The 44,580-nt window shown below is 41.4% G+C and carries 36 protein-coding genes; 11 read left to right on the top strand and 25 right to left on the bottom strand.

From position 1 onward, the window contains the following. Positions 1-221: 221 nt before the first annotated feature. On the bottom strand, positions 222-4,154 hold the full coding sequence (locus RMZ95_RS11395; protein WP_322684478.1) for a calcium-binding protein: 3,933 nt from the start codon (positions 4,152-4,154) through the stop codon (positions 222-224). Between the two features lie 287 nt (positions 4,155-4,441). On the opposite strand from RMZ95_RS11395, the gene RMZ95_RS11390 reads away from it, so the two are divergent. The 3 genes from RMZ95_RS11390 (at position 4,442) to RMZ95_RS11380 (ending at position 7,924) form a co-directional block, all read left to right on the top strand. Next, entirely contained in the window at positions 4,442-4,900 is a 459-nt protein-coding gene (locus RMZ95_RS11390) for a M67 family metallopeptidase (RefSeq protein ID WP_322684479.1), read from the top strand. A gap of 279 nt (positions 4,901-5,179) precedes the next feature. Beyond that, positions 5,180-6,352 (top strand): molybdopterin-synthase adenylyltransferase MoeB, encoded by a 1,173-nt coding sequence (gene moeB, locus RMZ95_RS11385; protein ID WP_322684480.1) that lies wholly within the window; start codon positions 5,180-5,182, stop codon positions 6,350-6,352. Positions 6,353-6,724: 372 nt separating this feature from the next. Beyond that, entirely contained in the window at positions 6,725-7,924 is a 1,200-nt protein-coding gene (locus tag RMZ95_RS11380) for an MFS transporter (RefSeq protein ID WP_322684481.1), read from the top strand. Positions 7,925-7,983: 59 nt separating this feature from the next. Here the strand turns inward: RMZ95_RS11380 and ftsH4 are convergent, their stop codons facing one another. Together ftsH4 and RMZ95_RS11370 are read right to left on the bottom strand one after the other, a co-directional pair. Further along, positions 7,984-9,852 (bottom strand): ATP-dependent zinc metalloprotease FtsH4, encoded by a 1,869-nt coding sequence (gene ftsH4, locus RMZ95_RS11375; RefSeq protein ID WP_322670532.1) that lies wholly within the window; start codon positions 9,850-9,852, stop codon positions 7,984-7,986. Between the two features lie 561 nt (positions 9,853-10,413). Beyond that, a complete protein-coding gene (locus RMZ95_RS11370; protein WP_322684482.1) occupies positions 10,414-11,496 on the bottom strand; it encodes a peptidoglycan-binding protein in 1,083 nt (360 codons plus the stop codon). 402 nt (positions 11,497-11,898) lie between these two features. On the opposite strand from RMZ95_RS11370, the gene RMZ95_RS11365 reads away from it, so the two are divergent. Beyond that, positions 11,899-12,555, top strand: coding sequence for a class I SAM-dependent methyltransferase (locus RMZ95_RS11365; RefSeq protein ID WP_322684483.1), 657 nt, complete (start codon positions 11,899-11,901; stop codon positions 12,553-12,555). Between the two features lie 59 nt (positions 12,556-12,614). Here RMZ95_RS11365 and RMZ95_RS11360 read toward each other — a convergent pair whose 3' ends face one another. Next, positions 12,615-13,571 carry an aldo/keto reductase gene (locus tag RMZ95_RS11360; protein ID WP_322684484.1) on the bottom strand — a complete coding sequence of 319 codons (957 nt, stop codon included), beginning with the start codon at positions 13,569-13,571 and terminating at the stop codon, positions 12,615-12,617. A 225-nt stretch (positions 13,572-13,796) separates the two neighbouring features. Between RMZ95_RS11360 and RMZ95_RS11355 the strand changes: the two genes are divergently transcribed. After that, positions 13,797-14,555, top strand: a complete 759-nt coding sequence (locus RMZ95_RS11355) for an SDR family oxidoreductase (RefSeq protein ID WP_322684485.1) — start codon at positions 13,797-13,799, stop codon at positions 14,553-14,555. Positions 14,556-14,704: 149 nt separating this feature from the next. Here RMZ95_RS11355 and RMZ95_RS11350 read toward each other — a convergent pair whose 3' ends face one another. From RMZ95_RS11350 to RMZ95_RS11340, 3 genes are all read right to left on the bottom strand, one after another. Further along, positions 14,705-16,456, bottom strand: a complete 1,752-nt coding sequence (locus RMZ95_RS11350; RefSeq protein ID WP_322684486.1) for a serine/threonine-protein kinase — start codon at positions 16,454-16,456, stop codon at positions 14,705-14,707. Positions 16,457-16,829: 373 nt separating this feature from the next. Then, positions 16,830-18,506 carry an alpha/beta hydrolase gene (locus tag RMZ95_RS11345; protein ID WP_322684487.1) on the bottom strand — a complete coding sequence of 559 codons (1,677 nt, stop codon included), beginning with the start codon at positions 18,504-18,506 and terminating at the stop codon, positions 16,830-16,832. 357 nt (positions 18,507-18,863) lie between these two features. Then, the gene (locus tag RMZ95_RS11340) at positions 18,864-19,358 is read right to left on the bottom strand and encodes a quercetin 2,3-dioxygenase (RefSeq protein ID WP_322684488.1); all 495 of its coding nucleotides are present in this window, start codon (positions 19,356-19,358) and stop codon (positions 18,864-18,866) included. A 378-nt stretch (positions 19,359-19,736) separates the two neighbouring features. Here RMZ95_RS11340 and RMZ95_RS11335 point away from each other — a divergent pair, with 378 nt between their 5' ends. Then, positions 19,737-20,231, top strand: coding sequence for a GFA family protein (locus RMZ95_RS11335; RefSeq protein ID WP_409882433.1), 495 nt, complete (start codon positions 19,737-19,739; stop codon positions 20,229-20,231). Between the two features lie 183 nt (positions 20,232-20,414). Here RMZ95_RS11335 and RMZ95_RS11330 read toward each other — a convergent pair whose 3' ends face one another. From RMZ95_RS11330 to RMZ95_RS11285, 10 genes are all read right to left on the bottom strand, one after another. Then, positions 20,415-20,834, bottom strand: coding sequence for a hypothetical protein (locus tag RMZ95_RS11330; protein ID WP_322684489.1), 420 nt, complete (start codon positions 20,832-20,834; stop codon positions 20,415-20,417). Positions 20,835-20,909: 75 nt separating this feature from the next. After that, positions 20,910-22,463, bottom strand: a complete 1,554-nt coding sequence (locus RMZ95_RS11325) for a GTP-binding protein (protein WP_322670488.1) — start codon at positions 22,461-22,463, stop codon at positions 20,910-20,912. Positions 22,464-22,776: 313 nt separating this feature from the next. Continuing rightward, entirely contained in the window at positions 22,777-28,086 is a 5,310-nt protein-coding gene (locus RMZ95_RS11320; protein ID WP_409882430.1) for an NHLP family bacteriocin export ABC transporter peptidase/permease/ATPase subunit, read from the bottom strand. 263 nt (positions 28,087-28,349) lie between these two features. After that, the gene (locus RMZ95_RS11315; protein WP_322684490.1) at positions 28,350-28,604 is read right to left on the bottom strand and encodes a hypothetical protein; all 255 of its coding nucleotides are present in this window, start codon (positions 28,602-28,604) and stop codon (positions 28,350-28,352) included. Between the two features lie 155 nt (positions 28,605-28,759). Continuing rightward, positions 28,760-30,199, bottom strand: coding sequence for an NHLP bacteriocin system secretion protein (locus RMZ95_RS11310; protein ID WP_322684491.1), 1,440 nt, complete (start codon positions 30,197-30,199; stop codon positions 28,760-28,762). Positions 30,200-30,879: 680 nt separating this feature from the next. Then, a complete protein-coding gene (locus tag RMZ95_RS11305; RefSeq protein WP_322684492.1) occupies positions 30,880-31,134 on the bottom strand; it encodes a hypothetical protein in 255 nt (84 codons plus the stop codon). A gap of 92 nt (positions 31,135-31,226) precedes the next feature. Further along, positions 31,227-31,484 carry a hypothetical protein gene (locus tag RMZ95_RS11300; protein ID WP_409882427.1) on the bottom strand — a complete coding sequence of 86 codons (258 nt, stop codon included), beginning with the start codon at positions 31,482-31,484 and terminating at the stop codon, positions 31,227-31,229. Between the two features lie 97 nt (positions 31,485-31,581). Further along, the gene (locus RMZ95_RS11295) at positions 31,582-31,839 is read right to left on the bottom strand and encodes a hypothetical protein (RefSeq protein WP_409882425.1); all 258 of its coding nucleotides are present in this window, start codon (positions 31,837-31,839) and stop codon (positions 31,582-31,584) included. Positions 31,840-32,351: 512 nt separating this feature from the next. Continuing rightward, on the bottom strand, positions 32,352-32,642 hold the full coding sequence (locus tag RMZ95_RS11290) for a hypothetical protein (RefSeq protein ID WP_322684527.1): 291 nt from the start codon (positions 32,640-32,642) through the stop codon (positions 32,352-32,354). A 487-nt stretch (positions 32,643-33,129) separates the two neighbouring features. After that, a complete protein-coding gene (locus RMZ95_RS11285; RefSeq protein WP_322684528.1) occupies positions 33,130-33,321 on the bottom strand; it encodes a hypothetical protein in 192 nt (63 codons plus the stop codon). Between the two features lie 517 nt (positions 33,322-33,838). Here RMZ95_RS11285 and RMZ95_RS11280 point away from each other — a divergent pair. From RMZ95_RS11280 to RMZ95_RS11270, 3 genes are all read left to right on the top strand, one after another. Further along, positions 33,839-35,275: a carotenoid oxygenase family protein gene (locus tag RMZ95_RS11280; RefSeq protein ID WP_322684529.1), complete on the top strand. Its 1,437-nt coding sequence runs from the start codon at positions 33,839-33,841 to the stop codon at positions 35,273-35,275. 302 nt (positions 35,276-35,577) lie between these two features. Then, positions 35,578-36,060 carry a hypothetical protein gene (locus RMZ95_RS11275; protein WP_322684530.1) on the top strand — a complete coding sequence of 161 codons (483 nt, stop codon included), beginning with the start codon at positions 35,578-35,580 and terminating at the stop codon, positions 36,058-36,060. Positions 36,061-36,451: 391 nt separating this feature from the next. After that, positions 36,452-37,309, top strand: a complete 858-nt coding sequence (locus RMZ95_RS11270; RefSeq protein WP_322684531.1) for a lysophospholipid acyltransferase family protein — start codon at positions 36,452-36,454, stop codon at positions 37,307-37,309. Between the two features lie 82 nt (positions 37,310-37,391). On the opposite strand, the gene RMZ95_RS11265 is transcribed toward RMZ95_RS11270, so the two are convergent. The 4 genes from RMZ95_RS11265 to RMZ95_RS11250 all read right to left on the bottom strand — a co-directional run bounded on the left by RMZ95_RS11265 (position 37,392) and on the right by RMZ95_RS11250 (position 39,428). After that, positions 37,392-37,652, bottom strand: coding sequence for a MoaD/ThiS family protein (locus RMZ95_RS11265; RefSeq protein ID WP_322684532.1), 261 nt, complete (start codon positions 37,650-37,652; stop codon positions 37,392-37,394). A gap of 71 nt (positions 37,653-37,723) precedes the next feature. Beyond that, positions 37,724-38,014, bottom strand: coding sequence for an Asp-tRNA(Asn)/Glu-tRNA(Gln) amidotransferase subunit GatC (gene gatC, locus RMZ95_RS11260; RefSeq protein ID WP_292856937.1), 291 nt, complete (start codon positions 38,012-38,014; stop codon positions 37,724-37,726). Between the two features lie 83 nt (positions 38,015-38,097). After that, on the bottom strand, positions 38,098-38,619 hold the full coding sequence (locus tag RMZ95_RS11255) for a photosystem I assembly protein Ycf3 (RefSeq protein ID WP_322670476.1): 522 nt from the start codon (positions 38,617-38,619) through the stop codon (positions 38,098-38,100). Positions 38,620-38,726: 107 nt separating this feature from the next. Then, positions 38,727-39,428: an SOS response-associated peptidase gene (locus tag RMZ95_RS11250; protein WP_322684624.1), complete on the bottom strand. Its 702-nt coding sequence runs from the start codon at positions 39,426-39,428 to the stop codon at positions 38,727-38,729. 197 nt (positions 39,429-39,625) lie between these two features. Between RMZ95_RS11250 and RMZ95_RS11245 the strand changes: the two genes are divergently transcribed. Beyond that, positions 39,626-40,237: a glutathione S-transferase family protein gene (locus tag RMZ95_RS11245; protein WP_322684533.1), complete on the top strand. Its 612-nt coding sequence runs from the start codon at positions 39,626-39,628 to the stop codon at positions 40,235-40,237. Positions 40,238-40,360: 123 nt separating this feature from the next. On the opposite strand, the gene RMZ95_RS11240 is transcribed toward RMZ95_RS11245, so the two are convergent. Further along, positions 40,361-40,588, bottom strand: a complete 228-nt coding sequence (locus RMZ95_RS11240; protein WP_322684534.1) for a DUF167 domain-containing protein — start codon at positions 40,586-40,588, stop codon at positions 40,361-40,363. Further along, entirely contained in the window at positions 40,566-40,982 is a 417-nt protein-coding gene (locus RMZ95_RS11235) for a DUF2809 domain-containing protein (RefSeq protein WP_322670472.1), read from the bottom strand. Before RMZ95_RS11235 ends, RMZ95_RS11240 begins: the two co-directional genes overlap by 23 nt. 838 nt (positions 40,983-41,820) lie before the next feature. On the opposite strand from RMZ95_RS11235, the gene RMZ95_RS11230 reads away from it, so the two are divergent. Further along, positions 41,821-43,638, top strand: coding sequence for a calcium-binding protein (locus RMZ95_RS11230; RefSeq protein WP_322684535.1), 1,818 nt, complete (start codon positions 41,821-41,823; stop codon positions 43,636-43,638). A gap of 366 nt (positions 43,639-44,004) precedes the next feature. On the opposite strand, the gene RMZ95_RS11225 is transcribed toward RMZ95_RS11230, so the two are convergent. Together RMZ95_RS11225 and RMZ95_RS11220 are read right to left on the bottom strand one after the other, a co-directional pair. Beyond that, positions 44,005-44,205, bottom strand: coding sequence for a hypothetical protein (locus tag RMZ95_RS11225; protein ID WP_322684536.1), 201 nt, complete (start codon positions 44,203-44,205; stop codon positions 44,005-44,007). A 133-nt stretch (positions 44,206-44,338) separates the two neighbouring features. Then, a partial coding sequence (locus tag RMZ95_RS11220; RefSeq protein WP_409882419.1) for a hypothetical protein occupies positions 44,339-44,580 on the bottom strand: 242 nt, incomplete at its 5' end.

Below are 44,580 nucleotides of genomic sequence, written 5' to 3'. Positions count from 1 at the left end.
TTGGTGGATTAACATCGGAGCTTAATCGTAAGTGATTTACCGGACATGATATAACTTAACCAAGAATAGTGCAAACCATCCGCACCCATGCCGAAAGTTAAGGAACCAAACCCAACATTTACTCTCTGTTAGCACTAATTGCATTGAACAATCGAATGGGAGGTGCTGTTTTAAGTACCTCCCATTCCATGCTAGAGCGATCAAAGAGCGCTAGCTTAAGATTAAACAACCACAAAGTTGTTTTCAGTTAGTGTCACACTACCCAAAAGTTGTGCAAACTTTACCTGAGTAAATTCACCTGCACTGCCATCGGCGTCAAAATATAGTGCACCCGTAATATTGTCATAGATAAATCGTTGATCGCTTGTGGTTGCAGATATTCCAATTGTAAACTGATTAGGGAAAAGTGAACCTATTGAGAACCTTGGAGATGTTTCGATTATAAACGGACTACCGTATGATAATGATAACGATGACTGCGATAACTCGTTCTCAAAACCAGCAGCCGATACCTGAATTATTTCATTGGTGGCGTTGAAGTCATAAATAGTATCAACACTTCCATAATAACTATTGAAAACAAACGTATCAGTACTAGCTCCTCCATAAAGGCTATCACTACCCTCGCCACCTGTGAGGATATCATTACCATCATCCCCAGAGAGTAGGTTATTGCCTGAATAGACACCAGCACTCAAGCTATCATTACCTGCACCGCCAATAATCGTATCATTGTCACCATTGCCACGATTGCCATAGAGCGTATCGTTGCCATTGCTCCCCACAATGTTGTCATCGTACTCTGTACCTGAGATATTTAATCGCTCGATATTCTTGTAGCTAACCCCATCCGTGCCTGCCGTAATTGAGCCAATGTTAGTACTGGCATTGTATGTCGTTGTGATTCCTCCGGTAGAAAAGTTAAGATTAACGGAGTACAAATCGTCACCCTTACCCCCATCTATCGTATCATTGCCACTGTTACCACCATTGTAATCATCATTGCTCCCGGAGAGCGTATCGTTGCCATCGTTCCCCACAATGTTGTCATCGTACTCTGTACCTGAGATATTTAATCGTTCGATATTCTTGTAACTAACGGTATTCGTGCCGGCTGTAATTAGGCCAATGTTAGTACTGGCATTGAATGTGGTTGTGATTCCTTTGCTAGCAAACCTGTAATTGCCGGACAACACATCGTCACCCTTACCCCCATCTATCGTATCATTGCCACTACCATTTGTGGAGAGCGTATCGTCGCCATCGTTCCCCACAATGTTATCATCGTACTGTGAACCTGAGATATTTAATTGTTCGATATTCTTGTAGCTAACGCTATTCGTGCCCGCCGTAATTAAGCCAACCTTAGTACTGGCATTAAATGTCGTTGTGATCCCCCCTGTAGCATAATAGCTGTAATCGATGGACAACAAATCGTCACCCTTACCCCCATCTATCGTATCTTTGCCACCATTGCTCCCAGAGAGTGTATCGTTGCCATTGCTTCCCACAATGTTGTCATCGGACTGTGAACCTGAAAAATTGTACTCTGAACCTGAAATATTTAATCGTTCTATATTCTTGTAGCTAACGCTATATGTGCCCATCGTAATTGAGCCAATGTTAGTAGTGGCATTGAATGTTGTCGTGATTCCTGCGGTAGGATTGCCAAAATTGACGGACAACACATCGTTACCCTTACCTCCATCTACCGTTTGTGTCACCAAATCAGAATCAGAGGGGTCATTATATTCGGATAAGAAGCTTAGATAGAAGGCATCATTACCATCGCCGCCAGAGAGCAGATTATCGCCTGTCGAACCGCTAGCATCTAAGGTATCATCACCAGCGCCACCGTTAAGGGTGTTATTGCCAGACGCGACAGAGTTGTTGTAGAAGTCGCCACCTCGAGTCTCATAGCCAGAGATGTTAAGAAAATCATTGCCATCGCCCCCAAAAAGCAGGTTATCGCCTCTTGAACCGCTAGCACCCAAGGTATCATCACCAGCACCACCATTGAGGGTGTTATTACCAGACGCGACAGAGTTAGTGGAGGTGTAGTAGTACTGACTGGAACTTCCAGACTCATAGCCAGAGATGTCAAGAGAATCATTACCATCGCCCCCAGAAAGCAGGTTATCGCCCTTTGAACCCCTAGCACTCAAGGTATCGTTACCAGCACCACCGTTGAGGGTATTATTTCCTAACCAGAGAAGATCGTATGCGTACAAGGGGCCGGAGTCGTACTGGTAGCCAGAGGCAAAGAGAAAATCATTGCCATCGCCCCCAAAGAGCAAATTATCGCCTAGTGAATAGTCAACATTCAAGGTATCATTACCAGCACCACCGTTGAGAGTATTATTGCCCGCACCACCCCTCAAAAGATCGTTGCCACTTTTGCCATCAATGATGTCATCACCCCCTTGACCATTAATCACATCATCTGAGTTGTCAAAGCCGTTAACATTATTGTCGAGGTCATTAAGAAAGGTGACAGTGTTCTTTTTGAAGATAGTGCTTTGGGTAGAGTTGGCATTGAAGACATCAAAGCTATCTGTGATGGTAGTTTGCCCATAAAAAAGAATATTGCCCACGTCTACAGTGGCTCCTGTAGATAAGCTTAGGTTATCCAGGTTTTCCAGAGCGAAGTTTTCCAGGATGAGTTTGCGACTACCAAACACCCCAGAAAAGGTGATTTCCAGATTGTTGCCATTCTGAGTCAACAGCAGATTTTTGGCAGTCAAGCCTACACCTTGAAATGTTAGGGTGTCTACTTCCCCAATGACTGCTGCTGTCGGGTTTGTCCCTTTACCTACGGCACCGAAATCAGCAATCTTACTATTGTTGTAAAGGAAAGAGTTGTAAACAAATTTATCTTTACCACCGCCACCTGTGAAGATATTTTTGCCATTGCCATCTATGAGGATATCATCGCCATTACCACCGTTGAGAGTATTATTACCAAAAGCGCCAGAAACGGAAAGAGAATCATTGCCATCGCCCCCAAAGAGCAGGTTATCGGCTGGTGAATTGCTGGCATCCAAGGTATCTTCACCAGTACCACCGTTAAGGGTGTTTTTGTCAGCCGAGTCTTGTTGCGGGAAGGAGTATTGCTGATCGGGAGAGGAGCTAGAGACGGAGAGAAAATCATTGCCATCACCCCCATTCAGTAGCTTATCGCCTGATGAATCGCTACCACTCAAGGTATCGTCACCAGCACTACCAATGAGAGTATCATTTCCTGTTACACCACCCCTCAAAACGTCATTGCCACCTTTACCGTCAATGATGTCATCACCTCCTTGACCATTAATCACATCATCTGAGTTGTCAAAGCCATTGACATTGTTGTCGAGGTCGTTAAGGAAGGTGACTGTGTTCTTGTTAAAGATAGTGCTTTGGGTAGAGTCGGCATTGAAGACATCAAAGCTGTCTGTGATACTAGTTTGCCCATCAAACACGATATTGCCAACCTGGGCTAAATTGTCTAGGTTTTCCAGGGCAAAGTTTTGCAAGACTACTTTGACACCACCTTTGCCTTCAAAGGTGATTTCTAAATTTTTACCATTTTGAGTTAATTGCAAATTTCTGGCAGTGAATTGTTCATCTCCTGTAAATTGCAAGGTATCTGCTTCAGCAATTACCGATGCTAATGGGTTTGAGTTTTTACCAATGCCACCGAAATCAGTGATGGTAATGATACCAGAAGCGCCCTTGCCGCCAGCGTAAACAAATTTATCCTTGCCGCCGCCACCAGTTGTCAAGTCATTAACATAACTAATTACCTTATCGTAATAAAAGGTGTCATTCCCATTGCCACCGTTAAGGGTGTTATTACCATAGAAGATATAGGAGTTAGAGGTTGAGACAATATCGTTAGAGGTCAAAAAAGTATCATTACCATCGCCTCCAAAGAGCAAGTTATTGCCTGATGAATGTTCAGCATTCAATGTATCATCACCAGTGCCACCGTTGAGGGTAGTATTGCCTGATGAATAGTCAACATTCAAGTAATCGTTACCAGCATCGCCGTTGAGGATGTCGTAGCTTCTCTTACCATATAGTTTATCGTCACCTGCTAAACCATTAATCAGGTCATCACTCGTTGTCCCATAGAGAGTATCATTACCGTTAGTGCCATTGATATTTGCCATAACTTTCTACCTATCTAAATCGATTTTTTCAGTAACTTTCAGTTCTAAACCTACGGTTTGTACATTTTTAGGGTACAAAGAATTTAGCGAAATTTGACATTTTTGGCATACTTTCATTTCTTCCCTCTTGAAGGAAAGTAATATTTCTCTACGATTCACCTTATTTCAAGGCTTTTACGTAGTAATTATCCAACTATTCTCTTAACTATCTAAGATCGCCTGCGGTTTTTGCTAGCATACGCATTAAGCAAAAATTGTTAGAAGTTGCTAGAATTACAAACGCAGACATGATCCAACTTAGCCAAGAACACTTGCAAATCATCCGCACCCATGCCGAAAGCACCTACCCAGATGAGTGCTGTGGTATAATTTTGGGCTATCTGGCTAGTGAGGGCAAAACTGTGGTAGAAGTCATGCCAACAGAAAATGCTTGGAATACAAAAGCGGCTGCTGAATTTCCAGGGGAAGGCACAACAGAAAGTAAAAGACGGCAATATACGATCGCACCCGAAGTTATGTTAAAAACACAAAGGGAAGCACGCGATCGCTCATTGAACATTATCGGGATTTTTCATTCTCATCCAGATCATCCTGCTATACCCTCAGAATGCGATCGCCTATACGCTTGGCAGGGATACTCGTATATAATAGTTTCCGTCCAAAACGGCAAAGCTGGAGAACTACAAAGCTGGAGCCTTGATGATACTCATCAGTTTCAAATAGAGGCAATTGAAAATATAAAATAACTGGCTTAGTTTAAAGACAGTCACTCATCGCGGTTTTCGCCGCTATCACAGATGAAAATTCGTCTTTCCCACTCGTATCTCCATATAATATCATGTCCGCCAAATTACCCATAATAAAAGAACCCCACCCCCAACCCCTCCCGAAAAGCGGGGAGGGGAGACAAAGCACAGCTTTGGCGGGGTGGGGTTCTTCGGGTTTAATAAGCAATCAAGCGGACATGATATAAGATCCAGTTTTTCGATAGGATTAATATTCCGCTTTCCCACATCATAACTGCTATGCTCAATCCCAATCTGGACGAAATCCAGTTAAGCAAAGACGATTACGAACGCTACTCCCGACACCTGATTTTACCGGAAGTAGGACTAGAGGGACAGAAGCGCCTGAAAGCCGCTAGTGTAATGTGTATCGGTACAGGCGGACTCGGTTCACCACTACTTTTATATTTGGCGGCGGCGGGTATTGGACGCATCGGAATTGTCGATTTTGATATTGTCGATACTTCTAATCTGCAACGCCAAGTAATTCACGGGACATCCTGGGTGGGTAAACCTAAGATTGAATCGGCAAAAAACCGGATTCACGAGATTAACCCCTATTGTCAGGTTGATTTATACGAAACTCGTCTGACTTCCGAAAACGCCTTGGAACTGATTCAACCTTACGATATCGTCGTGGATGGTACTGATAACTTCCCCACCAGATATCTAGTTAACGACGCCTGCGTATTGCTGAATAAGCCCAACGTCTACGGTTCAATTTTACGCTTTGAAGGGCAAGCTACTGTATTTAATTACGAAGGTGGCCCGAATTATCGTGACCTTTTCCCAGAACCACCACCACCAGGAATGGTTCCTTCTTGTGCAGAAGGTGGCGTTTTGGGAATTTTGCCAGGAATTATTGGTTTAATCCAGGCAACCGAAGCTGTTAAAATCATTCTGGGACAAGGCAACACTCTTAGCGGACGATTGCTGCTATACAACGCCTTGGATATGAAATTTCGGGAGTTAAAGCTGCGTCCGAACCCGATTCGCCCAGTGATTGAAAAGCTGATAGACTACGAAGAATTCTGCGGGATTCCACAAGCTAAGGCAGAGGAGGCAAAACAGCAGATGGAAAGTCAAGAAATGACCGTCAAGGATTTGAAAGAGTTGCTGGATAGCGGTGCAAAGGATTTTGTACTGCTGGATGTCCGCAACCCCCATGAGTACGACATTGCCAAGATTCCGGGTTCAGTGTTGGTGCCCTTACCAGACATTGAAAATGGGAATGGCGTTGCTAAGGTGAAGGAAATATTGAACGGCCACCGCCTAATTGCTCATTGTAAGATGGGCGGGCGATCGGCAAAAGCTCTCGCCATTCTCAAGGAATCCGGGATTGTCGGGACAAATGTTAAAGGCGGAATTACCGCTTGGAGTCGAGAAATCGATCCTTCAGTTCCAGAGTATTAACAAAGAGAGGCAGGAGGCACAAGGAAGGGTTAAAGGGGAAGGGTGAAAGGGGAAAGGAGAATATCTGTCCTTTTCCCTTTAACCTTTTCCCTTTCCCCCTCTTCTTCTGCCGTGAGCAGAGCGAGTTTGCAGTTTAAATCCCCACTTCCCATCTCCTGATGACCTTTTTGGAATTAAAAATTAAAAGTTAAAAATTAAAAATTTTTCTATTTTTAATTAATTAATTTTGGTACAGAGCTAACAATGATAGATAGCGTAGTGTTAGCGAGTCCACGTACTCCTGCAAAGAAGCAAGCTAGGCGCAGCGTCTCGTAGAGAGCGTCTTGAAATTTTTAATTAATAATTTTTAATTTTTAATTGGAGCGAAGCGACTTGACTACCTCGAAATCTCATCTGAATATTTTATGGGTGCAAGTTTGGGTGTTGGCAGCTGTGCAGGGAGCAATTACCCTCTCGTGGTTAATTTATAATATCTATTTACCGCAACTTTTGACTCAGTTTAGTTTTCCTGCTTCACTGGCAGTTGGTTTGGTGCTAGTCGAAAATGCTTTGGGTGCGGTGCTGGAACCAGTGATGGGTGGACTTTCAGACCAAGCTAGACGCTGGGTAGGAACTCGGTTTCCTTTTATCTCAGTAGGTATGATTCTGGCATCGGCTTTGTTTATTGCTATACCATGCGTTGTAAGTTTGATCCCGCCTACTACCGTGATGCGATCGCTCTTACCTATAGTATTGGTAGCTTGGGCATTGGCAATGACAATATTTCGTTCTCCAGTTATGTGCCTATTGGGGATGTATTCAAAACCAGCCCAGTTACCTTTAACAGCAAGTTTTGTCACTTTAACAGGCGGTGTGATTGGAGCTTTTAAACCAATAAGCTACAAGTTTATTCTGAGTTTAGGCCCAGTTTATACTTTTGCGATCAGTTCTTTTGTGATGCTGGGGGCGGCAGCCGTGTTTCGCTTAGTCAATCCCCCAGAAGTACCAGTAGATAGACACCAAGCAGAAACAGTAAAGTTGCCCTTAGAGAAATTGGCGTTGATTTTAGGAACTGGTTTTGGTGTCGCCTGGGGTATCCGATTTCTCATGGATGTCTTGGGTAAAGTACTCAAGACCCAACTGAATACTGATAATATTGATATGCAAATGGTTTGGATTGGAATAGCGATCGCAATTGCCAGCATACCAGCAGGAATTTTTGCCGTTAAAATTGGTAATAGTCAAGCAATGCTTTGTGGGATCTGTGCAATCATCCCTTCGTTATTGATAATGATATCTCTGGGCGCACAAATTCCACTAATTGTGTTGATCGTTGCGAGCTTTAGTTTAATTGTCAACGGGGCAATTCCTTTTGCTTTAGGGCAAGTACCCCAGCGATGGGCGGGATTAGGAATTGGGATGTATTTTGGTGGGTTTGCTTTAGCAATGAGTTTGTTTGGCGTTATATTTCCCCAACTGCAAGTAATAACACCTTTTTTTGGTGCTGTTGGGGGTGGATTAGCATTTTTGCTAGCTGGTATTTGTATTGCGATAAGTGGCATTTCTGAAACGCAAAGGAACGCAGAGGTTTAACGCAGAGGGACGCAAAGTTATCTTCTGCGTCCCTCTATGTATGAATTACGAATTACGAATTACGAATTAGCTACGGGTTTAACTTGACTCAATAAATCGTGCAGTTTTTCGCCTTCAATGACCTCTGTTTCTAAGAGCTGAGTAGCGATCGCTTCTAGCAAGTCTCGATTCTGTCTGAGAATCTCTAGGGCTTGTTCGTGGGCTGTTTCCACGATTTCCTTGACTTCGATATCAATCGCTTTCGCTGTATCTTCACTTACCAATCTCCGAGGATTCGGCGCACCATTACCCAAAAATGCTGCTTGTTGTCCTTGTTGATAAGCTAATGGCCCTAAGACTTTGCTCATACCATAAGCTGTTACCATCCGTTCTGCCAAGTCAGTTGCTCGTTGCAAATCGTTGGAAGCACCTGTGGTAATACTGTTAAACACAACCTCTTCGGCGGAACGTCCACCCAACAAAGTTGCAATCTGACCCCGCAGTTCATCTTCATTCATCAAAAAGCGGTCTTCAGTTGGTAATTGCAGAGTGTAGCCCAAAGCTGCCATCCCACGAGGAATAATCGAAATCTTTTCTACACGACCGTTTCCGGTTGTGAGCGCCCCAACCATTGCGTGACCAACTTCATGGTATGCAACAATCTTTTTCTCAGTCTCGTTCATCACGCGACTCTTCTTCTCTAAACCGGCAACTACCCGCTCAATTGCTTCGGCAAAGTCTTCTTGAGCAACCTTTTCACGCAGATTGCGCGCTGCCAATAATGCGGCTTCGTTTACCAAGTTTGCCAAATCTGCGCCAGCAAAACCAGGGGTACGAGTAGCGATCGCTTTTAAATCTACATCATCTCCTAATTTGACCTTTTGAGCGTGAATCTTGAGAATTGCTTCACGGCCAGATAAATCGGGACGGTCTACCAACACTTGGCGGTCAAAGCGACCTGGACGCAGCAATGCCGGGTCTAGAGTTTCCGGGCGATTGGTCGCTGCTAGTACAATTACTGTTGCATCCCCAGCTGCAAACCCATCCATCTCAGTTAGTAATTGGTTGAGGGTTTGTTCGCGCTCGTCGTTACCACCGTAGAAGCCGTTACTGCTACGAGACTTACCGATCGCATCCAATTCATCAATGAATACAATACAGGGAGCTTGTTTTTTAGCCTGTTCAAACAAATCCCGCACTCTGGAAGAACCGACACCGACAAACAATTCGACAAACTCGGAACCAGAGATGCTGAAAAATGGAACTCCTGCTTCTCCTGCTACGGCTTTCGCTAAAAGTGTTTTACCAGTACCTGGAGGGCCAACTAACAACACACCTTTGGGAATCCTAGCGCCAATTTGCGTAAACCGTGCCGGAGTCTTGAGGAAATCTACAATTTCTACTAACTCAGTTTTCGCTTCTTCTACCCCAGCCACATCTGCAAAGGTGATTTTAGCGGATTCGCCTTCAACGTAAACCTTAGCTTTGCTCTTACCAATCGAAAGGGCACCTTGAGGGCCACCGCCACCAGCACCACGTGCAAGAAAGAACTGCCAAATCCCAATAAAAATCAGTGGTGGAATCACCCAACTTAACAGGGTTGTAAACCAAGTATTCTTAGGTGGCGGTGTAGCAGCAAACTCAACTCCCTTTTCTTCTAAGAGTTTGGGTAACTCCAAATCAAAGATGGGTGTAGTTGCAAACACCTGACCCGGCTCGGCATTTTCTGTTTTTATTTGGTAGAGGATCTGGTTTTGACCAACGGAAACGCGGTTGACTTCCCCTTCCTGTACTTGATGAATAAACAAGCTGTAAGGAACACCAGTCGGGCCAGAAGCAAATAAATTAGGCAAAAATAAATTTAAGAGCAAGAATAGCCCTGATACTGCCAGTAATATATTAGCGACGATCCGAAACCGAGGTGACTTAGGCTGTTCTTTAATTCCCATAAATGTTACCAATCCTGAAATAATGAAACTAACTTGAAAATTGTGTATGGGGCATAGGGCATTGGTTTTACCCATTCTCCTCTGTTTCTCATTTTCCTTAACGCTTTGAGAAACTTGATTAAAGACTGGTCAAAAATGCTGGTATATTCGCATCTGAGCAATGTCTACGATGGGCTGTAAGGCTCATGATGCTCGTTAGCCCTTACATCTCTTTGGGAGAAGACTCGCTAACGATAAGGCAAAGTTATTCGGCTTGTCTGGGTCTTCAAGTATACTATTGTTTCTCATAATTTCTCCCATTTAGCAATGTTTGCAGTATTTTTTTACTTATTTATGTAACTAAACTTAACAATTTAATTAATCTTTGTGAACTAATGAGCAAATACGGTTTACCGTACTCAAAAAATATGCAGAGATTGGGAGACGCAAATAGAAATCCCCCACAAAGAGTTATTTTGAAGCCTTTGTGGAGTTTTCCTTGTTCCAATCTGGAATTTTTATCAAGTCATTCTACTCTGAACTTTGGAACTGCGTTCTCCATATATGCGGTTCCTCTAGCCATTAATGTCCATCATGTGACCAGTGGGGGCGATCGCTAGATAATTTAATCACACCGTAAGAACGCCCAACTTGCCATAAAGTAGAATTTTCATAACTCGTTCGTGGCTGATTGATGCTGACTGTCGTTCCGTTAGCGTTTTTGATATTTAAGGTTCCTGACCAAGTAATTTCCCAATCAATTGCTAATCTTTGGGTATGACGAGAGGTAAGAACAGGTCGAAAAGCAATATTATAAGCAGACACCATTTCTTTAGCAGCTTGGACAGAACCAGCATTGGTGTAATGTAGCCAATTAATATCTACATTAGGCATCGGTGGAACATCTTTGGCAGCAATTTCATTATTGCTAATACGAAAAGCATAGTGCATTAAATAAGCTCGTTCTGAAGGGCGAAATACTGAAGATATATCGATATTAGCTCCGGCATTTTTTAAGGCTTGCTCAAAAGCTTGTACTTTTTGACGAAAGGGAGAAGCTAAATCATCAATTGAGTCGCTGTCTGGGAAAAAATTAACCCAGGCTTTTCCACTCAGTCGTTGTCTTAATCTTTTGGCATATTCAGTTATGTTGTCTAAAGCCAACTCCAAATCAATGCCAAGCTTGGTTTTTGTTGTATTAGAAAGCTGTTGAGCTAACTCGGCTCGAAAATTGACGTCTCTGATTTTATAAGTTTCGGCTAGTCCTTTTGTACTGTTGGGGCCAAAGTCTCCATCAGCTACTAACGGCGGATTCAAACGACCGATCGCTGTTAAACTTTTTTGTAAATCTTTGACCTCATTTACTCCAAAGTTAAGATAGGTTAAGAATTTATTCCCGGCATCGGTGTAGATAGCAAAATAAATTGCAAAACCTTGCTCTAGCGCTTTTTTATAAGTAGCTGTATCGACAATTCCCGTTACTGTTAAAGCATTACTAGTCTGATAATCACGCGTTGCTTGAGTTGTAATATTCCCAAAATCCCCATCAACGGCAGCAATCGGGAAGTCATAATCTAAAAGAAATTTCTGCCAAGCAGTTACAATTGGCCCTTCGGATTTTTTCTGGAGAGTCGGAAGTTGCAAAGCTTGAAGTTTAAAGCTCATAGTTTTTCTTGGATGAAACAATTGTTTTGAGTTAATTTCTCTGTCACTATTCGTCGTATAATTTAAGTTACTACCGCTGCCAATTTGGTATCTCGTACTTCATGAGAGCGATTGGAGTTCAATAAACGCTGTTTTGCAAAACCCACTTTGGATTATAACATCCGCAGTTATATTAGATTTTCTCAGGCGATCGCCGATCATCGTATATATAAACGCCTCTATCCTTTTGTTCTTTCTGTGATATCTTACGGTTCCTGTGCTACGCGTAATACGTTAATTAAATTCATCCTATCAGGTGAGTCTAATGGGTGAGGTACAACAAACACGAAGTATTGTACCTTGAGGCTATCAAATGGTTATTTAGCACCCCAATTTCTCGGCTCAAAAATTAGGAAGTAGATAATGACTGTAAACCAAATTATTGGAGATTCAAAAAATAATATTTTTGCAAACCTTGGTAAACATTTTTTTGCCTGGATGATGGCTTCAAATAGTAGTAAATATGATAAAATAGTCAGCGATCGCCAACGTTCTCTTTTTGCTAATCTCCAAGGTAAAGTTTTAGAAATTGGCCCCAGAATAGGCGCTAACTTACCCTACTATCCTAAAGATATCCATTGGATAGGAATCGAGCCAAATTCACATAGGCATTCTTCTCTTCAAAAACAAGCAGAAAAACTGGGTTTAAATATCGACCTCCGCATTGGTAATGCCGAATGGTTAGATGCCGAAGATAACAGCATCGATACTGTTGTTAGTACATTATTTTTATGCTCTGTGCCGAATATAGATTATACATTGCAGGCAATTTTAAGAGTACTTAAACCAGGCGGACGCTTCTTATTTATTGAACGTGTCGCCGCACCTCAAGGAAGTTTATTGCGACAAGTACAAAACACAATTAGTCCAATTGGGAAAGCAATAGGTGATGGTTGTCATCCAGATAAAGAAATTTGGATAGCATTAGGAAAGGCTGGTTTTAGTAGCATCAATTATGAGCGATTTGATGCGCAATTGCCAATTGTTAGTCCTCATATTATCGGCGTAGCAACAAAATAAAAGTATGAATAAACCCCCGGCTTAAGTCGTGGGGTTTATCAGGTTTTCCAGCAGAGATTTTATGGATTCTCGCGCAGGAAAGTATCAATATCATTTAGTTCCTGCTGATTGAGGCGAAATTCTCCAGCACCAATGATTCCTTCTACCTGCTTGGGATTGCGTCCGCCAACGATCGCCGCAGTCACCGCCGGATTATTTAAAGTCCAAGCGATCGCTACTTCACCTGGCGAGCGATCGTGTTGTTGACCAATGTGTTGCAACACTTCGACTAACTTCAGGTTACGAGATAGACGTGGCTCCTGAAATTCACTATTGTTTTTGCGCCAATCATTATCTGGGAAATTAGCAACTCGCTCAGGTGTCATCTTTCCTGTAAGCAAACCAGATTGCATAGGTGAATAAACAATCACACCTATGTTATTTTCCTTACAAAAAGGCAGAATCTCCTTTTCGACATCCGGCTTCACCAGCGAATAAGGCGGTTGCAATGACGTAATTGGTGCAATCTCTTGGATACGTTTCAACTGTTCGACATTGAAATTGGAAACTCCGATATAGCGAACCTTACCCTCATCCTTGAGCTTGGCCAAAGTTGTCCAGCCTTCTTCGATTTCTGAGTCAGGGTTGGGCCAGTGGATTTGGTAAAGGTCGATGGTTTCAACGTCTAGTCGGCGCAGACTGGCTTCAACCTCCCGCCGCAAAGAATCCGCTTTCAAACTGCGAGCAATTTCGCCCTTTTCATCCCAGATCATTGAGCATTTCGTGAAAATGTAAGGGCGACTAGATCGACCTTTGAGCGCCTTAGCAACAACCTCTTCAGAATGCCCTAAACCATAAATAGCTGCGGTGTCAATCCAATTAACGCCGAGGTCAAGAGCGCGATCGATCGCCGCGATCGATTCTTGGTCATCTTGCTCTCCCCAGCCAAAAGCCCATTCACCGCCACCAATCGCCCAAGCACCAAAGCCGATTGGGGTAATGTTAAGCTCTGAATTGCCAAGCTGTTTGGTTTGCATATCTACCTTCTGCAAGAATTTTTGAGTCAATTGCTACTTTAAGCTGCAAATATTTTCTCAACAGCTATCTGAGGTGTGAATTAGTACTGGTGCAAATATGACAGGCGATCGCTACTTGTGTAGGATTACTAAATCTCAAATATTGTGTTGATACACACTACTTATACACTAAACTTGCTCAAAGATAGTAAAAGTTGTCAGTGCCGAGCAAAATAGAGAAGCAATATGTCAGAAGATTTAAAAGGCAAAGTTGCGCTGATTACAGGCGCAAACAAAGGTATTGGATATGAGATTGCCCGCCAACTAGGTTCTAGAGGTGCTACTGTTCTTGTTGGTTCAAGAGATATAGGACGTGGTGAAGAAGCAGCGAATAAACTTCGTCTTAGCCAGATCGATACCCGAACAATTCAACTTGATGTGAGCGACCAAAAAACAATCGACTCTGCGGCTAAACAAATCGAGAGCGAATTTGGAAAACTTGATATTCTTGTGAACAATGCTGGAATAATAAGTGATGGCGATGCCTACGGCGGTAAACTACGCCTTCCACCTAGTCAAGTTGATATTGAAACACTGCGACATACTTATGAAACGAATGTATTTGGATTGTTTGCAGTTACAAAAGCGTTGTTGCCATTTTTAAAGAAATCAAAAGCAGGGCGAATAGTGAATTTATCAAGTGGTTTAGGTTCTCTGACTCTGAACTCCGATCCCAATTACGAATTCGCTGATTTTAAGTTTCTTGCTTATAACTCATCCAAAACAGCAGTGAATGCAATCACAGTTTTATTGGCTGCTGAACTTAAAGATACCCCAATTAAAATCAATGCTGCCGATCCTGGTTTTACGGCAACTGACATTAATCAATACCAAGGGTATCGCACTGTTGAGCAGGGTGCGATCGCAGCAGTAAGACTCGCTACTCTACCTGATGATGGTTCTAGCGGAGGATTTTTTGATGAAAACGGTGTGGTTCCTTGGTAAAAACTAGAGGGTATTGGGCATGGGTTATTTCCCTTATTCCCTTATCTCATCGTACCTTTACAGGAAAGCAAGCTAAGTGCAGTGTCTGTTTGCGACATACTACGCAAACGTACAAAGTGTTACGAATTACGAATTACGAATTACCAAACCTACCGAATATTAACCTCTTGCAAGTAATTTACTTCTTGAAGAGATTCAATTTTAGTAACTGACTTTTTCGGAACAAATAAATTTGTTCTTTTTGCAGAAGCTATCTTTTGATAGTCAGCTACCACGCGTTGTTTTTGGGTATACTCATTCAATTTGACTTGAGCTTGAGCATAAACTAAAGTATCGTTGGGAATATTTCGGAGAAATTTTACAGCTCGATCGAAATCACCAATAGATGCTTTTTTATAGGCTTTCTGTAAAAAGTAGGCTGCTCTGATCTGCCGTTTTCGATTATATTCAGCTAACTTGTCTTGAACTAAAGCCCCAGCACGACTTTCTTGAGGAATTTGACGTAGATATTGTAAGGCGGCAGAAAAATCTTTGTCAGCAGCTTTTTCGTAAGCTTTTGCTAATAAATCTTGCGTCTGTATTTCAATGTTGACAGATGCTTTCTGAACTATTTTATCTGTTTTAGATTGCCAATATGCAATCTTTGGAACTTTGGCAGCAGCATGAAGAACATCTGACCATCTGCTCTCTTGAAAAGCTAGTTGTGCTATTTCGTATTGCTGTGCAGCTACTTGCCATTGTTCTTGCCATTCTTCAATTGTGGCTTGCGCTTCTGGATAAACATTGCTGTGAGAAGGGATTGATTTAGCAAGTGCGATCGCTTCTTCTAAATCTCCGGCTTGATATTCTTTTGTGGCTTTATATAAAGTATCTGTTTCTGAATATGCAGGCGCAGTATTAACTAAAGAATATACACCAAATCCCATCACTAAAGAATTAGCTGCCAATCCTACTTTCATTCCCGTTAATAATGGGGATAATTTTCCAGATGCAGAATTTTTCGCTACTTCTAGGGAAAATTGAGAATCTTCCTCTAATGTTTCTGATGGCTGAGGTTCCCAGATTATTTGTTTGAGTACCCGCAACACTTCACCCGCAGACTGAAAGCGGTCTTGGTAATTGTAGCGGATCATTTGGCTGAGAACAGCAGCTAAATAATCGTTAACTGGCGTGTTTTGAGAACGCCAAAAAATTTCATTAGTAGAAGGATCGGTTTTTAATTGTAGTGGTTCTAGCCCTGTTAAAGCCTGAATAGCAATCATACCCAAAGCATAAATATCACTGTTGGGCTGTGTCTGACCAATAAATTGTTCTGGCGGTATGTATCCCAATGAAGTGACGGGAATTCTATAAATGGGCAATTCTGCACCTATGCCAAAATCGATCGACTGGATTGAGCCAAAGTCAATCATAACTAACTTGTTATCAACAGTACGTCTAATCAAGTTTTCCGGCTTGATATCGCAATGGATAACGCCTTGAGAGTGAACAAATTCTAGAATACCTAAGACATCTATCAAAAATTTTACAACTTCGCTCTCACTCCACAGACAGCCCCATTGGCTATCGATGGGCAATTCCGCAGTCAGCGCATGTCCTTCAATACACTCTTGCACTATATAAAATCGCTCGTTTTCTTCAAAACAGGCGATAAATTCAGGAATTTGGTCATGGCTTCCTAGAAGCTTGAGGGTTTGGGTTTCAGTCAGAAACAGTAACCTCAACATCTCCAAATAGCCAGATTCGGAACTGCTAACTTTAATCTGCTTAATAACGCATTTGGGATTCTCTGGATAATCTACATCTACAGCAATGTATGTTTGTCCAAACACCCCTGCACCGAGGCTTTGGACAACTTGGTAACGCCCTTGTAGTAATTTACCGATTATGTGGTGGGTCATGACCTGGTTACTCAGTAAGTCCTTTTATCTAGTTTTTCTGACATTCCCTCCTGTTTCCGGAATACTTTAGAAATAAATAACCATAATTTTGACACTAAAATATAAGTTAATTTTTTTTAAGTATTTTTGCGTATAAAAAACATTTTTTTAGGAAAAAAATACTTCGCAAACAAAATGCCTTTGTTGGGTTGCGCTTTGCTTCACCCAACCTACAATTTTTCTTAACTTTTAAGTAAGTCGGTGCAATAAAACCAAACTGTGTGAAGGAAAGTAAATAAGCCTCAAACTCTTTCTCCCCCTGCCCCCTGCCTTATCCCAATAATTATTTACACCGACCTACTTACCCTTTCCCCTTGACTTAGCAATTTCTTGTCTAATCTTGAGTCTTTTGTTGATATATTTGCGGCGCAAGAATCACTTGAATTTGCTTTTCGTGGCATTTTTGAGAAAAAATACTAATTTGCTCGGACTCATCTCCTTCAATTGACAAAGATTGCAAAAATCCTTGAAATCCTAAAAAAGCTAATTCATAGATAGCTTTCTGACTAAAAGCACCTTCAAAATAGCCCGTGTGGGTATCAACACCTTGAGGATCTGTATTCTTAAAAGACTTCCGAATAAATGCCAAGGTGAGTAAAATATAATTACCAAAATTTATCGCTGGCTTTTGGATGGCAGAACTAACTATTCCGATCTGCTTCATCCGGTCATCTTTATAATCTGTACAGTCAAAATATGTAAATAAATCTGCGGGTTGTACCAAGTCTTCTGACATTTCAGTTATCTCTTCAAATTTTCTATGTTCGCTACTAGAAGAACGAATTTCTAAATATTTATAAGGATTATCAAGGCTGTAACCTTTGCCATAGTCTTGTTTGTGTAAATTAACAACTCCATATCTGGGTGTGTGACCCACTGAATCATTTTTATTGTTGAAATGTTTAACTGTTATATTCCCAAGCCTGTACCCACTAATACGAGTTCGCGCTGGGAAACTAAAATAATTTGCGGCAGTAGAGGTAAATCGTAATGCTAGGTCGCCTTCATTACAAAATATATAAGCTTCTTCACAACGACGTAAAGAAGAACGAAGAAAATTAGCACGTCCTGGCAAGATACTTTCTACAGGGATATCAGGTGCAACTAATACAAGTCTGCCTAATCGAAATACATTACCAATATCCGAATTCGGTTTTTTATTAATAGATTTAACATCAAAAACATCAGAGAGAATCCGAATCACATCTGTTACTACAAAACACCCCATACTATGACTAATAAAAGATAATTTAATACGCTTATTTGGGGAAAGTTTTGCTGTATAATCTAACTGTCTGATCAATTCAACTAAATCTGTAGTTCCATAATTACTTGCTCTGTAAATATCACGAAAATAAGTAGATATCCTGAGAATAATTAGTGTAAAGATAATTGAAGATACAATACCAGATAAAATTAACATCGCTGTGAAAAAGTGGACAGCACTATTACTCACAATATTTAGGAATAATAAAGCTATGGCAGAGCATACACTAATTGTTAGTCCTAAAGCTAAATTAATAGCTAGTAAAGTTGGTAGAGAAGAAAGTGCGTTGATTAGCTTTTGTCTAAAGGAACCGGACTCATCCGTTTTTATAGGATTTTCTGATGGCCATCTGTATCCGATAAAAATATATTTATTTGGTTGTTCAATATGCGTATTAACATATTCATAAATCTTTCTACACCCCGTCTCTGTATCCGATGGTGTAGAACTATATCCATGAATATTTATAATTATTTCTGGGTCGGGGCTTGATTGCAAACTTTTAGAAATTTTCTCAATCATTTCTTGGGCTGAAGGTTCAGCTTTTCCATCATTGATATTAAAAAACTTTTTATTCGCAACTGATGAGAAATATCTATGAGAATTGTCTTCTTCTGTCTCAACGTTCAGTTTCGCAGTACTAACTACTAAATAACCAGGTATTTTTTCTTGATTATTTTTTTTAAATTCGTAAATTTTATACGGTTGATTGTCTGGCAGACTCTGATTATCAGGATAGGTCATTAGGTCTATTTCCTTTCACAATTTATATTCAGTATATCGCGATCGCTTTTTGGTGATATCAGGTCAGCCTGCTTAGATACTGAGTGAACTCAGTATTTATATGAGCGATCTATAAGCCAACTCTGACCCATACCATTACTGCTTGATGGTCATTAAAAGCTATAGCCTTATTCACCATAGCTTAAAGTTATTCAAGCGTGCCATTCAAGTATGAGCCAGCGTTGGATAGTCGGAAGTTTGTGGTAGTGTAATGAAACAAGGGGGGTTGATGCCTCACCTTGATATAAATTATACTGAGTATCAGATTAACTAAATAATCCTTAAACCCGAAATTTTTTCGGGTTTAAAGTTTGATTTTTATGGAGAATTATCAGTTTCAGGAAGAACAATTGTAATTCCATATTTTGGAGCAGTTGCTAATATCCTGTCAATCAATTCTTGAGTTATAGGTAACGGTGGAACTGATGAATTCTCTACTTTAGTTCCGACTTGTGCAAAAAACTTTTCTATTCCACCTGGAGTAGCCCAAATCAGCATTTTAGCTGGTGCAGAACCAATATTTTTAAAACTATGGAGTTGACCTTTAGGAGAATGTAAGAAGGTTCCGGGAGTTGCTACAACTGTTTGTTCATCAAGATAAAACTCAATCGAACCTTCAAGAATGTAGAATGCTTCATCTTCTCGACTATGAATATGTGGCGGCGGGCCTAGTTGGGGTGCAAGTACTACTTCAAACAGTGCATACTTGCCATCAGTTTGTTCGCTCGTAGCTTTAAAGGTGGTTACATCGCCTGCTACTGAATAACTATCACCATCACCTAGTTGCGATAAGATCCCATGATTAATTGTCATTTTCATCATCTCCTAAGTTTTATGACAAACAGATTGCCCTGCTTGCACAAATAATTAAAATACAGCCTAGCCATGATTAAAAAGCCCAGTAATTAAGCTCCAATGCGCTACCCACTATTGTTTTCCGAAAATTAATTAGGATAATTATTTCATGCTAAAACTGATATTTACCGGAGGCTTCTATCTAAAGAATTAGTTGTTTTCTGCCTATGGGGTTGCCTAACAAGTACGAAAAAATCGTGCGTCGATTTGCTGCAAAATACTCCCCAATGTTGGACACGATTTGCGATAACACTATTCAATTGCATATTGCTTTCTCTTCCCTTTTTTGTATTTGCAGATAATCCATGAAATATTATTGTTAATTATGAATGGAACATGAATAGCGAACGGAGGCGGCAGATCGTGAACGACTGGAATTTACCCTGGGAAGGTGGATGCCGTTGCGGACAGATACGGTTTCAGGTAAGTGCCCCGCCTCTGCTGACGATGGCTTGCCACTGCACGGGTTGTCAGCGAATGACCGCTAGCGCTTTTTCTTTAAGCGTTGCGATTCCAAGCGTTGGGTTCTCAATACTGAAAGGTCAGCCGACCATCGGCGGTTTACACGGCGCGACCCGCCATTACTTCTGCCCGCACTGCATGAGTTGGATGTTTACTCACCCGGAAGGAATAGATGAGTTCGTCAACCTTCGTGCGACGATGCTGGACGATGCGTCATGGTTCACGCCTTTCATTGAAACTTGGACGAGGGAAAAGCTGCTATGGGCGACGACCTCTGCGGTTCATAGTTTCGAGACCCTGCCCAATTACGAAGACTATGCTCTCCTGATAGAAGAATACGCCAAGCAAGCGTCGAAACCTGCACGATGACGTATGATATCATGTCCGGTGAAAGACTTATCATTAAGAACGCAGGGGGCAGGGGGAAAGAGGGTTTTTTGGTTTTTGCACAGATGCAAGAATTATAACTAATTAGGCGAACATGATATCAGTCATCAACTCAAATGGTTGCAGTCAGGTTTGGGGAATTTTAGCCACAAAAGTCAATAAACTTTAACGTTGAACTGAAGCTTGCTTTGGCGGGGTTCCGTTCCAAGAGAAAGTAGGTTCGCCCTCGCAATAGCTCCATCTTGCTTCCCAGGGCATGGGAAAATTAGGAACCAGAAAGCGGATTGAAAATCGTCCCCAGGTGTTGCTCAACTTGCCTGACCCATCTTCTCGTGACGTATCACATTTGACATTGGAGTTACCAACCCAATAGCCATGATAAATTCCACGATTGCTCGTTACTCCAGCTAGCCCTTCAATGAAGATAGTTCCTCCTGGATAAGTCCATATAGCAGTTTTACCGCGATCGCTTTGATAAACCACCCTGCCATAGCCGCTATTCCACACTTCATCTGCAAGCGCAATTTTTGGCACAGCCGCCAAAACAAATACTGCACTGACAATTACTAGTTGCTGAAGCTTCATTGCACTCCTGATTTCTAGTAAGCGTATAACACTACACACAGATGATATCGCTTATGGTCATAAAACTAACAATATTTAGCTATTGACTTCTTCATCATGTTCAACCACCTCAGATTTATCTTGTAATGGCTTCACTACCCGTGCGATCGCTTCCTGAATAAAAGCTTTAATAAATTCATCTCTGCGATTAATTTGAAACTGTTTCTGCACAACTTCTGTCATTCCACCATCACCCCAATCTTGGTCATGACGAAAATATTCAATGAAACTTTTACCGGCAATTCGCGTTAAATAAGCTGCTGTCACGCCTTGAATTGCTCTACCAACCAGAAAGGTGGCAACATTGAGTTGCAAGGCTGTAGATAATAATTGAATTGCTCCTTTGACAATGCCCAAACTGGCGATGGTTTTCGCTAAAGAAAGAGCTAATTCTCGTCCCCGTTCCATATTCAATTCACAGCCATACACTCTACCAATTTCCACAACCATTTGAGCGTTGACTGCGGCTGTGGCCAATAAATCTACAACTGGTATTGGCGTGACTGATACCACACCAGCACCAATCCATTGAAACCGTTCTACGATTTTGTCAGCTTGACGGCGACGCTGCCCATCGATGAGTTTTCGCGCTTCGTCTCCCAATCGCAGAGATTGCAAAAGAATATTATCTGCTACTAAATCTTCACCTTCAGCACGTAAAACAGCAGCCGTGCGCCGCAGCAAAGGAACAATATCCGGTTCTGGCTGGAAGGTTTCGCCAGTTTCGAGTTGTGCAGGTTGGGGATTAGCAGCGATCGCTACCACATCATTAGTAGCAATAAATCCCCGTACCCGTTGACGCAATCTCGCAAGGATGGATTCTTTATCTTCATCTGTATATAAATCAGTTTTGTTGAGAACTAGAAGCGATCGCTTGCCAATTTCTGCCAACCCCCGCAACGGCTCATATTCTGAGCGTCGTAAGTCATTATCTACCACAAACAACAGTAAATCTGCTTCTGTCGCCAGTTCTCGCGCCATTTGTTCCCGTTCCGTTCCCGCCACTCCTGCTTCTAAAATCCCCGGCGTATCTGTAATTAAAATTTTGCGTTCTAATCCCTTCAACCGCAAACAATAGGTTTCTCCAACCTGAGTTGTACCCATCGGTGCATCCACCTGACCGACCATGCGTCCCATAATCGCATTAACTAGAGAAGTTTTACCAGCACTCCCCGTACCAAATACCACTACTTGAATTTCACCACGTGCGAGGTTGGCTTCAATCTCTCGCGATCGACTTAATAAAGCTTGACGTGTGACTTCATCTTGAATTTGCGCTACCTGTTGCCGCACAGCCTGGAGAGTTGTAGAAGCTGCGTCAGATTTAGCAGCCGGAATTTGTGCCGCAGTCGCTCGCTTCGGATTGCGACGCGATCGCTTTTCTCCCGATCTAATCACCAATACATAATAAACAAAAGCGGCAACCAAGGCTCCAATCAGGAGAATCAGCAGCAACAGCAGTAAATTGCCTAGCAACGGCGAATAGGATAATTGCCAATAGAGGCGTGAGAGGGAATCAATTAGCCATAGGGCTAGCCCCAAAATGACGATCAGACCGACAATCAGCGTTACTAGGCGTGACAGAGGCATGGCTGGGAAAAATTAGTGAATATTCAGTAGGCAGATGCTTCTAATCTTAATAGTTTCAGCATTTTTTACCAGAGTAGGAGATTTGCAAAGAATAAATTACTCAAAAAAATTACGAGAGCAAGCTTAAATAGGAGCGAAGTTAATTCAGTTATTTACTATCTTCCCAATACACAGTTATATCAAGTCCGCCAAATTACCCATAATAAAAGAACCCCACCCCCAGCCCCTCCCGAAGAGCGGGGAGGGGAGACAAAGCACAGCTTTGGCGGGGTGGGGTTCTTCGGGTTTAATAAGCAATCAAGCGGACATGATATTAAAGCAACTGTTGCATCATCAATTGTGCAAATAGCCCTGATTGATTTGCTAGTTCAACAAAACTACCCTGCTGCACTACTTTGCCATTTGCAAGTACGTAAATTCGGTCAGCGTTTTGAATAGTACTGAGGCGATGAGCGATCGCAACCCTAGTTACTTTTAATTGTTGTAAACTTTCACTGACAATTGCCTGGGTTCTGTTATCTAAAGCGCTAGTCGCTTCATCGAATAGCAAAATCCGGGGTTTCAACACCAACGCCCTAGCAATCAACAACCGTTGTCGTTGTCCACCAGAAAGATTACTACCTCCCTCACTGACGATTGTATGCATCTGCATCGGCATTGCTGCAAGATCATCTGCAAAACCTGCCATCTGGGCTGCTGCCCAAGCTTCGTCCATCGTCACCAAGGCACCACTGGCAATATTCTCGAAAATAGAGGCTGACATCAACCGACTATTTTGCAGTACCACACCCAATTGACGGCGTACAGCATGGACATCCAAAGAAGTTAAGTCTTGCCCGTCGTAGTAAATCGTGCCAGATTTGGCAAATTCAAACCCCAAAAGCAACCTCAATAAAGTTGATTTACCGCTACCAGAAGGCCCAACAATGGCAATAAATTCTCCTGGTTCAGCACGAATGTTGACATTATCCAGCGTCAAGGGCCCATCATCGCGATAGCGGAAAGTTACCCGATCTACAACTAATTTGCCCGATAACCTACCCGGATCTGCTTGAGCAGAACTAATTTCCGGTTCAGCTTGCAAAATTGGTTGGGCCCGTTGCCACAAGGGTAAAACTTGCAAAACTTCCACAACTGTGCTGCTTAAGCTAGTGGCTCCGTTAATAAACGTGCCAAAAGCAACGTTGAATGCTAAGAAAGTGCCAGTGGATAAACCACCTCCTCCAGGAGTTTGAGATTGCCCAATTAAGCTAGTAGCAAACCAGAAGAGGGCAGCAGTGGTTAACACAGGTAATACTTGATTGATTACGGCGAGGCTATCTTCAATGCCTTGGGTACTCAGCATTAATTTTAGTTGATGCGTATACTGTTTACCCCAGTAAGCAAAGGCGCGGGTTTCAGCTTTGGCGATTCGGAGTTTGGCAACTCCATTAATTAACTGCACCATTACGCCAAAGATTTGTCCTTGTAGCTCTAGTAATGGGCGAACTTTACGGACAATAAGACTACCAGAGATGATAGTGACGGCAATATTTACCAGTGCCACTGCACAAGCTATGAGAGCTAAGGAAACATTATAGTAAAATAACAATCCCAGATTCAATAAGGAAAACAAACTGGAGAAGATTGTTTTTAAGACTGTGTTACCCAGTCGCTGGCGAATTTGAGTAATAGCCGTGACTCTAGAATCCAAGTCACCAACTGAGTAAGAGCGAAAAAAGGAAACCTTCAAGTTTAACAATCGATCCCAGACTGCGGCTTGGGTGGAGGAATCGGCAAAAGTTTCTAGCCTAATGGTGGCAAACCCAAGGGCTAGTTGAAACAGCGTTCCGCCAAAGGCAGCAGCCACCAAACCAACAGCAATTTGGCTCAACAAGCCTCGATCGGCATCTGGGATTGCTTTGTCGATTAGGATAGCCGTAGCTTGAGGTGTCAGCATTCCTAACAGACTGATGGTAATTCCCATTACTAAAACTATAATTAGTTCTTTGTAATGTCCTTGGAGAGCAAACTGAAGTAAATCAAAAGTTTTCAGTTTTTTATCGGGTAAAGGTCGATAGAATGCGTAGGCAGTCTTAGCTAGGGCTGCTGCTATGTTGGCATCGACAGAGATAGGCGTTTGTTCTCCAGGAACGTAGAGTTTGTAATGTGTATCAGACACTGGTAATAGTGCCACTGGCAGTTTATCGACAAGCGTAAATGCCAACATCGCCCCGCAATCCTTTTGCCACCAGTTCTCCCGCAACTGAATTCGTCGCAAGCGGATACGCGAAGCACGGGCGATCGCTTCTACAGGATCTTGGACTCGATTAGAATCTTCTGAGGCAGCTGGCGGACGAATCTTAATTCCTAATGCTCGTCCCACAGCACCAGCAGCAATTAGTAAGGCTTGATTTGGGTCAGTTGCATCAAGACTACTATTGAATCCTATATTATTTAGTCTGTCTGACTTTGGCTGTGGCAATACAAATGCTAATTCTGCTAACGTCTCTTGCATCACTTGGCTTTCAAGACGTTCTCTGGCTTGAAATCTCAGTAATTCTGCATCCATCTCCTGCCGTTGCAGCAGGTTAATGCAGTGAAGGAAGTAAGTTTGTAGTTGGGACAAACCACCTAACAAGCAATCGATATCTTCTATGTCTGCGGTGTTAACACTTTTCAACTCCACAGTGTTATCTGCTTGCAACCACATATTTTCAGCCAAAGGCAACATTCCAGAGGCAGAAGTTAACGGCAGTTCTGCAAACCCCATCCATCTAGCCCGCCCTTGGATAATTTGCACCCACGATATTTGATGCGGCTGGAAGATTTGGTCTTCGACTAAGGAGAACTGGCGGATTTTTGGCAGCGATGTTGGTATCGTTGGCGTAGCGATCCCAGCAAGTACCGAACCTAATTGATAAATCCAGCGTTCTATCAGAGTTACTACTTCTCTATTAGCGTCAGCAAACAACTGGTTAAAGTCTGCTCTCGATACTTTGAGAATTTCTGTCTCCTCAAGCGATACTGCTAAAACCTCTTGCTGCTTACCCTTTAAACTTGGTGCGATCGCAAACATTGCCTGTCCGGCTGTGCTACTAAATAAATAGCGACGAGTGCCTTCGGGAATGCCATCATTAACTGCGATCGCAAATAGCGCCAAGTAACCAGATTTTACTAGCCAAATTGTCTCCGGGTCATCTAGCAGTAGCGATTCATTGCATTGAAAACGATAGTGTTGTCCTTTGAGATTTGCAAACGATAAGAGGGATGAGGAAGACAAGGGAGTAATTTCTTCCCCTACTCCTCTGCTCCCCTGCCTCCCCTGCTCCCCTGCTCCCCTGCTCCCCTGCTCCCCCGCCTCTTCTGTTTCTTCACTGCGAATCAATTGTAAATACGGCCCTTCAACTTGCTGCAATTGTGCATGGCTTCCCCGTTGGACTATCTTGCCGCGATCGAGGACAATAATTTCATCACAATCTCGGATAGTCGAGAGTCGATGCGCCACGATGATACAAGTGCAACCGCGCAACCGCAGATTACGACTGACGTTCTTTTCTGTTTCGGCATCCAGGGCGCTAGTGGCTTCATCCATAATCAGGATACTGGGATTATTCACCAAAGCACGGGCAATTTCAAGCCGTTGTCGCTGACCACCACTCAAATTAGTAGCACCTTCCAAAAGGTCAGCATGATAGCCTCCTGGCAGTGAAAGGATGACATCGTGAAGCGCTGCGTCTTGACAAGCTCGGACGAGATGACTCTCAGGTATGGTAGTATCCCAAAGCGTCAAGTTGTCTCTGACGCTGCCAGCAAATAACAAAATCTCTTGCTCGACGACAGAAATAGAATTGGCTAGTATCTGGCGAGAAATTTGCTCTCTGGGTTTGCCGTCGAATCGAATTTCTCCCTGCCACGGTTCGTACAGCCCACATAAAAGTTTGGCAACAGTAGACTTACCAGAACCACTCCCACCCACCAAGGCAACTCGCTGCCCTGGCTGGAGCAAAAGATTAAAATTTTCAATCAACGGCGGGGCAATTTGGCTATAGCCAAATGTCACATTGCATAATTCAATATACCCCTGGAGTTTGGGCAGAGTGTAAGGAGATAAGAGAGACAAAGACGACAAGGAAATATTTTCTTCCCCTGCTTCCCCTGCTCCCCCTGCCCCCCTGCCCCCCTGCTCCCCTGCTCCCCTGCCTCTTTCCTGCAACTGCCGATCAATGGGGTTACGTAAGACATCATCAAGGCGAGTCAGATTACCTTCCATCTCTTGGAGTTCGCTTCCCAGGCTGATGAGATTACTTACTGGGGCGAAAAATCTTTGCATCATGCCGAGAAAAGCTATTAACATACCGATGCTCAAGGCTCCATCCATGACTCGCAAACCGCCTACAGCTAAAAGCAGCATAGAAGCGATCGCTGACAGAAAAGATGGTAAAACACCTATTGTCTGGTTTGTTTCCTCTAATTCCTGCTGGGTGTTGATAGCTTTGGCATAGTGACCCGCCCAGCGAGAGAAGAAATCTGACTCTAACCCAGATGCTTTTAGCGTCTCCATACTCTGAAGACCAGAAATTTCTACGCCGCGAACTTTTCCCTGTTCTTGGATGAGTTTGATATTGGCATCTGTGCGCCGCCGTCTCACCCACTGCAAGGCGGCAAGGTTGATCGCGACAAAGGCGATCGCAATTAAAGTTAGTACAACATCATATTGCAGCATCACTACTACATATATAAATACTGATACTGTTGCGATCGCTGTAGTCGCTAATTCACCCGAAAGCATATTAGCGATGCTGTCGTTGAGTTCCATACGGCTACTGATTTCCCCAGCATACCGTTGATCGTAAAAACTCATGGGTAGGCGTAAAATGTGCCAGAGATACCGACTCTCCATACCCACGGACAACTTAATTTTCATTTGACGCAAAAACTGCAACTGTAGCAGCGTCAAAAATCCACTGAGTCCGGCTGTGAAGATCATGCCTAAAATTAAGGGACGTAACCACTCATACCGATGCTCAATCAATACATTGTCTACAAATACCTGGGAAAATGCAGGTAGCGCCAGTCCCGGAATTACTAACAAAAATCCTGCCAGCACGCAGTAAAGTAATGCGCCAATGGAGCCTCGCAACCGCGACCACAAAGCTAAGATTGTACTAGGCTTGCGTCCTTTGCGTTGAAACTCCGAACCAGGCTCTAGAACTAGCACCACACCCGTGTAAGCGCCACTGAATTCTTCCAAGGAGACGATGCGCCGTCCAGTAGCAGGGTCATTGAGATAAACTCGCTGTTTGCCGATTCCCTCTACTACTAAAAAATGGTTAAAGTTCCAAAATACAATGTAGGGAAATTTTAACTGCGACAAGCCAGCTAAGTTGGTTTTAAAGCTTTTAGCGTTGAGTCGATAATTTCTGGCAGCCTTCAAGATATTTAAGGCACTAACTCCATCCCGCGAGACACCGCACGCTTGCCTCAGTTCTGTTAGTGGGACAATGCGATTGTAATAACCGAGAATAATTCCCAAAGCAGCAGCGCCGCATTCTACTACCTCCATTTGCAGCAGAGTAGGAGTATGACACCGCTTGTTTTTTGGCAAGCGCCCTAATATATTTTGCAGATTTCGCCAGAACATAAAAATATTTTTTAAAACTTGGATTTTGGCTTAAATTAAGCGTTTAAACGTAAATTTTTAGCTATTTTTCAACATGACTAAAATTGCTGTATTACACTACTTTTCCCTTCGGAAGTCTTGATTGTATTGATGAAGCCAAATTAATAGACCTCTTGCAAAAATCCTTGAATCATCCCTCCCCAACCCTCCCCTTGTTAAGGGGAGGGAGCAAGACTTCAAGTTTCCCCCCTTTATAAGGGGGGATTAAGGGGGGTCGATTCGACTTATGCAAGAGGTCTAATAAGTAAAAAGGTATATTGCTTTCTCATTTTGCTTAAATGCTTTCTCATTTCAGTAGATTTAGCAAGCAAAAAGGCATATTGCTTTCTCATTTTGCCTAAATGCTTTCTCATTTGGGTAGATTCAGCAAGCAAAAAGGCATATTGCTTTCTCATTTCAGTAAATCGCGTACTCATTTGGGTAGATTCAGCAAGCAAAAAGGCATATTGCTTTCTCATTTCAGTAGATCGCGTATTCATTTTAGTGTTTTCCGCAAATAATTAGATACATTGTTTTCTCCGTACCATAAAAGGCATTCTTATTTAAGTGATTTCCGCACTCTAGTACAGCCTCAAGGTTGATTCGATCGGTAAAATTTTTAATAATTTCTTCCTCATTCCTCTTATCGCCAATATCACGAAATGCCACTCCAGGATCTCAGAATCGGCAGGACAAAAGTAATTGGGGCGCGTTCTTCCACAGTGACTTGTACTGAAGTGGTAGTTCCAGAAGTGACTTTCATCTGTGGCCCTTGGGAAGAAGACCATTTGTAGGCGCTGAAGGTCGAATTGTCTGGTTGCAGTCGTGCAGTAATTAGCATCTGTGGCCCTTGTGACATCAAAGCTTCCACGAATTCGGAATTGCCGACTACACTTAATGCACCTTCTTTAGTCACGGGAAAGGCTGAGACTTCTGTGACAGCACCGATGATGCCACCAAAGCGTTCGCGTTGCACTGTGCTAGGTGTGACTTGTAACTTCATCCCTGGTTGAATTTGCTTACCATTACCAACGGGAAAAAATGCCACACTCACAGGTTGAGCCGATCGCTTTTGTGCAGCGATCGCTCCTATGGGTGTACCCTGTAAAACAACCTGTCCGGGACTTGCGGAGATTTCTAAAATTCGTCCAGAGTAACTGCTCTTGACTAAGCTGTTGCTTGATAGTTGCAGTGCTAATTGAACAATATTTCGCTGGACTTCCTGGATTTCTTTTTTGCGGTTGGTTACACTTTCTAAGTCTTGTTGCGCCGCAGTCGCTTCTTTGCTATCTAGTTGCTTTAATTGCGCTTCCAAATCTTTAATTGAGTTCAAATTCTCTAGGTATTGTCGTTGAGCATCTGCTTCCTTGACATCCAGTTGCTTGAGTTGCGATTCGGCTTCATTAATTTGTGTCACAGCATTTAAGTAGTCTTGCTGTGACTGTAAGACTGTATCGCCAGAAATTGCTCCCTCTTTTAATAGCTGCTGGCGGTTGGTCAATCTCTGTTTGAAGGTAGGTAAGAGATCCCGCAGTGCTTGTAAGCTTTGGGTTTGATTGGCGCGATCGCGTTGAATCGAATTTAGCCCTTTCTCTTTTAAAATCGGGGTGAGTTTCTGTACCGCCTGGAGGTTTTGCTGCAAAGATTGGCGTTGCTGTTTAATCGCTTCTTTGTCTGCCTTTTGCCGCTGTCCTTGGACTAAGTTAGCAGCGCTATCTTCTGTTTGTAGTTGCCCTAATTTAGAGCGTACTAATTGTAGCTGTTTCATCAGTTCGCTTTGGTCTAGCGTCGCCAGCACATCTCCTCTATTTACATAGTCGCCAACCCGGACATTGATTGTTCGCAATTTACCTGCGATCGGTGACTGGAATGAAGTAATTGTACTGGGATAGACTATTATTCCAGTACCCGTTACTGTAATTGGGATTCGACCTAAAAAACTCCAAGTCAGCCCCGCTGCCACCAACGAACCAACAGCAACTAGAGGTAGCCACTTTTTCGGGCTGACTACCTGCATAATTTGATCTAGTTCTTCCGGCGAAGAAGCACGCTCTAAAGCTTCTTTGCGGAATAAGTCGCTTTTTTGATTAACCACTATAAATCATCCCAATTTGCATTGCATTCAGAAGGAATTGGGTATTAGGCTGACAATTGAATAAAAAATTACCTTCTATCTTTAGCGGAAGGCGGATATGTTTTGTTTGCTTTGGCATACTAATAATTCAGATGCAAAAATCAACCTACCATCTGATGAAAGGTCGAAAGCTGAGAAAATCAAATTTTTTATTTTTAAATTTTGCGATTTTGCGTAGACGAAGAGTAACTTTTGTTAAAGTAACGATTTTGAAATCTTTATATGAAAACATTGACGGGTGGGTAAGAAGTAAAGGATAATAATGATTGGTCGCTTACCTTTTGACCTTTCGTTGTTATCCGGCTTACACCCGCCAATGTTCGTGTAACGTTGTAAAGGATTGTGATGCCAATAATAGCCAGACCACTATGTTATAAGATGTCTGTAGCTTATTCGTAAGGGTCGTTTGTAGTCCTTTGTCAGTTGTTCGTAGCAATTGGCAAAGGATTACTGTTTAATAACTGTCCTAACGAAATAATGCATAGCTTTCATGCTTACTAGCTTAGTGCTGTTTTGATTTGTAACGATGATACAAATCATACATATAGAAATTTTTGGCAATACAAACCGTTAAGGTGACTTTTGTTGAGGTGATAACTCAACATGAGCGTGCTATGGAGATAACCTAGTACCTATTAGTACTAGAAGCGCACGCGGTCTTTGCTATTATCAATCCCTTGATTTGATTTTTGAGTAATATAAACATTTCCTCCAATTGCTACTCCGACAGCAATTTGAACATTTGATTGTACGTTCCCACCATTGGCTTTAACACCAATTTTAGTCTTGGCATCGATATCGACACTTCCGCGTCCGCCGACAATTCCACTGATTTCTTCATCAGCTAATTCGGTCATAACTGCGAGTGTTTCTTGTTCAAGTGTTACAACTGACACAAAAATTCCTTCCTTGTACAAAATGGTTTTGGAATAGTGAAATAGTAACTCAACATGAGCGTACTATGGAGATAACCTAGTACCTATTAGTACTAGAAGTACACACGGTCTCTGCTATTATCAATCTCTTGATTTGAGTTTTGATAAATCTTAACATCTCCTCCGCCAATTGCCGATCCGCTACCAACTTGAACATTTGATTGTACGTTCTTACCTCTGGCATTAACGCCAACTTTATTTTTGGTATCGATATCTATTCCGCGTCCACCGCCGACAATTCCACTGATTTCTTCATCAGCTAATTCGGTCATAACTGCGAGTGTTTCTTGTTCAAGTGTTACAACTGACATAAAAATTCCTTCCTTGTACAAAATGGTTTTGGAACAGTGAAATAGTAACTCAACATGAGCCTACTATGTAGTGGAAATAACCTAGTACCTATTAGTACTAGAAGTACACACGGTCTCTGCTATTATCAATACTTTGATTTGAATTTTGATAAATCTTAACATTTCCTCCGCCAATTGCCGATCCGCTACCAACTTGAACATTTGATTGTACGTTCTTACCTCTGGCATTAACGCCAACTTGATTTTTGGTATCGATATCTATTCCGCGTCCACCGCCGACAATTCCACTGATTTCTTCATCAGCTAATTCGGTCATAACTGCGAGTGTTTCTTGTTCAAGTGTTACAACTGACATAAAAATTCCTTCCTTGTACAAAATGGTTTTGGAATAGTGAAATCAAGATTTCACTTAACCAATTAATAAAAATATTTAGATGCTTAAAATAATAAGTATCTATAAATTTTTACAATCAAATATGTTGTTAAGATGCACTAGTATAATGTGCTTAACGACAATTTGTTATTGGTTTTGTTTTGGATTTCACTATGTTTAAACAATACAGGTTTTTCAAAATATTTTATATAAAGAAATGATGAAGTTAGTAGAAAAATTCTTAAAGATTAGTCTTTTAAGAAATATCAAATATCGGTATTAATGAAATTAAAAAAAGGTAGGATAAGTCAAAGGTTTATCTAAAAATAAGGTTTTTTAAAGTAACTATATGTATCACAAATTCTTGCTTTATAAGCAAAAAATAACATCTTAAATTATTCATAAAATAATATCCCCAACTTATAAATAAGTTGGGGATACGTACCTTCAATTGGGTACATAAACCGTGAATTTAGTTTGAGTTACTGTGAATGCTAAATGGCTGAAGTCACTGTTGAATCTATTGTTTGTGCAACTCCATTTATCAGTGTGAATCTTCTTCTTGTGCGTGTTCTTTGCTTAGTTTTCGTATTCACAATGTCCTGATTGGAGTCTTGAATAACAGCATCAGTACCATCAGTTGAAGTCGCATTTATCTGTGATGAAAAATCTAAAACAATACTAATACCTCCCACTATTCCTTTTAATTCGCCATCTATCAGTTCCTCGACAATAACTTTTCGATTACAGGTGGATTGAAAACTCACTTGATTGATAGTAGTCATAAATTTCTCCAGAAGTATGCAGACATGTTGTGTCTGAGATGTATTTACAAATAGCAGCTTATTTAATAATTTGTCAACAGATTATAAAAAATATCTTACTTTTCCTAACTAACTTACTTTTCTCATTTTTTAATTTTCACTTCTCTAATTTTTTCTAGTTTTATTACTAATATTTCTAGAATACACAAGCTTCATATTAAGATTTTTCATCAAAAAAGATTGTCGTATAGTATTTACCATCCGACAAACATGAATTATCAATAAAAGCTATAAAAACATTTGTTCGATGTTTGCCAAACTACTGCTAATGTTGGCAACATCACGCATCTTTATTACGGCATTGAACCGCTAAAATCTCAAATCTTCAATGTCAATTCCAACTTCAGACTTCTGGCAAAAATCAATTTTTTGTGAACACAGAAGTGATATGATAAAAGTCAGGAGTTAGAATACTCTGACTCCTGACTAAAGCTCAATTACCCTAAAGCTACGCTCCCCCTGAAAGCTGTCCTGTAAAAATATCGAGAATTACGCCCAAGTTTTTGACTAAATTGCCCGTTGGATCAAGTAGACTTGTGAATAATCCTCCTCCCACTACTCCGTCTAATTCTTCTTCATTAATTTCTTCCAAAATAGCTTCTTGATTTGTGAGTTGTGTCAATTCATTAACGTTAGTCATAATTTTCTCCAAAAAAAAGTGCGTAGGCATTTGTGCCTTGGATGTACTTATAAATATCAATTTTTATAAAAGCTTGTCAACGGTTTTTATAAAACATCCTACTTTTCCTACTTTTCCTCTTTTTCCTACTTTTCCTACTTTTAAAACCCACTTTTCTTACTTTTCTTCCTAGCATTTTTAAGATGTCCAACACCTGATAAAACACATAGTTTCATACCAAAGGAAGATGTTTTATATAATATTTTGCCTGTTTAGTCGATCTGCTTTGAGTTTTTATGTAAAACGGTAGATTTACAAACAAAAGTTTGTACAGTTTATTTACATGGAGCATAGAAAAATAAATATAGCTTATATCAAAAGACTGATTTTTTAGTTTTCAATTAGTAATTTAGTATTGTTTGGCAGAGGATGCAGGGAAGGAATTTTGTCAGGTGCTAAATCATCCCGCTTTCTCTGCAATGCCAAAAATTGCAACAATGTCAGAATCGGTCTAGATCAATTCAGGCAATATTTGAATATGCAGACTATTACCAAAAAGTCAATAAATAAATCTTGGGCTGGTGCGATCGCAGAACCAGCAAAAGAATTTCCCCTTACTCAACTGTCAATTATTTCTGGTAAAATTCCAGATGGCTTGCGTGGCACTCTTTACCGCAATGGCCCCGCACGGCTAGAACGCGGTGGTAATCGCGTTGGACACTGGTTTGATGGAGATGGGGCAATTCTCGGCATCCATTTCACAGATGCAGGAGCTAGCGGAGTCTATCGCTATGTGCAAACAGCAGAATATCAAGCTGAAACTCAAGCAGATAGGTTTCTTTATGGTGTCTATGGGATGCATCCGCCTGGGCCCATCTGGAAGCGCTGGGGGCAACAGATCAAGAATGCAGCAAATACCTCAGTGTTGGCTTTACCTGATAAATTGTTGGCTTTATGGGAAGCAACCAATCCTTATGCCCTTGATTTGCAAACTTTAGAAACGAAGGGATTGGATGATTTAGGCGCTTTGGATAACGGATTACCTTATTCTGCTCATTACAAGCGCGATTTCCAAACAGGCGAGATTTTTAACTTTGGAATCAGTATCGGCAGTTCCGTACAACTGAATCTCTACAAAAGCGATGCTACTGGCAAAATTATCCAAAAAACTGCTTTTAAGCTAGATCGCTACTCGATAATGCATGATTTTGTTTTAACTCAAAGGTATCTGGTGTTTTTTATGCCACCGATGCGGATGAAAATGCTGTCACTTTTGCTAGGTGTGACTACCTTTAGTGAATCTCTGTTGTGGGAACCTCAATTAGGAACCCAGGTGTTAATCTTCGATCGCGAAAATTTATCCTTAGTTAGTCGTGGCGAAACCGATCCTTGGTTCAATTGGCATTTTGGCAATGGTTGTGAAGATAAAGACGGTTCCGTGGTTCTAGACATGGTGCGATATGCAGATTTTCACCAAACTAATGAATATCTCAGAGAATTTGCAAGTGGTGAGACGCACACAGTTACTAGAGGAACATTGTGGCAAGTTCGCCTCAATCCCCAAACTGGTAAAGTTATAGAAATGCAGGAAGTTGTCAACCGCAAGTGTGAATTTCCTGTAGTGCAGCGATCGCAAGTTGGACAACCTTGGCGCTATACTTATGTATCATTAATGCCCCAAAGAGGGGATATAGACAAAGAATTGTTCAGTGCGATCGCCCGCTTCGACTACAAAACTGAAACCCTCACCGAAGCAGACTTAGGAGAAAACCGCTATCCTTCAGAACCCATCTATGCCCAAGATGTCCAAAACTCCGAGCAAGGCTGGGTGCTAACTGTTGTATACGATGCTAATACTCATAGTAGTGAAGTTTGGGTATTTGATAGCGATCGCCTCGATGCAGAACCCGTTTGCAAACTAGGATTACCTAGCGTCATTCCCCACAGCTTCCACGGCACTTGGAAGCCAGCTTAACAATTTGGGGAATGAAGCAGGGGAATAGGGGAGTAATGAGTTATGAGTTATGAGTTATGAGTTATGAGTTGGAGCAGGGGGACAAGGAGGAATTATTGAACAAGTCTCTCCCAAGTCTTCCCCCTCTTCCTTGTCTACCTTAGTCTCTTCTTCATACCCAATTCCCAATGCTCAATACCCAATCCCCAATCCCCAATGCCCAATGCCCAATGCCCAATGCCCAATTCACCTAATCTTTGATAATTGCTAAGTGTAAAAACGTAGTATCCTACATATTGGTATCTAAAAATAAGTCCAAAATCATGAGGAGAAACCGAATAGCATTACTACTTAGCGGAGTGATTGTCAGCTTTGGACTGTCATCATTGTTAGCTCAAGCACAACAAAAGGTTTCTGATGCCCAAGTCGCGGCAATGGTAGAGGCGCTACGACTAGCTGCACCGCAGACCGGCACCGCAAATGATGGACTTTACAGTGAATGGCAAGTTAAACCAGAAACCTTAAAAGGCTGGTCGAAATATTGTCTTAAACAAGAACTAACACCAACGCAGTTTGAAAATAGTCCCGCCAAAGCACGCCAAGTTGTATCTTGCATCACGCGCCGTGAGTTTAACAAGCAATTTCTCGCCAACAGTAATAATGAAACCGCTGCTGTGCGTGGCGTCGGTTGTTGGTGGATGACTGGCAACTATACAGGCTGCAACAGCGGATTTACTGCTACATATCTTCAAAAAGTTGTCGGTTTTTACCAGCAGCAGCGTTCAAAACCAAAAACTACTCCATAGACATCACCAAATTAATCGTCGCGATTTGGTATAAAAATATGAGTGAAAAAGAATGTAGAGACGTAGCACTGGTACGTCTCTACAAGGGTTATGGATAATGCAATATTTAATTTCACCAAATATATAATGATTAAGCGATCGCAATTAAGTAAACGTGAGTTCGACAAGCCTTTTTTGACCTTTCCAAAACCCTAATTTCTCGTTGCTCCTCCCTTTCCCCGTGGGAGAGAGAGGTTGTCCGGGAGAGGTTCATCGAACTTACGTTAAGTAAAATCAACCTCTATGCGTCTATGTTGACTTTAATACAAAGTTTTAGTCTTAACCTATCCGTATTGAGTTATATCTAAACAAGGGATTGTTTGAACTTTGCCAATGCTGTTAGAATGCCTCAATGTCAAAAAAGCAACATTTATTAAACAAAAAACTCGGTTGGTCTTTGGATGAGCGAGATCCAAAGTTCATAGAATCTCTGATGCCCCTAGTTGGCTTTTTCTATCGGTACTATTTCCAAGTTCAAACTAGTGGCTGGGAGAATATTCCACCCCAGCAAAAAGTTTTGTTTGTTGGCTCGCACAATGGTGGACTCGCAGCCCCAGATATGGTGATGATGATGTACGACTGGTTCCGAAGATTTGGTGTAGAAAAACCAGTTTATGGTTTGATGCATCCCAAAGTTTGGCAGGTTAGCCCACCACTAGCGCAATTAGTCGCCAAGGCTGGAGCAATCATTGCTCATCCAAAAATGGCTTACGCTGCCTTACGCTCTGGAGCGAGTCTGCTAGTTTATCCCGGTGGAGCCGAAGATATCTTCCGACCGAATTATTTACGTAATAAAATCTACTTAGCTGGGCGACAAGGATTTATCAAGTTAGCGTTACGGGAAAATGTGCCGATTGTGCCTGTGATTTCTTGGGGCGCTCACGATACACTTATTGTTATCGCTGACTGCTACAAAGTTGCGCGGCAACTCCACGAATGGGGAATGCCTTGGCTATTAGGTATCGACCCAGAAGTTTTTCCAATCTATCTCGGACTGCCTTGGGGATTAGCAATTGGCCCGTTGCCCAATATCCCATTACCAGTGCCCATGTATACGCGGGTTTGTCCGCCAATTGTATTTGAACGCTACGGTCGTGAAGCAGCTAGCGATCGCCATTATGTCAATGAATGTTATGAATTAGTTGTTAGTCAAATGCAACAAGAGTTAAATAACTTAATAAAGCTAACTGCTCAGACCAATTCTCTTTAAATAGTTATGAGTTAAAAGTTTTGAATCTTTAATCGATCGCTCCTAACTCTTGTACAGACAAGGGTTAATCGCGTCTCTACTCCTAACCGCCGCTGACTGGTGGAATCAACACAACCTCATCTCCATCTTGTAGTAAGGTATCTGGTTCGACAAATATCAAATTAATCCCAAAACGGGTTATATCGCGCCATTGGGAGAGTTCAGGGCGTTCAGCTATGAGGCGATCGCATACTGCTTTGACTGGCATACTATTAGGAAATTCCAGCACTAATTCCGAAACCCTAAAGGCTTCTTGATAAACAGCGAACAGTTTGACGGTAACGGTGATTACAGATTTAGACATAGAACATATTTTCCTACACCCTAAACCTGCAACCCTGCCCTGACGAGCTTTCAGCTTTTCTTAGTGCCATTCTATTCAGCATTGAGGATTTTTGGTACTTTGAAAAATTCGCCTTCCTGTTCGGGCGCACTGTTGAGAATACTTTCCCGGTCAGGATAGGGTTGCAATTCATCCTCTCGTGTGATGTTGCTGACATCAATTGCGCGTGTTGTTGGCAGTACATTACTGACATCAAGTTCATTCAATTGTTCGATATAGTCCAGAATACTTCCCAACTGAGTAGTGAATTGTTCCTCTTCTTCTGGAGTCAATTCTAAACGAGCAAGATTGGCTACTTTGTGAACTTGTTCTTGGTCAATCATAAATTGTCATTTGTCATTGGTCATTTGTCATTTGTCATTGGTCATTAGTCCTTAGCAAATGACAAAGAACTAATGACTAATGACTAAAAGAATACGTCAATTTGCGATCGCCCGGTGGTTTTTAGCCAGTTTTGAGCTTCGATGTAGTTATTGGGAGCCATGCGAATAGCACGAATCCAATAGTCTGCTGCTTGGTCAAAAAGTGCTTCGCCAGCCTCGTTATCTCCAGCTTCTTTTTCTTTTTCGCCTTGGTAGTGATAAATCACAGCGATGTTATTCAAGGCTTGGGGCATACGTGGGTTCAACTCAATTGCCTTGTGATATAGTTCTAAAGCCTTGTTGTGGTCGCCATTGCTGGCATAAATTAGCCCCATATTGTAGAGTATATAGCCGCGATCGTTGGTATCTTCCTCTAGTGTTAGAGCTTCTTCATAGTATTCCAATGCCTCAGCATATTCCCCTTCCGCTTGGGCTGACATCCCATCTCGATAATAAACAAACGCTTCTTTAGCTTTTTTGTTAGTTGGCAGGATCTTCAGAATGATATCCGCCATCACAGTAAAGGATTTGTCAATAAAATTATCGTTCTTTTGTGTTCTTGGCATATTTCTCTCTGGGTATTGGGCATTGGGGATTGGGCATGGGGCATTGGGAAAACGCTTTTTTATCCCCTTGTCTGCTTGTCTCCCCAATTCCATAGTTCACTCAATAGTTAATTTAACTGATTTGCGGGGGCGTTCTTCTCACTGAGGGGTACGATACATTCTGAAGTATTATGTCGAGAGTTGTTTACCAAGGTGCTAACTGGATATGCAATCATTGCTGGCGCTGGATAAGGACGCAATAGCTGCTGTAGGGTTTGGGCCGTTTCCACTTGGGAATCTAGCCATAAATCGTAATCTTGTGGCTCCAGAATTACTGGCATCCGCTCGTGGATGGGTTGGAGTAATTCGTTAGCTGCCGTTGTCAAAATTGTACAAGAAATTATTTCTTCGTTAGCAGGCGATCGCCATCTTTCCCACAAACCTGCAAAACCGAAGGGTTGCCCATCTTGGAGACGAAAATAAAATGGCTGCTTCTTACCTTGTTGGCGTTGCCACTCATAAAAGCCATCAGCTAGCACTAAACAGCGTCTGTGCTTAAAAGCCGAACGAAAAGCAGGTTTTTCAGCAACAGTTTCTGCCCTAGCATTAATCAGCTTTGCTCCCATTCCTGCATCTTTCGCCCATGACGGAATTAATCCCCAATGCAACTGCTTAAATTCTCGCTTTTTGTTTTCGGGATTTTGTAACACTGTCGCCACCATTTGCGTAGGCGCAATGTTATATTCCGCTGCCAAATCGGGAACTGACTCGACATGGAAAACTTCAGACAATCCTGCTGCCGAATAGTTTAGAGTAAATCTTCCACACATAGTTTTCTTTTCGACCATTAACTAAATTAAACATCTCAAACTAGAAATAAATAACATTTTTTTATTTTCTTGAATAATTTCCTGTAGTACGTTCAGAACCTAAATACAAAAAAAATATCCGGTTTTGGGAAAATCTTTTGGTAAAATATTGTATTTTGAACCTTTACTTCTCAACATATTCCTAACTGTATTTTAACATGGAACTACTGCATCTGTACGATTTTTTACCTTCTGGTCATGGTTATAAGATACGTCTTTTATTGACACAACTAGGTATGCCTTTTGAGAGGATAGAGCTTAACATCTTGAAAGGCGAGACTCGAACACCAGAATTTTTAAGTAAAAATCCTAACGGTAAGATACCTGTTCTGGAAATCGAGCCAGGGAAATATTTGGCAGAATCAAATGCTATATTGGTTTATCTAAGTGAAGGTACAGAGTTTTTACCTTATGACCGTTTTTTACGAGCGCAGGTGCTGCAATGGTTATGTTTTGAACAATATAGCCATGAGCCTTTTATTGCTACATCAAGATTTTGGATTTCTATTTTAGGTAAAACTGAAGAATACAGTGAAGCTATCAAACAAAAACGCGAACCAGGCTATGCAGCACTTAACTTGATGGATAAACACTTAACTTCTCAAGATTTTTTTGTCGGAGAACGTTATACGATAGCTGATATTGCTTTGTTCGCCTATACTCATGTAGCTGATGAAGGTGGGTTTGATTTAACACAATATCCTGCTATCCAAGCTTGGATAGAAAGAGTCAAAACTCAACCAAGGTATATCAGTATTACAAAGGCATAAAAATTAGATGAGAGCAAGTTACTATCTCTCGTTTCTTGTCTTTAGTAGAGAATGTCCTGGGTGGAATGTAGATCGCATTCAGAAAGCAGAAAAGTCTTCACAAAAGATATTATTAAGCAACAGTTAGGTATTCGGATCGATTTCCATCAGCTTTTGCCGAGAGGAGAAACCTAACTTAATTCTGATATGAGACTTGGGTACATCAAATTTATCTGCTAGTAGTTTAATTAACTCTTCGTTAGCCTTACCATCAACTGGGGGCGATTTTAAATAAACAGTCAGACTACCATCAGGTTGTTCTTCAATTTTTTGCTGTTTTGAATTAGGTTTAACCTTGACTTTTTTTTGCATAACTTATTTTGTGTAATTGTCGCAGCCATAACCAGCCTAAAACAGAACCCAATACATAATGAGGAAAATCCCACCAAACAAAAGTCGTACCAAGTAACAATTTACCTATCAAGGTGGCGCGCATTTGCTCTAATAGTGGCGGATGCCAAAGTTGCAAGAATTCTAGTATACAGGTGATGACAAAAACCCATATAGGAATTTGGATTACTGCCGCCCAACTTCTGAAAAACCAAAATGCGAACAGACACCAAAATATTTCGTAAAATACAGCTGCTCCGTAGTCATTAAACCAGTGATGAGCAGGGCCGTTATAATACTTAAACAAAAATCCCATCGGTACAACGATGAGTACAGAAATAATAATAAATATTGTTTGCTTACGGTATCGGAGCATTTCTATAGACTAGAGACTATCCAAAATTTTAGCAGCGGAACGACTAGAAGTCTCCTCTGGTTACTAAGGAAGAAAATATAAGTAAGATTTGGTTAGGGTCTGAATCCACATTCAAATTTTCAAGAGTCCAACTACCAAAAACCGCAGCGATCGCTAATTTCCAAAAAGCATATAAAATTTTTGTAAAGCTCAAGTGTTATTAAGGATAAAAATCTTCTGGATATATATATCAATTTAACTTATATTTTTTAAAAAAAATTGCTTTAATAGATATTTTTTTGCAATTAAACATAATAGTTCTTTAACAAAAAAAAGATATTGAAACCTAACTTAATGATAAAGCCCATAAAGCTACAAAGCTGACAACATTAACCAAATAATTCAGTAGATTGTAAAAAATCTTTAATTTAAGGTTTAGAAACACATATTAATATATTATGAGTTATTTTTATTAAGTATTTTTAAGATTTTATGAAGAACTTTATGTAACCTTGTACTTCATGATAATTAAATAATTACAGTATGGGTTCAAAAAGTTGGAAAAAACCAAAATATTTGACCTAATTACTTAATCATTTGCGTAGTCAAGTAATGGATTGTCAGGAAATAAATTATCTGATTTTGTAGAGTAGGTGTTTCACTCGCAACTAAGGGCTGGCTTTTCAGGTCAGCCTACAGTAAGTAGTTGGATATTTTTTCTTGAGAAGTTCCTAACTAAATAGTTAATGTTTTTTAACATAAGATTACGCAAATGACAAGTAATCTACATTGAACTGATAAATAGTTCTTTGATTGATGCTGAACTTACATATTTAGTGAGAAATTTAGGAGAGATAATATGGCTTTCGGTACTACAAATCCTGACACGATAAATGGGAGTTCGGGAAATGACACCATAGTTGGTTGGGCTAATGGTGGTAACGCCAATACTGCCTCCGGTAACGATATCTTGAATGGCTTGGCTGGTAACGATTCCCTCGCAGGTGGCACGGCGAATGACAGTCTTAGCGGCGGAGATGGCAATGACACACTTGATGGGGGTACAGGAAACGATACTCTAAAAGGTGGTGCAGGCAGTGATACCTTCAAAGGCAGTCGGGGTAACGACAACATTGATGGCGGAGATGGCATTGATACCGCAGACTATAGTCAACTAGGTCAAACCATTACCTTATCAGGTGTTGGAACCATTCAAAAAGGTGGGGGATTGGAAAAAGACCTACTCTTTAAAGTAGAAAGAGTTATTGCTAATCCTAATGTTGCCAACAACACTATAGATGCATCCGAATCTTTGGCTGGGGTATCTATCGCCGTTAACCTACAAACCCAAAGTTTAGCCGCCAATAACGTTCCTGGTTTAGGAACATTGTCATTTACCGCAGTTAACTTTGATAATGTCATCGGCACAAATGCAAATGACACCATTACTGGTGACAATCAAAATAACCAATTATCCGGTAATAATGGCAATGATACACTTGATGGGGGCACAGGAAACGACACTCTAAAAGGTGATGCAGGCAGTGATACCTTCAAAGCCAGTCAGGGTAACGACAACATTGATGGCGGAGATGGCATTGATACCGCAGACTACAGTCAACTAGGTCAAACCATTACCTTATCAGGTGTTGGAACCATTCAAAAAGCTGGAGGATTGGGACAAGACCTACTCTTTAAAGTAGAAAGGGTTATTGCTAATGCTAATGTTGCCAACAACACCATCGATGCATCCCAATCTTTAGCTGGAGTATCTATCGCCGTTAACCTGCAAAGCCGAAGTTTGACTGCTAATAACGTTCCTGGTTTGGGAACATTGTCATTTACCGCAGTCAACTTTGATAATGTCATCGGCACAAATGCAAATGACAACATTGTTGGCGATAACCAAAATAATCAATTATCCGGTAATAATGGCGATGACACACTGAATGGTGGTATAGGAAATGATACTTTAAAAGGTGGTACAGGTGACGATAGTTACTTTTTTGACACTACTCTTGATATCATTACAGAGGCTGCGAATTCAGGCATAGATACCGTCCGGTCTTCTGTAAGCTACACATTAGGAGCCAATCTGGAGAATCTGAGGCTGAGAGAAGGTGGCAACCTTACCGGGATAGGTAACAGTCTTAACAACTTTCTTTTTGGTAATACTTCTAATAACACTCTAAATGCAAGAGTAGGCGATGATACGCTAGACGGTAGTAATGGCGACGATATTCTCAATGGTGAGGACGGCAATGATAGCCTACAAGGCGGGCCGGGCAATGATATCCTCAATGGGGGATCTGGAAATGATATCCTCATCGGTACTTTTCCTGGTAGTCCGCTTCCACCTGGATTAGGGGAAATTGATAACTTGACTGGCGGGGCCGGGGCAGATAGATTTATCCTGGGGGACGCTGAAAACGTTTTCTACGACGATAACAATACTACGAATCCTGGTTTTGGAGACTTGGCTTTTATTACTGACTTCAACTCTAGCCAAGACCGAATTGAACTCAACGGATTTTCACAAGATTACCGCTTGCAAGTTGTTGGAAGTAACACACGAATATTCTTAGACAAACTGGGAGCAGAGCAAGATGAAATCATCGGTATTGTGCAGGGGGTAGTGGGTCTCACACTTGATAGTGACAACTTCACTTTTCTATAAGCGGAAAAATACTGGATAAAGTACAAACAATACACTTGCCAGTCCTGAAGAATTAGGTTGCTTATCATCAGGCTCAAACATTAATCCTTCAGCCCAGATTGCCACAGTTCAACCAGGGGACGATCCCAATTCGACTTTAGACTTCTTGGCATTTGTCGGGAAAAGGGGAAGGGTTAAAGGGTAAAGGTATGGAATTTTCCCAAACCCAGTAACCTTTAACCTTTCTCCAATCGGAAAGCAAAAGCTACTTTTGCAAGATGTCTATTTACTATTGCTATTTGGGCATGAAAAAATAGCTACTACTAGCGTACTCTCTCTCAAAGAACCTTCTAATAATGTCCGTTGCAAACCTGATACTTTACTAACCTACAATCCTCGAAATAAAAAACCAATAATTAGACCAACTATTCCAGCAATCAAACCAGCACAAAAGAAGTAGAAAAACAATTCAAAACTTGCTTGAATATTTTGGGTATATCTGAAATAAAATATTGCCCAGATTGCTCCAAGCGTTCCTAAAATTCCTGTTGGAATCGTTACGATTGCTATGAGACTTTGAGTTTCCATTTATATATGTATAGTATTATGAGCCGTAAAAGTTTATAGTTAAACACATAACAAACATAAAAGACCGAAATTCGACAAAAATCCAAAAATACGCACGAATAGGATCTATAAATACGTACTTATCCAGAACGGATTATGAATAAAATCTGATGAAAATCAATCCTCCTAAAACTGCTCCTTCAATAATGCCTATAATCCAAAAAATTGAAATCCAAAGAAGCCAACTGGCGCTTTCAGAACTAAAAATGAAATCACCTGTAAATTCCTGAAATCCCGTCGAACCAACTAAATGACCAATAAAAGCACCAACTATTCCACCAAGCAATCCTCCCAAAAATGAGTAGAAAAATAACTTGAGAGTTACTTGAATATTTT

Origin of the sequence: Nostoc sp. DedQUE07 (assembly GCF_034530975.2) — a bacterium.
Taxonomy (GTDB): Bacteria; Cyanobacteriota; Cyanobacteriia; order Cyanobacteriales; family Nostocaceae; genus Nostoc.
Note: the sequence above shows the minus strand (reverse complement) of the source record. Positions and strands in the feature narration are given on the sequence as shown.

What these genes read in the sequence shown, in the direction of transcription:
- RMZ95_RS11245 (WP_322684533.1), top strand. Translation starts at nt 39,626, where the DNA reads ATGGAACTACTGCATCTGTACGATTTTTTACCTTCTGGTCATGGTTAT.
- RMZ95_RS11275 (WP_322684530.1), top strand. Translation starts at nt 35,578, where the DNA reads ATGAGGAGAAACCGAATAGCATTACTACTTAGCGGAGTGATTGTCAGC.
- RMZ95_RS11390 (WP_322684479.1), top strand. Translation starts at nt 4,442, where the DNA reads ATGATCCAACTTAGCCAAGAACACTTGCAAATCATCCGCACCCATGCC.
- RMZ95_RS11230 (WP_322684535.1), top strand. Translation starts at nt 41,821, where the DNA reads ATGGCTTTCGGTACTACAAATCCTGACACGATAAATGGGAGTTCGGGA.
- RMZ95_RS11325 (WP_322670488.1), bottom strand. Translation starts at nt 22,463, where the DNA reads ATGCCTCTGTCACGCCTAGTAACGCTGATTGTCGGTCTGATCGTCATT.
- RMZ95_RS11330 (WP_322684489.1), bottom strand. Translation starts at nt 20,834, where the DNA reads ATGAAGCTTCAGCAACTAGTAATTGTCAGTGCAGTATTTGTTTTGGCG.
- RMZ95_RS11360 (WP_322684484.1), bottom strand. Translation starts at nt 13,571, where the DNA reads ATGCAAACCAAACAGCTTGGCAATTCAGAGCTTAACATTACCCCAATC.
- RMZ95_RS11345 (WP_322684487.1), bottom strand. Translation starts at nt 18,506, where the DNA reads ATGACCTATCCTGATAATCAGAGTCTGCCAGACAATCAACCGTATAAA.
- RMZ95_RS11235 (WP_322670472.1), bottom strand. Translation starts at nt 40,982, where the DNA reads ATGCTCCGATACCGTAAGCAAACAATATTTATTATTATTTCTGTACTC.
- RMZ95_RS11250 (WP_322684624.1), bottom strand. Translation starts at nt 39,428, where the DNA reads ATGTGTGGAAGATTTACTCTAAACTATTCGGCAGCAGGATTGTCTGAA.
- RMZ95_RS11355 (WP_322684485.1), top strand. Translation starts at nt 13,797, where the DNA reads ATGTCAGAAGATTTAAAAGGCAAAGTTGCGCTGATTACAGGCGCAAAC.
- RMZ95_RS11315 (WP_322684490.1), bottom strand. Translation starts at nt 28,604, where the DNA reads ATGAATACGCGATCTACTGAAATGAGAAAGCAATATGCCTTTTTGCTT.
- ftsH4 (WP_322670532.1), bottom strand. Translation starts at nt 9,852, where the DNA reads ATGGGAATTAAAGAACAGCCTAAGTCACCTCGGTTTCGGATCGTCGCT.
- RMZ95_RS11280 (WP_322684529.1), top strand. Translation starts at nt 33,839, where the DNA reads ATGCAGACTATTACCAAAAAGTCAATAAATAAATCTTGGGCTGGTGCG.
- RMZ95_RS11270 (WP_322684531.1), top strand. Translation starts at nt 36,452, where the DNA reads ATGTCAAAAAAGCAACATTTATTAAACAAAAAACTCGGTTGGTCTTTG.
- RMZ95_RS11365 (WP_322684483.1), top strand. Translation starts at nt 11,899, where the DNA reads ATGACTGTAAACCAAATTATTGGAGATTCAAAAAATAATATTTTTGCA.
- RMZ95_RS11340 (WP_322684488.1), bottom strand. Translation starts at nt 19,358, where the DNA reads ATGACAATTAATCATGGGATCTTATCGCAACTAGGTGATGGTGATAGT.
- RMZ95_RS11295 (WP_409882425.1), bottom strand. Translation starts at nt 31,839, where the DNA reads ATGTCAGTTGTAACACTTGAACAAGAAACACTCGCAGTTATGACCGAA.
- RMZ95_RS11350 (WP_322684486.1), bottom strand. Translation starts at nt 16,456, where the DNA reads ATGACCCACCACATAATCGGTAAATTACTACAAGGGCGTTACCAAGTT.
- RMZ95_RS11370 (WP_322684482.1), bottom strand. Translation starts at nt 11,496, where the DNA reads ATGAGCTTTAAACTTCAAGCTTTGCAACTTCCGACTCTCCAGAAAAAA.
- RMZ95_RS11395 (WP_322684478.1), bottom strand. Translation starts at nt 4,154, where the DNA reads ATGGCAAATATCAATGGCACTAACGGTAATGATACTCTCTATGGGACA.
- RMZ95_RS11240 (WP_322684534.1), bottom strand. Translation starts at nt 40,588, where the DNA reads ATGCAAAAAAAAGTCAAGGTTAAACCTAATTCAAAACAGCAAAAAATT.
- RMZ95_RS11300 (WP_409882427.1), bottom strand. Translation starts at nt 31,484, where the DNA reads ATGTCAGTTGTAACACTTGAACAAGAAACACTCGCAGTTATGACCGAA.
- RMZ95_RS11320 (WP_409882430.1), bottom strand. Translation starts at nt 28,086, where the DNA reads ATGTTCTGGCGAAATCTGCAAAATATATTAGGGCGCTTGCCAAAAAAC.
- RMZ95_RS11255 (WP_322670476.1), bottom strand. Translation starts at nt 38,619, where the DNA reads ATGCCAAGAACACAAAAGAACGATAATTTTATTGACAAATCCTTTACT.
- RMZ95_RS11225 (WP_322684536.1), bottom strand. Translation starts at nt 44,205, where the DNA reads ATGGAAACTCAAAGTCTCATAGCAATCGTAACGATTCCAACAGGAATT.
- RMZ95_RS11285 (WP_322684528.1), bottom strand. Translation starts at nt 33,321, where the DNA reads ATGACTAACGTTAATGAATTGACACAACTCACAAATCAAGAAGCTATT.
- RMZ95_RS11265 (WP_322684532.1), bottom strand. Translation starts at nt 37,652, where the DNA reads ATGTCTAAATCTGTAATCACCGTTACCGTCAAACTGTTCGCTGTTTAT.
- moeB (WP_322684480.1), top strand. Translation starts at nt 5,180, where the DNA reads ATGCTCAATCCCAATCTGGACGAAATCCAGTTAAGCAAAGACGATTAC.
- gatC (WP_292856937.1), bottom strand. Translation starts at nt 38,014, where the DNA reads ATGATTGACCAAGAACAAGTTCACAAAGTAGCCAATCTTGCTCGTTTA.
- RMZ95_RS11335 (WP_409882433.1), top strand. Translation starts at nt 19,737, where the DNA reads ATGAATAGCGAACGGAGGCGGCAGATCGTGAACGACTGGAATTTACCC.
- RMZ95_RS11290 (WP_322684527.1), bottom strand. Translation starts at nt 32,642, where the DNA reads ATGACTACTATCAATCAAGTGAGTTTTCAATCCACCTGTAATCGAAAA.